This window comes from Saccharopolyspora dendranthemae, assembly GCF_007829955.1.
Lineage (GTDB): Bacteria > Actinomycetota > Actinomycetes > Mycobacteriales > Pseudonocardiaceae > Saccharopolyspora > Saccharopolyspora dendranthemae.
In genome coordinates this window covers 172,192-229,862 of the sequence record NZ_VIWX01000004.1, presented here as the reverse complement: position 1 = coordinate 229,862, position 57,671 = coordinate 172,192, and the positions used below count along the sequence as shown (strand labels likewise).

Genomic DNA, 57,671 nt, shown 5'->3' with positions numbered 1-57,671 from the left:
TTCAAGATCCCCGAGCAGCTGTACGAGATCGACCGGGTCCCCCGGACCGCCTCCGGCAAGATCACCCGGCACGTGCTGCTCGACCTCCCCGCGCGGCTGCGGGGTGCGGCCCGCAGCAGGCACGAGTCGTTGCTGAGGCTGACCTGGAAGCCGCTGCCGCAGGACGACGCGGGTGCGCCGGCGTCCTGGACGGTGCTCGGCCCGGATCTCTTCGGCGTGGCACCCGCCCTCACGGCGGCGGGAACGGCCGTCGACGCCCACCCCGACGTCGCGGCGTTCCGAGCCGCTGAGGGGCCGACCCCCGACGTCGCCGTCGTGTGCCTGCCGCCCGAGACGGCGGACGACCTCGGCCGAGCTGCGCGGGACGCGGTGCGGCGGGTCGAGGACCTGCTGCGGGAGTGGACCGAGAACCCGCTTCCGGCAACCCGATTGGTGGTGGTCACCCGAGGTGCGGTCGCCACGGCCGGCGATGAGGACGTGCCGGACCTGGTGCACGCGCCCGTGTCGGGACTGCTGCGCGCCCTGCAAGCCGAGCAGCCGGGCCGGTTCTCGCTGATCGACCTCGACGAGGACTCCGTCGACGCGCTGGCCGCTGCGGTCGCCGCTGCGGAGCCGCAGCTGGCCGTTCGGGCGGGCGTCGTGCTCGCACCGCGGCTGATCAGGGTGTCGGTCGCCGCGGTGGGGGAGTCGCTGCTGCGGCTCGACCCGGACGGCGCGGTCGTCGTCACCGGTGCCGCAGGTCCGGCCGCTGCGACGATCGCCCGCCACCTCGTGGCCGCCTGCGGTGCGCGCCACGTCCTGTTCGCCGTCGTCGGCGGCGCCGACGAGCTCGCGGCCGAACTGGCCGATCTCGGAGCCGAGACCCGGGTCGCCGCCTGCGACGCCGCCGATCACCGGGCGCTGGACGCCGAGCTGGCCGAGCTCGGACGTCCGATCGCAGCGGTGCTGCACTGCGGAGAGGCGCAGACCGACTTCCGGTCCGTCGCCGACGGGGCGGTGAACCTCCACCGGCTCACCGAGCAGCACGAGATCGGTGCTTTCCTGCTCGTGGGAACCGCAGCGGGTGCGCTCGGCGAAGCGGGGAGCGAGCAGGCCGCGCTGCAGGAGTTCCTGGTGGGGTTGGCGCAGCACCGGCGCTTCCGCGGTCTGCCCGCGCTGTGCCTGGCCGTCGATACCGACCTGCCCGGCCGGGAGCTGGTGGGGATGCTCGACGTCGCCACCGGGAGCGACCTCGGGCTCGCCGTCATCACGCGGGTCAGGACCTCCGGAGAGCCGCCGGCCCTGCTGCGCGAGCTGACCGAGGCCTCGTCGCGCATGGCCGAGGGTGACGAGCGGGGCCGTTCGGCGCTGCGGCAGCGGATGGCCGAGATGTCGCCGCAGCAGCAGGAATCCTGCCTGCTGGACCTGGTGCTCACCGAAGTCGCCGAAGCCCTCGGGCTTCCGTCGCTGCGGACCGGGGCGGCCAGGAGCGCGTTCCGCGAGCTCGGGCTCACCTCGGTCAGCGCGGTCGCGCTGCGCAACCGGTTGACGGTGGTCACCGGCTTGGACCTGCCCGCGCCCGTCGCGTTCGACCACCCGACCCCGGACTCCCTGGCCCGCCACCTGCGCGCCGAGCTGTTCGGCGAGCGGACGCCGACCGCTGTGGTCGCGGTACCGCGCGCCGACACCGGTGAGGGGATCGCGATCATCGGCATGGGATGCCGGTTCCCCGGTGACGTGCGATCGCCCGAGCAGCTGTGGCAGCTGATCGCCGACGGCGCCGAGGTGCTCTCGCCGTTCCCGGCCGACCGCGGGTGGAACCTGGCGACGATGTCCGGCGGCGACCCGGGACGGCCCGGCACCAGCGCCACCCGGCACGGCGGATTCCTGCACGACGCAGCCGATTTCGACGCCGCGTTCTTCGGGATCTCACCGCGCGAGGCGCTGGCGATGGACCCGCAGCAGCGGCTGCTGCTGGAGGTCTCCTGGGAGGCGCTGGAGCGGTCGGGAATCGACCCGGTGTCGCTGCGCGGGCGCGACGCGGGCGTGTTCACCGGCGTGATGTACCACGACTACGGAACCGGGCTCGCCGAGGCGCCGGAGGGCACCGAGGGGTACTGGACGACCGGTACCGCGGGCAGCGTCGCCTCCGGCCGCGTCGCGTACGCCTTCGGCTTCGAGGGCCCCGCCGTGACGGTCGACACGGCCTGCTCGTCGTCGCTGGTGGGGATGCACCTGGCAGCCCAGTCCCTGCGGCAGGGCGAGTGCTCGCTGGCGCTGGCCGGCGGCGCGACGATCATGTCCACGCCGTCGACGTTCGTCGAGTTCACCAAGCAGGGCGGGTTGTCCGCCGACGGCCGGTGCAAGTCCTACTCCGACGCCGCCGACGGCGTCGGCTGGTCCGAGGGCGCCGGCGTGGTCGTGCTGGAACGGCTCTCCGACGCCCGGCGCAACGGACATCCGGTGCTGGCCGTGCTGCGGAGTTCCGCCGTGAACTCCGACGGCGCTTCCAACGGGCTGACCGCGCCGAACGGGCCGTCGCAGCAACGGGTGATCCGCCAGGCGCTCACGCGCGCCGGTCTGTCCACTTCGGACGTCGACGTGGTCGAGGGGCACGGCACCGGGACGTCGCTGGGTGATCCGATCGAGGCGCAGGCGTTGCTGGCCACCTACGGCCAGGACCGGGAACGGCCGCTGCTGCTGGGTTCGGTCAAGTCGAACCTCGGTCACACGCAGGCGGCGGCGGGCGTCGCCGGTGTGATCAAGGTGGTCATGGCCATGCGGTGCGGTGTGGTCCCGCGAACCCTCCACGCGGAGGAACCCTCGTCCCACGTGGATTGGGGATCGGGTTCGGTCGAGCTGGTGAGCGCGTCGGCGCAGTGGCCGGGCACCGGACGTCCTCGCCGGGCCGGGGTTTCCTCCTTCGGGATCGGCGGGACGAACGCGCACGTGATCGTCGAGCAGGCGCCGCCGGTCGTGCCGACCGCGGAGGAGGAGCGGGTGCTCCCCTCCGCGGTGCCGTGGGTGCTGTCGGCCAAGTCCGAGGCAGCCCTGGACGAGCAGGCTGCGCGGGTCCGCGCGGTCGAGCGCTCACCGGCCGACGTCGGGCTCTCGCTGGTGGAGTCGCGGTCGCTGTTCGAGCACCGCGGCGTGTGGCTGGCTTCGCGCGACGGTGTGGTCGAGGTGGCGCGTGGTGTTGCTGCTGAGCGGTCGGTGGGCGTGTTGTTCGCGGGTCAGGGTTCGCAGCGCCTGGGGATGGGTCGTGATCTCTACGGTCATTTCCCGGTGTTCGCAGCAACTTTGGATGCCGTGCTGGAGCGCTTGGACCCCGGCGTGCGGGATGTCATGTGGGGCGAGGACGAGGATGCCCTGAGCCAGACGGGATTTGCGCAGCCTGCGTTGTTCGCCTTCGAGGTGGCGTTGTTCCGTTTGGTCGAGTCGTTCGGTGTGCGGCCGGATTTCTTGGCGGGGCATTCGATCGGTGAGATCGCGGCTGCGCATGTGGCGGGTGTGTTCTCGTTGGAGGACGCGTGTGCGTTGATCAGCGCTCGGGCCCGTCTGATGCAGGCGTTGCCCACGGGTGGCGTGATGGTGGCGGTGCAGGCCGGTGAGGCCGAGGTCCTGCCGCACCTGATCGACGGTGTGTCGATCGCGGCGGTGAACGGCCCGTCCTCGGTGGTGCTGGCCGGTGACGAGACCGACGTCCTGAAGGTGGCCGGGCGGTGGAAGTCTAGGCGTCTGCTGGTCAGCCATGCGTTTCACTCGTCGTTGATGGACCCGATGCTGGACGACTTCCGCGCTGCGATCGGCGGGCTGTCCTTGCGGGCACCCCTTATCCCGATCGTGGCTGACGGCGATGTGACGTCGCTGGAGTTCTGGGTTCAGCACGTGCGGAACTCGGTGCGGTTCGCCGACCACGTGCGTTCGATGGCGGAACGGCACGTGGACGCGTTCCTGGAACTGGGCCCGGACGGCGTTCTGACCGCGATGGCGGCCGAATCCGTTCCGGAGGACGCGGTTCTGGTTCCCGCGCAGCGCAAGGACCGCGACGCCGAGCCGGCGCTGATCGAGGCGCTGGCACGACTGCACGCGGTCGGCGTCGAGGTCGACTGGGCGCAGTGCTTCAGCGGTACCGGCGCGCAGCGGGTGGATCTGCCCACCTACGCCTTCCAGCGACAGCGGTACTGGCCGGATCAGCTGGTATCCGGTGTGACGGACTCCTGGTGCTACGAGGAGTCCTGGACCCCGCTGCCGGGACTGCCCTCGGTGCCGGCGGGCGGGACCTGGTGGATCGCGATGCCCGACGAGCTCGCGGCTGATCCGTGGGCCACCTCGGTCGTGGATGCCCTCGGTGCGGGTGCGGTGCGAGTCGAGACCGGCCCCGGAGTCCAGCGCGAGGAGCTGGGCAAGCGGCTGGTGGATCTGCCCGCGCCGGACGGCGTGGTGTCGTTGCTCGACGAGATCGAGTGCACCGCGTTGCTGCAGGCGCTGGGCGACGCGGGCGTGGACGCCCGTGTGTGGGCGGTGACGCGCGGCGCGGTGTCGGTCGGTGCCGGTGACGACGTGCGGGACTCCTCCTACGCCGGCGTGTGGGGTCTCGGCAGGGTCGCCGCGCTGGAGCTCCCGGACCGGTGGGGCGGTCTGGTCGACCTGCCCGACGTGCTCGACACCCGCAGCGCGCAGCGCTTCACCGGCGTCCTCGCGGCGAACGTCGAAGATCAGGTGGCGATCCGAACCTGGGGCGCGTTCGCCCGCAGGCTCGCACCCGCCCCTTTGTCGCACGTCGAACCGAAGGCGCCGACGGGCACGGTGCTGATCACCGGCGGCACCGGCTCGCTGGGTGGGCACGTGGCCCGCGACCTGGCCGAACGCGGTGCCGAAGGACTGGTCCTGCTCAGCAGGAGCGGTCCGGGGGCGCCGGGCGCCGCCGAACTGCGGGACGTGCTGACCGGGCAGGGCGTCCGGGTGCGGATCGAGTCCTGCGACGTCGCCGACCGGGACGCCCTCGCCGCGGTACTCGCGGGAATCGACGACCTGTCCGGGGTGGTGCACTCGGCCGGTGTCGTCGACGACGGCGTGCTGGACGAGCTGACGCCCGAGCGGTTCGGCGACGTGTACCAGTCCAAGGTGGACTCGGCGCTGCTGCTCGACGAGCTCACCCGGGAACGGGACCTGGACTTCTTCGTGCTCTTCTCGTCCTTGGCGGGCGCGGTGGGCAACGCGGGGCAAGCCAACTACGCGGCCGCCAACGCGGTGCTGGACGCGGTGGCCCAGCAGCGCCGCTCCGAGGGGCTGCCCGCGACGTCCGTCGCGTGGGGCGCCTGGGCCGGGGCGGGCGCTGCTGCTGACGCGACGATCGCCGAGCGGCTGCGGCGGCGCGGCGTGCTGCCGATGGACCCCGAACCGGCCATCGCGGCCCTGTGGCGCTGCGTCGCCGAGGACCGGACCTCGGTGACCGTGGCCGACCTGGACTGGGAGACCTTCGCCCCGGGCTTCACCGCCGTGCGGCCGAGCCCGCTGCTGTCGGGGGTCGACGCCGCACGCCGCGCCGTCGACGCCGCGGAACGCGCGGATCGATCCGAAACGGCTCTGGTGCAGCGGCTCTCGGGGATGGTGCCCGCGGATCGAGACCGCGCGGTCCTGGACCTGGTGCGAGCCGAGGCCGCCGCGGTGCTCGGACACCCGAGCCCCACCGCGATCGGGGTCGACAACGCCTTCCGCGATCTGGGGTTCGATTCTCTGACCAGCGTGGAGATGCGGGACCGGTTGCGGAAGGCGACCGGTGTGCCGCTGCCGACGGCGCTGCTGTTCGACCACCCGACGCCCCGCGCCGTCGCCGGCCATCTGCTGGCGAACCTGACCGTCGAGGAAGCGGCCCCGGTCGGCTCCGCCCTGAACGAGCTCGACCGCTTCGAGGCGGCGCTGCGGTCCTCGGCCGGCGACGTCGACGGCGAGGCGATCCGGCAGCGGCTGGAGGAGATCCAAGCCTGGCTGCGCGACCGGACGCAGCCCTCCGCAGGCGGTCTGCCCTCGGAGGACGACATCAAGGCGATGCCCGTGGACGAACTGCTCAACACCATCGACAACGGGCTGCTCGACCTCTCCTGACGTTGAGACCCGCTCGACACGTGACACGAAGGTGGACCGGTGCCGGAAGATCAGCAGGACAGAGTTGTCGAATACCTGCGGCGGACCACCGTCGATCTCCGCCGCGCCCGCGAACGCGTGTCCGAGCTGGAGCTCAGGAACAGCGAGTCCATCGCCATCGTCGGCATGGCCTGCCGCTTCCCGGGAGGCGTGACCTCGCCCGAAGCGCTCTGGGAACTGGTCCGCGACGGCGTGGACGCGGTCTCGTCGTTCCCGGACGACCGGGGCTGGGACACCACCGCGCTGGCCGGAGCCAGCCTCGCCTCCGAAGGCGGGTTCCTCGACTCCGCAGCGGATTTCGACGCCGATTTCTTCGGGATCTCGCCGCGCGAAGCGGCCGGGATGGACCCGCAGCAGCGCCTCGTGCTGGAGACCGCCTGGGAATCCTTGGAACGGGCGAACATCGACCCCGCCCGGTTGCGGGGCAGCAGGACCGGCGCCTTCATCGGCACGAACGGTCAGGACTACGCGACCCTCCTCGGCACGGGCACCGACGCCCCCGAAGGGCACGCGGCCACCGGGCACATCGCCAGCGTCCTGTCCGGTCGCGTGTCCTACGCGTTCGGGTTCGAGGGCCCGTCGATGACGCTGGACACGGCGTGCTCGTCGTCGCTGGTGGCGATGCACCTCGCCGCGCAGTCGCTGCGGCAGGGGGAGTGCACGCTGGCGCTGGCAGGCGGTGCCACCGTCATGGCCACGCCGCACGCGTTCGTCGAGTTCACCCGGCAGCGCGGGCTCGCCGCGGACGGCCGGTGCAAGGCGTTCTCGGACTCGGCCGACGGCACGGGCTGGTCCGAAGGCGTCGGCGTGCTGGTCCTGGAGCGGTTGTCGGAGGCGCAGCGCAACGGGCACCGGGTGCTGGCGGTGGTGCGGGGCTCGGCGGTGAACTCCGACGGAGCCTCCAACGGGTTGACCGCGCCGAACGGTCCCTCCCAGCAGCGCGTCATCCGAGACGCGCTGCGCTCGGCGAAGCTCGAAGCGTCCGAAGTGGACGCCGTCGAAGCGCACGGCACCGGCACGGCCCTCGGCGATCCCATCGAGGCCGACGCGCTGATCGCGACCTACGGCAACGACCGGGAACGTCCGCTGCTGCTGGGGTCGGTGAAGTCCAACCTCGGTCACACGCAGGCGGCGGCCGGGGTCGCGGGCGTCATCAAGATGGTGATGGCGATGCGCCGAGGCGTGCTGCCCCGGACGCTGCACGTCGACGCGCCGTCATCGCACGTCGACTGGTCGGGCGGCGGAGTCGAGCTGCTCACCGCACCCGTGGCGTGGCCCGAGACGGGACGTCCGCGGCACGCCGGGGTGTCCTCGTTCGGCGTCAGCGGGACCAACGCGCACGTGATCCTGGAGCACCCGGCGGTGGCGGAGGTGCCCGCGCCGTCGGCGTGGGTGTCGCCCGCGGTCGTGCCGTGGGTGGTGTCGGCGAAGTCCGAGGCCGCGCTGGACGCGCAGATCGACCGCCTGCGCGGGTCGGACGGCGTCAGCGTCGACGTCGGTTTCTCGCTGGTCACCTGCCGGTCCTCCTTCGAGCACCGCGCGGTGCTGCTGGCCTCCCGCGACTCGGTGACCGAGGCGGCGCGCGGCGTGGCCGGTGAGCGCTCCACAGCGGTGCTGTTCTCAGGTCAGGGTTCGCAGCGGCTCGGGATGGGACGGGAGCTCTACGACCGGTTCCCGGTGTTCGCCGAGGCCCTGGACGCCGTGCTGGCGCACCTGGACCCCGCGGTGCGCGAGGTGATGTGGGGGCCGAACGCCGAGGCGCTGAACGAGACCGGCATCGCGCAGCCCGCGCTGTTCGCGCTCGAGGTCGCGCTGTTCCGGCTGGTCGAGTCCTTCGGCGTGCGCCCGGACCAGGTGGCGGGGCATTCGATCGGTGAGATCGCGGCGGCGCACGTGGCGGGCGTGTTCTCGCTGGCCGACGCGTGCACGGTGATCAGTGCGCGGGCGCGCCTGATGCAGGCGCTGCCCACCGGCGGTGCGATGGTCGCGGTGCAGGCCGGTGAGCCGGAGGTCCTGGAGCACCTGGTCGACGGCGTGTCGATCGCCGCGGTGAACGGCCCGGGCTCGGTCGTGCTGGCCGGTGAGGAAGCTCCCGTGCTGGAGGTGGCCGCGCGGTGGAAGTCCACGCGGCTGAAGGTCTCCCACGCGTTCCACTCGCCGCTGATGGACCCGATGCTGGCGGAGTTCCGCGCTGCGATCAGCGAAGTGTCCTTCCACGCCCCCAGCATTCCGATCGCCGCCGCCGGGGACGTGACCTCACCGGAGCACTGGGTCCAGCACGTGCGGGAAACGGTCCGGTTCGGCGATGCGCTCTCGCGTCTCGCCGACGCCGGGGTGAACGCCTTCCTGGAGCTGGGACCTGACGGCGTCCTGACCGCGATGGCCGCCGAATCCGCGCCCCCGGACGCCGTGGTGATCCCCGCGCTGCGCAAGGACCGCGGGGACGCGGCCGCCGTGCTCTCGGCTCTGGCCGGTCTGCACGTGGCCGGTGTGGACGTGGACTGGGCCCCGTTCTTCGCGGACACGCGGGCGCAGCAGGTCGATCTGCCGACCTACCCGTTCCAGCGGCGCCGCTACTGGCCCCGGCTCTCGGCCGGGCGAGCCGACGTGCGCGCCGCGGGTCTGGCCGAGGTGGAGCACCCCCTGCTGGGGGCGGGCGTCGAGCTGGCGGGCTCGGGCGGGTTCCTGTTCACCAGCCGCTTGTCGCTGGAAGAACACCCGTGGCTTGGTGACCACGCTGTGGCGGGACAAGCGCTGCTCCCCGGAACCGCGTTCCTCGAACTGGCGATCCGCGCCGCCGACGAGGTGAGCTGCGATCAGGTCGAGGAGCTGACGCTCGCCGCTCCGCTGGTGATCCCCGAGCGCGGCGCGGTGCAGCTCCAGGTGTCGGTCGGCCCTGCCGACGAGTTCGGCAGGCGCTCGGTCGCGGTTCTCTCCCGTCCCGAGGGCGAGGCGGACCTGCCGTGGGTCGAGCACGCCGGTGGCCTCCTCGGCGTGCGAGGCCAGGACGTGCCCGCCGACCTGGCCGCGTGGCCACCTGCCGGTGCGCTCCCCGCTGACGTGGAGGCCGGCTACGAGCGGTTCGCGGAAGCCGGTTTCGACTACGGCCCGGTGTTCCGAGGTCTGCGCGCGGTGTGGCGGCGCGGCGTGGAGGTCTTCGCCGAGGTCGCGCTCCCGGACGGCGTGGACGGCAGCGGGTTCGGTCTCCACCCCGCGCTGCTGGACGCGTGCCTGCATGCCTCCGGGATCGCCGATCACGAGCTGATCGAGCGGGCCGGGCTGCCGTTCTCCTGGCAGGGCGTGGCCCTGCACGTCACCGGCGCCTCGGAGGTCCGGGTGCGCGTCGCGCCGGGCGCCGACGGTGAGCTCGTGCTGACCGTCACCGACACCACCGGTCTGCCGGTGGCCTCCATCGATTCCCTCCGCACCCGTCCGGTTCCGGCGCAGCCGGGTTCCGCGGTGCGCCCGGAGAACGCGCTGTTCGGCGTCGAGTGGACTGCGGTGCCCGGCTCGGCAGAAGCCCTCGCGGAGCGGGTGACGGTCCTGGGCGAGGACGTCCACGAGATCGCCGAAGCGCTGCGCAGCGCAGGAGTCGAAGCGGGCTTCGGGACCGACCTGGCCTCGTGCGGTGCGGGCGTGGTGCTGGTCCCGATCGCCGGGGATCCCGGCGACGTGGTCGCCTCCACCCACGCTGTCACCGAGCGAGCGCTGTCCCTGCTGCAGGACTCGCTGGCCGCCGAGAGCGTCGCCGGTTCCCGGCTGACGTTCGTGACGCGCGGTGCGGTGTCCGGCGCCGACCCGGTGGCGGCGGCGGTGTGGGGTCTGGTGCGTTCGGCGCAGACCGAGCACCCCGGCCGGTTCGGGCTGATCGACCTGGGCGCCGAGCCGGTCGGCCACGACCTGCTCGCGCGCGCGGTGACCTGCGACGAACCGCAGGTGGCGATCAGCGGTGGCGAACTGCTCGCAGCGCGGCTCGCCCGCGCGGCACCGCAGGACGAGAGCTGGGGTCTCGACGGACCCGTGCTGATCACCGGCGGCACCGGAGAACTGGGCGCAGTGCTGGCCCGTCATCTCGTCGCCGAGCACGGGGCGCGCGACCTGCTGCTGGTCAGCCGCCGGGGCCCGGAGGCCGCAGGCGCCGATGACCTGCTCGCCGAGCTCACCGCCCAGGGCGCCCGCGTCGCGATCCGGGCCTGCGACGTCGCGGATCGCCCGTCGGTCGCGCGCCTGCTCGACGAGCACGAGGTGCGGGCGGTCGTCCACCTCGCCGGCGCCGTCGAGGACGGCGTGATCGAAGCGCTGACCCCGGAGAGCGTGCACCGCGTGCTGCGGCCGAAGGTGGACGCCGCGTGGCACCTGCACGAGCTCACCGAGGACCTGTCCGCGTTCGTGGTCTTCTCCTCCGCGGCGGGCGTCCTCGGCACGGCGGGCCAGGGGAACTACGCGGCGGCCAACGCCTTCCTGGACGGGCTCGTCGAACACCGCCGCTCGCTGGGGATGCCGGGCGTGTCGCTGGCGTGGGGCCCGTGGCAGCTCGGCATGGCCTCGGACGTCGACGCCGAGCGCCTGGCGAGCTCGGGAACCCCTCCGCTGACGCGGGAGCAGGGTGTGCGGCTGTTCGACGCCGCGATGTCCACCGGTCGCCCCGTCGCGGTGCCCGTCCGGCTGGACCTGGCGGTGCTGCGGTCGGCCGGTGAGGTGCCGCCCCTGCTGCGCCGGCTCGTGCGGACCAGGTCGCGCCGGTCGCCGGTGGGCACGGCGACGACCGAATCGCTGATGGCGCGGCTGAACTCGCTGGGAGACTCGGAGCGTCGCGGAGCACTCGCGGAGCTGGTGCGCGGTGAGGTCGCCGCGGTGCTGGGGCATCCTGACCCGAGCGCGATCGACACGGCGAAGGCCTTCCAGGAGCTGGGTTTCGACTCGCTGACGGCGGTCGACCTGCGCAACCGGTTGGGTGCCGCGACAGGCCTCCGGCTGCCCACCACGGCGAGCTTCGACCACCCGACCGCGAAGGCGCTGGCCTCGTACCTCCACGACGAGCTGTTCGGATCTGAATCGGCTGCTGCCCAGTTGGTTCCGGTTGTGTCGAGCGTGGTGGATGATCCGGTGGTCGTGGTGGGGATGTCGTGTCGTTATCCGGGTGGGGTGTCGTCGCCGGAGGATTTGTGGCGGTTGGTGTCCGGTGGTGTGGATGCGATTTCTGGGTTCCCGGTGGATCGGGGTTGGGATCTGGATTCGTTGTTCGATTCGGATCCTGATAGTGCGGGTACTTCGTACACGCGGCATGGTGGGTTTTTGCATGATGCGGGTGATTTCGATGCGGCGTTTTTCGGGATGTCGCCGCGGGAGGCGATGGCCACCGACGCCCAGCAGCGCCTCCTGCTCGAAGTGGCGTGGGAAGCGCTGGAACGGTCCGGTCTCGACCCGAACACGTTGCGCGGCAGCCAGACCGGTGTGTTCGCCGGCGTGATGTACAACGACTACGGCGATCTGCTCACCGAGCCCGCGTTCGAGGGATACCAGAACCTCGGCAGCTCTCCCAGCGTGGTGTCGGGGCGGGTGGCCTACAGCTTCGGCTTCGAAGGCCCTGCGGTCACCGTGGACACGGCGTGCTCCTCCTCGCTGGTGGCGATGCACCTGGCGGCGCAGGCGCTTCGGCAGGGCGAGTGCTCGCTGGCGCTGGCGGGCGGGGTCACGGTGATGTCCACCCCGCGCACGTTCCTGGAGTTCTCCCGCCAGCGGGGACTGTCGCCCGACGGCCGGTGCAAGTCGTTCGCCGAGTCGGCCGACGGCGTGGGGTGGTCGGAAGGCGCGGGGCTGCTGGTGCTGGAACGCCTCTCGGACGCTCAGCGCCACGGACACCCGGTGCTGGCCGTGCTGCGCGGCAGCGCCGTGAACTCCGACGGTGCCTCGAACGGCTTGACCGCGCCCAACGGTCCTTCGCAGCAGCGGGTGATCCGCCAGGCATTGGCGCGAGCCGGACTGTCCACATCGGACGTCGACGTGGTGGAGGCGCACGGAACCGGCACCACGCTGGGCGATCCCATCGAGGCCCAGGCGCTGCTGGCCACCTACGGACGCGATCGCGAACGGCCCTTGCTGCTGGGCACCATCAAGTCCAACATCGGCCACGCGCAGGCGGCGTCGGGTGTCGCCGGTGTGATCAAGATGGTGCTGGCCATGCAGCACGGCGTGGTGCCGAAGACCTTGCACGCCGACACCCGCTCCTCGCACGTGGACTGGGACTCCGGCGCCGTCGACCTGGTCACGTCTCCGGCGGAGTGGGTCGACGCGGGTCGTCCTCGCCGGGCCGGGATCTCCTCCTTCGGGGTCAGCGGGACCAACGCCCACGTGATCATCGAGCAGCCGTCGATCGCTGCCCCCGAAGAAGCCCCGTCGCGACCTCAGGCCGGACCGATGCCGTGGCCGGTGTCGGCGAAGGCGGAAGCGGCGCTGGACGAGCAGATCGCACGCCTGCGGCGGGTCGAGCGGCCCGCAGCGGACGTCGGGTTCTCCCTGACATCGCGGTCGGAGCTCGACCACCGCGCCCTGCTGGTCGCCGACGAGGGCGGAAGTCCCGTCGAGCTGGCTCGGGGGATCGCCGGCGAGCGCTCCCTGGCGGTGCTGTTCTCCGGTCAGGGCGCCCAGCGGCTCGGGATGGGGCGGGAGCTCTACGACCGGTTCCCGGTGTTCGCCGAGGCCCTGGACGCGGTGCTCGCCGAGCTCGACCCCGCGGTGCGGAAGGTCATGTGGGGCGACGACGTCGAGGTGCTCAACCGCACCGGCTACGCGCAGCCCGCGCTGTTCGCGCTCGAGGTCGCGCTGTTCCGCCTCGTCGAGTCCTTCGGCGTGCGTCCCGACCACCTCGCAGGGCACTCGATCGGCGAGATCGCGGCGGCGCACGTCGCCGGCGTGCTCTCGCTGGCCGACGCGTGCGCGCTGGTCAACGCCAGGTCGAGCCTGATGCAGGCCCTCCCGGGAGGAGGAGCCATGGTCGCGGTGCAGGCGGCCGAGAGCGATGTGCTGGAGCACCTGGTCGACGGGGTGTCGATCGCCGCGGTGAACGGTCCGGGCTCGGTCGTGCTGGCCGGTGAGGAAGCGCCGGTGCTGGAGGTGGCCGCGCGGTGGAAGTCCACGCGGTTGAAGGTCTCCCACGCGTTCCACTCGCCGCTGATGGATCCCATGCTCGACGAATTCCGCGTCGTGGTCGAAGGTCTGACGTTCCGCGAACCGCAGATCCCCATCGCCGCCGCCGGGGACGTGACCTCGCCGGAGCGCTGGGTGCGGCACGTGCGGGAGACCGTGCGGTTCGCCGACGCGGTCACCGAGCTGGCCGAAACCGGGACGAGCGCGTTCCTGGAGCTCGGCCCGGACGGCGTGCTGTCCGCGCTGGTCGCCGAATCCGCGCCCGGGGCCGCGGTGATCGTCCCGGCGCAGCGCAAGGACGAGGACGCTCAGACCTGCTTGCTCCGCGCGCTGGCCGGGCTGCACGTGAACGGAACCGACGTGCGGTGGAACGCCGCGTACGCGGGAACCGGAGCGCGCCGGGTCGACCTGCCGACCTACCCGTTCCAGCACCAGCGGTTCTGGGCCGCCGGGGCCAAGCGTCCCGGTGATGCGTCGAGCCTGGGGCTGGCGGGGGTCGAGCACCCGCTCCTCGGCGCCGGTGCGGAGCTGGCCGGGTCCGGGGAGCAGCTGTTCAGCGGCCGGGTGTCGCTCGACAGCCATCCGTGGCTGGGCGATCACGTCGTCCTGGGCCGGGTGCTGCTGCCGGGCACGGCGTTCCTGGAGCTGGCCGTGCGCGCCGGGGACGAGCTCGGATGCGCCCGGGTCGAGGAGCTGACCCTCGCGGCGCCGCTGGTGCTGCCGGAGCAGGGCGGCGTGGATCTGCAGGTGCGTGTCGGCGCGGAGGACGAATCGGGCCGCCGCACCCTCGCGATCCACGGCCGTCCCGCAGGGGCGGGCGAGTGGACCGAGCACGCCGGCGGAGTGCTCGCGGAGCGGGGAAGCGACTGGAACGAAGGCGCTTTCGGCGAATGGCCGCCGCAGGGCGCGGAGCCCGTCGACGTCGAGGACCGGTACGCGCGGTTCGCCGACGCCGGCTTCGACTTCGGCCCGGTGTTCCAGGGCCTGCACACGGCCTGGCAACGCGGCGACGAGGTGTTCGCCGAGGTGCGGCTTCCAGCAGGTGGACCGAGCGGTTTCGGCCTGCACCCGGCGCTGCTGGACTCCGCGTTGCGCGCCGCCGAGCCCACCGGAGCGGTCCTGCCGTTCTCCTGGCAGGGCATCACCGTGCACGCCTCCGGCGCCTCGGAGCTGCGGGTGCGGCTGACACCGGGCGCCGACGGGACCGTCGCGCTGGCGCTGGCCGACACCGCAGGTGCGCCCGTGGCCACCATCGACTCGCTGGTCACCCGGCCCGTCTCGGCGCAGCAGCTCGCCGGAGCCGATGACCTCTACGAGCTGCGGTGGGTACCGGTGTCACCGGGCGCGCCGGTCGAGCGCGAGGTCGAGGTCCTCCGCACGAACCCGGGTGCCGACGAGACCGAGGTGCGGACCGAGGTCCTGCGAGTTCTGGCTCTGCTGCGGGAATTCCTGGCCCGCGACACCGACGCGACGCTGCTCGTCGTGACGCGGTCCGCGGTCGGGGAGACCGGGGAGGACGTCACCGATCTCGCCGGTGCGGCGGTGTGGGGGCTGGTGCGCTCCGCGCAGGCGGAGCACCCCGGCCGGGTCGTGCTGGCCGACGTCGACGGAGAGCTCGACGCCGCGAGCGTCCTGGCGACCGGGGAGCCGCAGGTCCTGGTGCGCGGCACGCGCTTCTCCGGGGCACGGCTCCGCCGCGCCGACGCGAGTGGCGGACCACCCGCGTCGACCTTCGAGCCCGACGGCACGGTTCTGATCACCGGCGCCGGTGGGATGCTGGGGAGGCTGTTCAGCCGCCACCTCGTCGCCGAGCACGGCGTCCGCCACCTCGTGCTCGCGACCCGCCGCGGCGAGTCGGGACCCGGTGCGCAGGAGCTGCGCACCGAACTGGTGGGGTGGGGCGCCGAAGTCGAGTTCGCCGCCTGCGACGTCGCCGACCGGGACGCGCTGGCCGCTGTGCTGGCCGGTATCTCAGCGGAGCACCCGCTGACCGGCGTGGTGCACCTGGCGGGCGCCATCGACGACGGCGTGATCGAGGCCCTGACCGACGAGCAGGTCGGGTCGGTCCTGCGGCCGAAGGTCGACGCCGCCGTCCACCTGCACGAGCTCACCAGTGCACTACCGCTCAGCGCCTTCGTGGTGTTCTCCTCCGCCGCGGGGGTGATCGGTGGTCCGGGACAGGGCAACTACGCGGCGGCCAACGCGTTCCTGGACGCACTCGTCCAGCACCGGAGGGCCCGCGGGCTGGTCGGGCAGTCGCTGGCCTGGGGCCTGTGGGAGGACACCGGTGCGCCCGGCATGGCCGCCGAGCTGGGTGCCGCCGCGCGGCAGCGAACCGCGCGCAACGGCGTCGGCTCGCTGCCCGTCGAGCAGGGCGTGCGGCTGTTCGACGCGGCCGGCGCGCGGTCCGAGTGCGCGCTCGTGCCTGTGCGGCTGGAAGCCGCGGCGCTGCGCGACTCGACGGCCGACCTGCCCCGGATCTTCGCCGAACTGGTCAGGCCGAACCGCCGCAGGCGAGCGACGGCCGGCGCCGGACCGCTGCTGGCCGAGCGGCTGCGCGGTGCCTCCGACTCCGAGCGCGAGGCAATGCTCACCGAACTCGTCCGGACCCACGCCGCAACCGTTCTCGGACACTCGGAGATCGAATCGGTCGATACCGGAGCGGGTTTCACCGACCTGGGGTTCGATTCGCTCACGGCCGTGGAGTTGCGGAACGCGCTGAGCCAGGCGACCGGCCTGCGCCTGCCGGCCACGGTGGCCTTCGACCACCCGAGCGTCACGGGGCTCGCCGAGCACCTCGGCGCCGAGCTCGCCCCGGTGGACGAGGACGCCTCGGCCCTGACCGAGCAGCGCATCCGCGAGGTGCTGCGGCGCGTTCCGCTCAACCGGCTCCGCGACGCGGGCCTGCTCGACTCCCTGCTCGAACTCGGCGGCGTGCGAACCCCGTCCGAGCCCAGCGCCGCCGACGACGTCGAGGACATCGACGAGATGGACGCTGAAGACCTGATCACGATGGCGTTCGAGGGTGCCTCCGCATCCGGCGACGCCGCATCGGAAGAGTGAGGCTGAAACATGGCTGAGTCCAAGGACAAGCTCATCGGAGCGCTGCGGGCCTCGCTGAAGGAGACCGAGCAGCTCCGCGCCCAGAACCGCGAGCTCGTCGCCGCAGCCTCCGAGCCGATCGCGATCGTGGGCATGGCCTGCCGCTACCCGGGCGGCGTGACGAGTCCGGAGGACCTGTGGCGGTTGGTGGAGAACGGCGTTGACGCCGTCTCCGAGTTCCCCACCAACCGAGGCTGGGACGTCGAACGGCTCCACGACCCCACCGGCGCCGAGCCCAACACCACCTACAGCAGGCAGGGCGGTTTCCTGCACGAGGCAGGGGATTTCGATCCCGGCTTCTTCGGGATCAGCCCGAACGAGGCCGCGACGATGGACCCGCAGCAGCACCTGCTGCTGGAAACCTCCTGGGAGGCCTTCGAGCGCGCGGGCGTCGACCCCGCTGCGCTGCGGGGCAGCCGGACCGGGGTGTTCGTCGGGATGATGTACCACGACTACCCGGCCAACGCGAACTCCGGCTCGGTCGCCTCCGGCAGGCTCTCCTACGTGTACGGGCTCGAAGGCCCGGCCGTCACGGTGGACACCGCGTGCTCGTCGTCGCTGGTGTCGCTGCACGCGGCGGTGCGGTCGCTGCGCTCGGGGGAGTGCGAGCTGGCGCTGGCCGGTGGCGTCACGGTGATGGCGACGCCCGAGGCGTTCATCGAGTTCAGCAGGCAGCGCGGCCTGTCGGCGGACGGCCGTTGCCGGTCCTTCGCCGACTCCGCCGACGGCACGTCCTGGTCCGAGGGCGTCGGCGTGCTCGTCGTCGAGCGCCTCTCGGACGCGCGGCGCAACGGCCACCAGGTGCTCGCCGTGGTGCGGGGGAGCGCGGTCAACCAGGACGGTGCGTCCAGCGGTCTCACGGCGCCCAACGGCCCGGCGCAGCGGCGCGTGATCCGCCAGGCGCTGGCGAACGCGCGGATCTCGGCCGACCAGGTCGACGCCGTGGAGGGTCACGGCACCGGCACGTCGCTGGGTGACCCGATCGAGGCGCAGGCGCTGCTCGGGACCTACGGCGCCGACCGGCCTGCCGAGCGTCCCCTGTGGCTGGGCTCGCTGAAGTCCAACATCGGGCACGCCCAGGCCGCCTCGGGAGTGGGCGGGGTCATCAAGATGGTGATGGCGTTGCGAAACGGTGTCCTGCCGCCGACGCTGCACGTCGACGAGCCCAGCAGCCGGGTCGACTGGGCGGCGGGAGGCGTCCGGCTCCTGCGGGAACGAGTGCGCTGGCCGGAGACCGGCGGCCCGCGTCGCGCGGGGGTGTCGTCGTTCGGCATCAGCGGAACCAACGCGCACGTCATCCTGGAGCTGGCACCGGCGGGGGAGGACGTCGCCGAGGAGCGGGTTCCCGCTCCGGTGATCCCCTGGGCGCTGTCGGCGAAAACGACCGGAGCGCTGCGGGATCGGGCGCGCGGTCTGTCCTACGTGGACGGACACCCGGTGGACGTCGGGTTCTCGCTGGCGACCTCGCGCGCGCTGTTCGAGCACCGCGCCGTCGTGGTCGGCACCGACGCCGCGGAGCTGTCGTCCGGGCTGAAGGCGCTGGCCCGCGGCGAGGAGGCCCCGGGTGTGGTCTCGGGCCGCGGGATCACCGGGTCTACCGGAGCGGTGTTCTCCGGGCAGGGCGCGCAGTGGGCAGGCATGGGCGCCGACCTGCACGCCGCCTTCCCCGTGTTCGCAGCCGCTTTCGACGAGATCACGGATCTGCTCGCGCCGCTGGTGGGGCGCTCGCCGCGCGAGGTGATCTTCGGCGAGGCAGGTGGTGAGGACCTGCTGGACGAGACCCTGTTCGCGCAGACCGGCCTGTTCGCGTTCGAGGTGTCCCTGCACCGGCTGCTGGAGTCCTGGGGCGTCCGCCCCGACGTGGTGGCCGGGCACTCGATCGGTGAGATCGCCGCCGCCCACGTCGCCGGGGTCCTGTCGCTGCCCGACGCGTGCGCCCTGGTGGCCGCGCGCGGCCGGTTGATGCAGGACCTCCCGGCCGGTGGTGCGATGGTCGCGATCGGCGCTGCGGAGCACGACCTCCTCCCGCTGCTGCCGGAGGACGTGGCCATCGCGGCCGTCAACGGTCCGGCGTCGGTGGTCGTCGCCGGCTCCGAGCACGCCGTGCTCGCCGCTGCGGAGCGCTGTCAGGAGCAGGGGTGGCGCACCCGCAGGCTGCGGGTCTCGCACGCCTTCCACTCCCCGTTGATGGAACCGATGCTCGCGGCCTTCGAGGCCGAGGTTCGCGGCCTGTCGTTCCAGCGCCCGCAGATCCCGCTGGTGTCAGGCGTGACCGGGACGCAGGTCACCGATGAGATGTCCGATCCCGGGTACTGGGTCCGGCAGGTGCGCGACACCGTGCGCTTCGCCGACGCCGTCACGACCATGCGCGAGCTGGGCGTGTCCCGGTTCGCGGAGGTCGGACCCGACGCGGCCCTCACCCCCATGGTCCTGGAAGTCCTCGAGCGCTCCGGCGGCGTCGCCGCGTTCGCGCTCGGCAGGCGCGGACGGACCGAGCGCACGACCGCGGTCACCGGGCTGGCCGGGCTGTTCTGCGCGGGCACCGACGTGGACTGGGCGGCGTTCCACCGCGACTCCGGCGCGCGCCGCATCGACCTGCCGACCTACCCGTTCCAGCACGAGCGGTTCTGGCTGGACCCCCGCGAGCACCTGGCCCACTCCTGGCTGGGCGGCGACATCGGCGGTCTGGCCGCCAGCGGCGTCGACGCCGCCGAACACCCGCTGCTGGGTGCCGTGGTCGAGCAGCCCGACTCCGACGGCGTCACCTTCACCGGCGCGCTGTCCACCAGCACCCTGCCCTGGCTGGCCGACCACATCGTGCTCGGCTCGGTTCTCCTGCCGGGCACCGGTTTCGCGGAGCTGGCCCTGCACGCCGCCCAGCGCGTCGACTGCGACGTCGTCGACGAGCTCACCCTCCGCGCGCCCCTGGAGATCCCGGCGGACGGCGGCGTCTGGATCCAGGTGGCCGTCGCGGGCGCCGACGAGTCCGGCAGGCGCAGGCTGACCGTGCACGCGCGCCCGAGCGGCGAGTCCCCGTGGGCGCTGCACGCCGAAGGATCGGTGATCCCCGGCGACGCGACGCCCGGCTTCGACCTCGCCGAATGGCCTCCGCCGCAGGTGGATCCGATCGAGCTCGACGCGGCGTACGAGGAGCTGGCCGACGCCGGATACGCCTACGGACCGGCCTTCCAGGGCCTGCGCGCGGCGTGGCGCCGGGGCGACGAGCTGTTCGCCGAGGTGCAGCTCGATGAAACCGACGTCGCTGCGGCAACGGGCTACGGCATCCACCCGGCCTTGCTGGACGCGGCCATGCACGTCTCGCTGATCGGCCGGGGTGACGACGAAGGCGTGTCCTTGCCGTTCGTGTGGAACGGCCTGTCGCTGCACGCGACCGGGGCCTCCGCCGTCCGCGTCCGGATGGTGCTGGAAGGACCGGGCAGCGCATCGCTGCACCTCGCCGACGAACTGGGCAGGCCGGTGCTGTCGGTGGAGCACCTCGTCGGGCGCGAGGTGACGGCGGAACAGCTCGGCTCCCAGCGCGTCTCGGACTCGCTGTTCGGGCTGGAGTGGACGTCCCGGCCGCTTCCAGCGCCGCAGCCGCTGCGGTGGGCGGTGATCGGCAGCGAGGACATCGGTGCTCCCGTCCTCGCCGACCTCTCCGAGCTGGACGAGGACGTGCCGGACGTCGTCGCCCTCGTCTGCCCGAGCACCTCCGGGGAGGTGCTCGACGGTGCCCGGGAGGTCTGCGGGTCGGTGCTGGAGACCGTGCAGAGGTGGCTCGCCGACGAGCGGTTCAGCGCCTGCCGGCTGGTCGTGGTGACCCGGGGAGCGGTCCCCGGCGAGAGCGCGATCGACCTCGGTCAAGCGCCGGTGTGGGGTCTCGTCCGGGCCGCTGAAGCCGAGAACCCCGGGCGGTTCCAGCTCCTCGACGTCGACGACCTCGCCCACGTCGGAGCCGCGATCGCGGTGGGGGAGCCGGAGGCGGCGGTGCGCGCGGGCGAGCTGCGGGTTCCGCGCCTGACCCGCACCTCGGCGGCGGCGACCGCGCCGGAGCTGGGCGAGGGCACCGTGCTCGTCACCGGGGGCACCGGTGGGTTCGGCGCTCTGCTGGCCCGCCACCTCGTCGCCGCGCATGACGTGCGCCACCTGCTGCTGACCAGCCGCCGAGGCGCGGACGCGCCCGGGGCGGAGCGGTTGCGCGCGGAGCTCGCCGAGCGAGGAGCCTCGGTCACCTTCGCCGCCTGCGACGTCGCCGACCGCGCTGCCCTCGCCCAGGTGCTGGAGGACGTTCCCGCCGAAAACCCGCTGGTCGGCGTCGTCCACGCGGCCGGTGTCACCGACAACGGCGTGATCGAGTCGATGAACCCGCAACGGCTCGACCGCGTGTTCCGGCCGAAGGCCGACGCGGCGTGGCACCTGCACGAGCTGACGACCGACCGCGATCTGGCGATGTTCGTGCTGATCTCCTCCGCAGGCGGCCTGGTGCTCAGCGCGGGACAGGCGAACTACGCGGCGGCCAACGTCTTCCTGGACGCTCTCGCTGCGCACCGCCACCGCAACGGCCTGCCCGCGACGTCGCTGGACTACGGCGTGCTCGACATCGGCGAAGGCCTCAGCACCGGGCTGGCGCAGAGCGACTGGGACCGCATGCGCGAGCAGGGCTACCTGCCGCTGTCGGCCGAGGACGGGCTCGCCCTGTTCGACGCGGCTCTGGCCGCCGAGTCAGCGCAGCTCGTTCCGCTGCGCCTCGCCACCGGCGCGCTCCGGTCGCGCGGCGGCGAGATCCCCGCGCTGCTGCGCGGTCTCGTGCGCGCACCGGGGCGTCGGGCCGCGCGGACCTCCTCGCTCGTCGGAGAACTCGCCGGCCTGTCCGGCGCGGATCGCCGAGCCGCGTTCCTCGACCTGGTCCGCTCCACCGCGGCGTCGGTGCTCGGGCACGCCTCCTCGGACGCGGTCGAACCCGACCGCGCCTTCCAGGAGCTGGGATTCGACTCGCTGAGCGCCGTCGAGTTCCGCAACCGCCTCGCCGCGGCCACCGGGCTGCACCTGCCCGCCACGCTCGTCTTCGACCACCCGACGCCGCTGGCCGTCGTGGAGCACCTGGACGACGACCTGAGCGGTGCCGTCCGCGACGAGGTGTTCACCACGCGCGACGGCGTCGACGACGACCCGATCGCGGTGGTGTCGATGAGCTGCCGCTACCCGGGAGGGGTGAGCAGCCCCGAGGAGCTGTGGCAGCTGCTGCTCGACGGCGCCGACGCCACGACCGAGCTGCCCACCGACCGCGGCTGGGACGTCGAGCGCATCTTCGACCCGGAACCGGGCAAGATCGGCCGCACCTACGTGTCCACCGGTGGTTTCATCGACGACGCGACGCGGTTCGACCCCGGCTTCTTCGGCATCTCCCCGGCCGAGGCGACCCAGACCGACCCGCAGCAGCGGGTGATGCTCGAGGTGGCGTGGGAGGCCGTCGAGCGCGCGGGGATCGACCCGCGTTCGTTGAAGGGCAGCCGGACCGGTGTGTTCGCCGGGGTGATGTACCACGACTACGCGCGCGGTACCGACTCGGCGAGCACCAGCGGCGGCAGCCTGGTCTCCGGCCGGGTCGCCTACGCGCTCGGGCTGGAAGGCCCTGCGCTGTCGGTGGACACGGCGTGCTCGTCGTCGTTGGTGGCGCTGCACCTGGCGGTGCAGTCGCTGCGCTCCGGCGAGTGCGATCTCGCCCTCGCCGGTGGTGTGACGGTGATGTCCACGCCGGAGGCTTTCACCATCTTCGGGCGGCTGCGCGGCCTGGCGCCGGACGGCCGGTGCAAGCCGTTCTCCGACGCCGCCGACGGGATGGGCTGGTCCGAGGGCGCGGGTGTCCTCGCGCTGGAGCGCCTCTCCGACGCCCGGCGCAACGGTCGTGACGTGCTGGCGGTGGTGCGGGGTTCGGCGGTGAACTCCGACGGCGCGTCGAACGGGCTGACGGCGCCGAACGGGCCCTCGCAGCAGCGGGTGATCCGCCAGGCGATCGCTACCGCGGGCCTGCGACCGTCCGATGTGGACGCCGTGGAGGCGCACGGCACCGGAACCCCGCTGGGCGACCCGATCGAGGCGCAGGCGCTGCTGGCGACCTACGGCGAGGATCGCGAGCAGCCGCTGCTGCTGGGCGCGCTGAAGTCGAACATCGGGCACGCGCAGGCCGCCGCGGGCGTGGGCGGGATCATCAAGATGGTGCTGGCGCTGCGCCACGGACTGCTGCCCAGGACGCTGCACGCCGACGACCCGAGCCGGCAGGTCGACTGGTCTTCCGGCGGTGTCCGGCTGCTGACGGAACTGACGCCGTGGCCGGACGCGGACCGCCCGCACCGGGCCGGGGTGTCGTCGTTCGGCATCAGCGGCACCAACGCGCACGTCATCCTCGAACAGGCCCCGCGCGCCGACGCGCCGCCGGAGGTGAGGGACGAGTCCTCCTCGGTGGTGCCGTGGGTGCTGTCGGCGCGATCGCGCCCGGCCTTGCTCGCGCAGGCAGCGCGGCTCCGCGACGCAGGGACACCCGAGGCCGAACCGGTCGACGTCGGCTTCTCGCTGGTGACCTCGCGGACGGCCTTCGAGAACCGGGCCGTCGTGCTCGGGACCGACCGCGACGAACTGCGTGCCGCGCTGGACTCGCTGATCGCCGAGCGCCCGGACGACCGGGTCGTCCAGGGCGTCACCGCACCCGTCGGCAAGACCGCCTTCGTCTTCCCCGGCCAGGGTTCCCAGTGGGCCGGCATGGGCCGCGAGCTGCTGGGGCGGTCCGCGGCGTTCGACGAGCGGATCGACGAGTGCGCCGCCGCCCTGGAGCCGTTCGTCGACTGGTCGTTGCACGACGTGCTCCGCGAAGCCGACGGCGCGCCCTCGCTGGAACGCGTCGACGTGGTGCAGCCGGTGCTGTGGGCGACGATGGTCTCGCTCGCGCACCTGTGGCGTTCGCTGGGCGTGGAACCCGCTGCGGTGGTGGGTCATTCGCAGGGCGAGATCGCGGCCGCGGTCGTTTCCGGTGCGCTGAGCCTCGCCGACGGCGCCCGCGTGGTCGCCCTCCGCAGCCTCGCCGTCGCCGACTCCCTGTCCGGGCGCGGCGGGATGCTCTCGGTCGCGCTGCCCGAAGCCGAGCTGAGCACCCGGCTGGACCGGTGGGGCGAGCGGCTGTCGGTGGCCGTGGTCAACGCGTCGCACTCCGCGGTCGTCGCCGGGGAGGACGCCGCGCTGGACGAGCTGGCCGCCGAGTGCGAGGCCGAGGGCATCCGCGCCCGGCGCGTCACCGTCGACTACGCCTCGCACAGCGCGCAGGTGGAAGCCGTCCGCGACCGCGTGCTCACCGAGCTCTCCGACCTCCAGCCGCGCTCCGCCGCGGTGCCGTTCTACTCGACGGTGACCGGCGGCCTCATCGACACCGCCGGGCTCGACGCCCGCTACTGGTACGAGAACCTGCGCAGGACGGTGCGTTTCGAGCCGACCACCCGAGTCCTGCTGGCCGACGGGCACGACGTGTTCATCGAGCCCAGCGCGCACCCCGTGCTGACCAGCCCGGTCGAGCAGACGCTCGAGAGCGCGGGAGTCGAGGGCGTCGTCCTGGGCTCGTTGCGGCACGGCAGCGGCGGCTGGGACCAGCTGCTGAGCTCGGTCGCCCAAGCCCACGTCTGCGGGGTTCGGGTCGACTGGGCGGCCCTGTTCGCGGGCACGGACGCGCGGCGGGTCTCCTTGCCGACCTACGCCTTCCAGCGGCAGCGCTACTGGGAGGACCCGGTCGAACCCGCAGTGGGCGCCGACCCGGTGGACTCCGCGCTGTGGGAGCTCGTCGAGGGCGGAGACCTGGCCTCGGCGCTGGACCTCGACGCCGAGACCGCCACCGCCGTGGCACCCGCACTGGCGTCCTGGCGCGACCGCTCGCGCGCGCAGGCCGCGGTGGATTCCTGGCGGTACCGGGAAACGTGGGCGCCGGCGCCCGCCGGGGCCGGGCCGCGCGGGACGTGGCTGCTCGTCTCGCCGGCCGGTTCTCCGGAAGCCGACTGGGCGTCGTCCGCGCTGGGAGCGCGCGCCGAGGTGATCCGGGTGGACGTCGGCGACGACGATCGCGCCGCGCTGGCGGACCGGCTCGCGCAGCTGCCTCAACCGGCGGGTGTGGTGTCCCTGCTGGGCACCTCGGAGGTCGCCCGCCCCGCGCACGGTTCGAGCCCGGCGGGACTGGTCTCGACGCTGCTGCTCCTGCAGGCGCTCGGCGACGCCGGCCTTACCGCACCGCTGTGGTGCGTCACGCGGGCAGCGATGTCGACCGGCGAGTCCGACCCGGTGCGCAACCCGGTGCAGGCGGCGCTGTGGGGCCTCGGCCGGGTCGCCGCGCTCGACCTCCCGAACCGGTGGGGCGGCCTGATCGACCTGCCCGAGGACCTGGACGACTCGGTCGCGCACCACTTCGCGGGTGCGATCGCGGGTGGCGAGGACCAGGTCGCGGTGCGCTCTTCCGGAGCCTTCGGCCGACGGCTGTCGCGCGCCCCGCGCCCAGCGCGCCGGGGGGAGTGGCGAGCGCGAGGCACCGTCCTGATCACCGGGGGCACCGGTGCTCTCGGCGGGCAGGTCGCACGATGGGTGATCGACCGCGGAGCCGAGCACGTGCTGCTGGTGAGCCGCCGGGGTTCCGGAGCGCCCGGCGCCCCGGAACTGCGCGACGAGCTGGAGGCGCTCGGCGCCCGGGTCACCATCGAGCCCTGCGACGTCGCGGACCGGGACGCGCTGGCGGACGTGCTCGCGCGCGTGCCCGGCGACTGCCCGCTGACCGCGGTGGTGCACGCCGCCGCGCACGGCGAGGGCGATGCTCCGGTCGACGTCCTCGAAGCGGACGACCTCGACGGCGTCCTGCGCGCGAAGATGACCGCCGCGCGGCACCTGCACGAGCTCACCGCAGACCTCGATCTGGACGCCTTCGTGCTGTTCTCCTCGGGTGCCGCCAGCTGGGGCAGTGGTGGCCAATCCGCTTACGCCGCCGCCAACGCCTACCTGGACGGGCTCGCGCTGCACCGGCGCGGTCTGGGCCTGGCCGCGACCTCGATCGCGTGGGGCGCGTGGGCCGGGTCCGGGCTGGCCACCGACCCGGAGCGCGCCGAGCGGATGCGGCTCGTCGGCGTGCTGCCGATGGACCCGCAGCGCGCGCTCCTGGTGCTGCAGCACGCCGTCGGCGACGGGTCGACGACCCTCACCGTGACCGATACCGACTGGCAGCGGTTCGCCCCCAGCTTCACCGCCGGACGTCCGAGCCCGCTGCTGACGGGGATCCCGGAGGCCCGGCGGGCGCTGGACGAGGCGGCCGGCGCGGACCAGGACGTGAGCGCCTCCGAGCTGGGTCGACGGCTCACCGGGCTGTCCGAGTCCGAGCGGGAGCGCGTGCTGCTCGACCTGGTGCGGGCCGAAGCCGGCCGGTCACTCGGCTACGCGGACCCGAACGAGCTGCCCGTCGACAGGGCGTTCCGCGACCTCGGCTTCGACTCCGTGACCGCTGTCGACGTCCGCAACCGGCTCCGGGCGGCGACCGGACTCGCACTGCCGACCACGCTCGTCTTCGACCACCCGACCGCGAAAGCCGTGGTCGCGCACCTGCGCACCGCCCTGCTGGGCGGTGGCGATGCGGTCGCGGCCCCGGTCGTGGGCACCGGGGTTGCCGACGACCCGGTCGCGATCGTGGGCATGGGATGCCGCTACCCGGGCGGGGTGTCCTCGCCCGAGCAGCTGTGGGACGTGGTGGCCGAGGGCCGCGACGTGATCTCGACGTTCCCCTCCGACCGCGGCTGGGACCTCGGCCGGATGGACAGCGCCACCTCGCAGGGCGGTTTCCTCGCCGACGTCGGCGGTTTCGACGCCGGGTTCTTCGGCATCGCGCCGCGCGAGGCGGTGGCGATGGACCCGCAGCAGCGGCTGCTGCTGGAGGTCTCGTGGGAGGCCCTGGAGCGCGCGGGCATCGATCCGGGTGGGCTGCGGGGCAGCCGGACCGGCGTGTTCACCGGGACCACCGACCAGGACTACGGCGATCTGCTCACCCACTCCGACGCACGTGAGGACTTCCAGCTCTACGCCACCACGGCGTTCTCGGCGAGCGTGCTCTCCGGCCGGATCTCCTACCTGCTGGGCATGGAGGGGCCCGCGATCACCGTGGACACGGCGTGCTCGTCGTCGCTGGTGGCGCTGCACCTGGCCGCGCAGTCCCTGCGCCAGGGCGAGTGCGATCTCGCGCTGGCGGGCGGGGTGCGGGTGATGGCGACCCCGAACGCGTTCTCCGCGTTCACCTGGCAGGGCGGCTTGGCGCCGGATGGCCGGTGCAAGGCGTTCGCCGACGCCGCGGACGGCACCGGCTGGTCCGAAGGCGTCGGGATGCTGGCGTTGGAACGGTTGTCGGACGCACAGCGCAACGGGCACGAGGTGCTGGCGGTGGTGCGGGGTTCGGCGGTGAACTCCGACGGCGCGTCGAACGGGTTGACGGCGCCGAACGGTCCGTCGCAGCAGCGGGTGATCCGCCAGGCCCTGGCCAACTCCGGTCTCCAACCGTCCGATGTGGACGTGGTGGAGGCGCACGGGACCGGCACCACGCTCGGGGACCCGATCGAGGCGCAGGCCGTGCTCGCCACCTATGGCCAGGACCGGGAGCGGCCGGTCCTGCTGGGGTCGATCAAGTCGAACATCGGGCACGCGCAGTCGGCGGGCGGTGTCGCCGGTGTCATCAAGATGGTCGCGGCGATGCACCGCGGCGTGGTGCCGCGCACGCTGCACGTCGACCAGCCGTCATCCACTGTGGACTGGACGACGGGTGCGGTGGAACTCCTGGTCTCGCCGCAGGAATGGCCCGAGGTGGGACGTGAGCGCCGCGCCGGTGTGTCCTCGTTCGGCGTCAGCGGCACCAACGCGCACGTGATCGTCGAATCCGCCCCTGCTCCCGGCGGTCAGGCGGAGGAGCCCGCCATCGTGCCCGAGGTCGTCCCTTGGGTGGTGTCGGCGCGATCCGAGCCCGCCCTGGCGGCGCAGCTGGAACGGGTCGCGGGGTTCGTGCGCGACCACTCCGAGCTCACGCCCGCCGACGTCGGGTTCTCGCTGGCCCGGTCGCGCTCGGTGTTCGAGCACCGCGCGGTCCTGATGTCCTCGGGTGCGGGCGTGGTGGAAGCGGCGCGTGGTGTTGCCGCCGAGCGGTCGGTGGGCGTGTTGTTCGCGGGTCAGGGTGCGCAGCGCCTGGGGATGGGTCGTGATCTCTACGAGCGTTTTCCGGTGTTCGCTGAGGCTTTGGACGCGGTGTTGGTGCATCTGGATCCGGGTGTGCGGGAAGTGATGTGGGGTGAGGACGCGGATGCGCTGAACCAGACGGGTTTCGCGCAGCCTGCTCTCTTCGCGCTGGAAGTCGCCCTGTTCCGGTTGGTCGAGTCGTTCGGTGTGCGGCCGGATTTCTTGGCGGGGCATTCGATTGGTGAGATCGCGGCTGCGCATGTGGCGGGTGTGTTCTCGTTGGAGGATGCGTGTGCGTTGATCAGCGCTCGGGCGCGTCTGATGCAGGCGCTGCCTTCCGGCGGTGTGATGGTGGCGGTGCAGGCTGGTGAGGCTGAGGTCCTGCCGCATCTCACCGAGGGCGTCTCGATCGCGGCGGTGAACGGGCCGTCGTCGGTGGTGCTGGCCGGTGACGAGGCCGAGGTCGTCGAGGTGGCCGAGCGGTGGAAGTCTAGGCGTCTGCTGGTCAGTCATGCGTTTCACTCATCGGCGATGGACCCGATGCTGGACGACTTCCGCGCTGCGATCAGCGGACTGTCCTTCCAGGAACCCGGCATTGCGATCGCCACCGACGGGGACGTGACCTCGCCGGAGTTCTGGGTTCGCCACGTGCGGGACACCGTTCGGTTCGCCGACCACGTGCGCTCCCTGGGCGACCGAGGCGTGAACGCGTTCCTGGAGCTCGGCCCGGACGGCGTCCTGACGGCGATGGCGGCCGAATCCGCTCCGGAGGACGCGGTTCTGGTTTCCGCGCAGCGCAAGGACCGCGACGCCGAGCCGGCGCTGATCGAGGCGCTGGCGCGGCTGCACGCGGTCGGCGTCGAGGTCGACTGGGCGCAGTGCTTCAGCGGTACCGGCGCTCAGCGGGTCGACCTGCCCACCTACCCCTTCCAGCGCCAGCGCTACTGGCCGGAGCGGGTGGCGTCGAACCCCGGTGACGACCTGTTCTGGGACCTGGTCGACAACGGCTCGCTGGCCGCCGAACTGGGCGTCGACGAGGAATCGGTCGCTGGACTCGTGCCGGCGCTGTCCACCTGGCGCACCCGGCGCCGCGCCCAATCGCAAGTGGATTCCTGGTGCTACCAGGAGTCCTGGACCCCGCTGACCCCGTCCTCGGCGCCGGTGACCGGGACCTGGCTGGTCGCGGTCCCCGCCGAGCTCGCCGCCGACCCGTGGATCACCGCCGTCGTCGAGGCCCTCGGCGCGCACGCCCTCCCCCTGGACATCCCCGAAGGGCAGGGACGCGGCGAGCTGGCCGACCGACTCGCAGCACTGCCCGAGGCGTCCGGAGTGCTGTCGCTGCTCGGCGCGGGCGAGTGGGGCCTGACCGGGAACGCGCTGCTGGTGCAGGCGCTCGGCGACGCGGGTGTGGATGCCCGGGTCTGGGCGGTCACCCGCGCAGCGGTCTCCACCGGCGACGACGACCCGATCCGCGACCCGCAGCGCGCGGCCACGTGGGGCCTGGGCCGGGTCGCCGCCCTGGAGCTCCCCGGCCGGTGGGGCGGCCTGATCGACCTGCCCGACCAGCTCGACGACCGGATCGCCGAGCGCGTGACCGCGGTGCTGGCCTCGGGGACCGAGGACCAGGTGGCCGTGCGCGCCCAAGGCGTGTTCGGCCGCAGGCTGCTCCCCGCACCCCGCCAGCAGCCGGCCCCGTTCACGGCAACCGGGACGGTGCTCATCACCGGTGGCACCGGCGCATTGGGCGCCGCCGTCGCACGCGACCTGGCAGGACGCGGTGCCGACGAGCTCGTGCTCGTGAGCCGCCGCGGGCCGCAGGCGCCCGGAGCGGCCGAGCTGCGCGAGGAGCTGACCGGGCTGGGCGTGCGGGTCCGGATCGAATCGTGCGACGTCGCCGACCGCGACGACCTCACCGCCCTGCTGGCCGGGGTCGAGCGGTTGTCCGGCGTGGTGCACACCGCCGGTGTCGTCGACGACGGCGTGCTCGAACAGCTGACACCGGAGCGCTTCGCCGAGGTGCCGCGGTCGAAGGCCGACTCCGCGCTGCTGCTCGACGAGCTCGCCGGCGACCTGGACTTCTTCGTGCTGTTCTCGTCCGTGGCAGGGGCGGTGGGCAACCCCGGGCAGGCCAACTACGCGGCCGCCAACGCGGTCCTGGACGCGCTGGCGCAGCGGCGGCGGAGCTTCGCCAAGCCCGCCACCTCCATCGCGTGGGGTGTCTGGGCCGGAAGCGGCATGGCCGCCGAGGGCGAGGTCGCCGAGCGCTTGCAGCGAGCCGGTGCCGGGACGCTCGACCCGGAGCTGGCGATCACCGCCTTGTGGCAGGCCGTTTCTCGCCCGGCCGCGACGACGGTCATCGCCGACCTGGTGCAACCGCGGACCCTGGGCGCTCTGCTGGAGATGCGCCCGCTGCCGCTGCTGTCCGAGCTGCCGGAGGCGCGATCGGTGCTGGCCGCGCTCGAAACCGCCCGCCCCGACGCCGGAGCGACCGCCTTCACCACCCGGCTCCGGGAGCTGGACGAGGCCGCGCGGACCGAGCTCGTGCTCGACCTGGTCCGCACCCGCGTCGGTGCCGTCCTCGGTCACGCCGACCCCACCGCGATCGGGCTGGACAAGGCGTTCCGAGACCTGGGCTTCGACTCGCTGACCGGTGTCGAGCTGCGCAACCAGCTCGCGCAGGCCACCGGCCAGACGCTGGCCGCCAGCCTCGTCTACGACTACCCGACGCCTCGGGCGCTGGCCGAGCACCTGCTCGCCGCACTGCTCGGCGGCCAGGCGGAGATCGAGGTCGCGCACCGCCGCGACCGCGTCGACGAGCCGATCGCGATCGTCGGCATGGCCTGCCGCTTCCCGGGCGGCGTCACCTCACCGGAAGAGCTCTGGCAACTCCTCGTCGAAGGCCGGGACGCGATCGCCGGGTTCCCGACCGACCGCGGCTGGGACCTCGACGCCCTGCTGGGCTCCGGCGCGGTGCCCGGCGAGGGCGGTTTCCTGGCCGGGCAAGCGGAGTTCGATCCGCTGTTCTTCGGCATCTCACCGCGCGAAGCGCTGGCCATGGACCCCCAGCAGCGCCTGCTGCTGGAGACGTCGTGGGAGGCGTTCGAACGCGCCGGGGTCGTCCCCGAGTCCTTGCGCGGCAGCCGGACCGGTGTGTTCATCGGCAGCACCATGCAGGACTACGCCACCGTGCTCACCGGCTCCGACCAGGACACCGGCGGCCACGCGCTGACCGGTGTCGCGGGCAGCGTGATCTCCGGGCGGCTCGCCTACACCTTCGGCTTCGAAGGTCCTGCCGTCACGGTGGACACCGCCTGCTCCTCCTCGCTGCTGGCGATGCACCTGGCCGCGCAGTCGTTGCACCAGGACGAGTGCGACCTGGCGCTGGCCGGTGGCGCCACGATCATGTCCACCCCGGCGACGATCGCGGAGCTGGAGCGGCAGGGGGCGTCCGCTCCTGATGGGCGCTGCAAGGCGTTCTCCGACGACGCCAACGGAGCCGGGTGGGCGGAAGGCGTCGGAGTGGTGGTGCTGGAGCGCCTGTCGGACGCGCGCCGCAACGGGCACGACGTGCTCGCCGTGGTGCGGGGTTCCGCGGTCAACCAGGACGGCGCGTCCAACGGCCTCACCGCTCCGAACGGCCCGTCGCAGCAGCGGGTGATCCGCCAGGCCCTGTCGTCGGCCGGTCTGTCCACATCGGACGTGGACGCCATCGACGCGCACGGCACCGGTACCGCGCTGGGCGACCCGATCGAGGTCCAGGCGCTCGCGGCGACCTACGGCCAAGACCGCGGGCACCCGCTGCTGCTCGGCTCGATCAAGTCCAACATCGGGCACACCCAGGCCGCCGCGGGCGTGGCGAGCGTGATCAAGATGGTGCTCGCCCTGCGTCAGGGCGTGCTGCCGCGCACTCTGCACGCCGACACGCCCTCCGCTCACGTGGATTGGTCCCGCTCCGGAGTTCAGGTGCTCAGCGATCAGGCGGGGTGGCCGGAGGTCGGCCGGGCGCGGCGGGCAGCCGTGTCCTCGTTCGGCATCAGCGGCACCAACGCCCACCTCGTCCTGGAGCAAGCCGAGGCGGACGGCGAGCCCTCGCCTCGGGGGGAAGACCCGGGCGGTGTCGTCCCGTGGGTCGTCTCCGCGCGTTCCGAGTCCGCAGTGGACGGTCAGCTCGACCGGATCGAGGCCTTCGCCGCGCACCACCCCGAGATCTCCCCGGTCGACATCGGTTCCTCGCTGCTGACCACGCGATCGGCGTTCGAGAACCGCGCGGTCTCGCTGCGGCTCGGTGGCGAGCCCGTCGGTGCCGTGCGCGGGGAAGTGGGCGAGGTCGGGCCGGGTCCGGTCCTGGTGTTCCCCGGTCAGGGCACGCAGTGGGCCGGCATGGCCCTGGAACTGCTGGAGGCCTCGCCCGTCTTCGAGCGCGCCCTGCGCGAATGCGACGAGACGATCCGCCCCCTGGCCGGGTGGTCGGTGCTGGAGGTGCTGCACGACTCCGAGACCGAGGAGGGCGCGGCGGTCCTGGAGCGCATCGAGGTCCTGCAACCGGTGCTGTTCGCGGTGATGGTGTCGCTGGCGGAGCTCTGGGGCTCCTGCGGAGTCCGGCCCGCCGCCGTCGTCGGACACTCGCAGGGCGAGATCGCGGCGGCCTGCGTCGCCGGGGCACTGAGCATGCAGGACGCGGCGCGCATCGTGGTGGTGCGCAGCCGGTTGTTCGCGGAGGAGCTGCAGGGCAAGGGCGGGGTGGCCTCCGTCGCCGCAAGCCGCGAAGCCGTCGCCGAACTGCTCGAGGCCTGGCCGGACCAGCTGGCGCTCGCCGGGATCAACGGGCCCGGTGCGGTCACCGTCGCCGGAGACCAGGACGCGCTGGAGGAGTTCGTGGCGGCCTGCGAGGCGCGGGACGTTAGGGCGCGGGTGGTCGCCCCGGTCGCCTCGCACTGCGCGCACGTCCAGCCGTTGCGGGAGAGGCTGCTGGAAGCGTTGTCGTCGGTGCGACCGCGTTCCACCGGCATCCCGTTCTACTCCGCGGTGACCGCCGCCCGGATCGACACCGCTGAGCTCGACGCCGAGTACTGGTTCCAGAACACGCGCCGGCCGGTCGACTTCGCCGGTGCCGTGTCCGCGCTCCTGGCCGACGGGCACCGGGTGTTCATCGAACCCAGCGCGCATCCGGTGCTCACGATGCACGTGCAGCAGATGGCCGAGGACGCCGAGGTCGACGTGACGGCCGTGGGCACCCTGCGCCGCCAGCAGGGCGGTCCCGTCCGGTTCGCGACCTCCCTGGCCGAGGCGTACGTGCGCGGTGTGGACGTCGACTGGAACGGGTCGTTCGACGGCACCGGCGCTCGCCGGGTCGACCTGCCCACCTACGCCTTCCAGCGGCAGCGCTTCTGGCCGAAGCCCGCTGCGTCCTCCACCACCGCCGATCCCGTGGACTCGGCGTTCTGGGGCCTGGTCGAGGGCGGAGACCTCGGCTCGGCACTGGGCCTGGACGAGGAGACCGCGGCGGCGATCACCCCCGCGCTGACGACGTGGCGCCAGAACCGGCGAGCCCACTCGCTCGCGGGCGCCTGGCGGTACCAGGAGACCTGGGCCGCGCTGGCAGGATCCGCCGACACCCCGTCGGGGATCTGGCTTGCCGTGGTGCCGGCAGACGTGGCGGACACCTGGACCAGCTCGGCGCTCACCGCGCTGGGACCGGACGCGGTGCGGGTCGAGGTCACACCGTCCGCCGACCGCGTCCAGCTGGCCGCCGAGATCGCCGAGGCCGCGCCGGAGGACGTCGAGATCGCCGGGGTGCTGTCGCTGCTGGGTGTGGAGGAAACGGCGCACCCGGTGTTCGGCGAGACCCCGATCGGCGTGCTCTCGACGCTGGCACTGCTGCAGGCGCTGGGCGATCGAGGCATCGACGCACCGCTGTGGTGCGCGACCCGGCGTGCGGTGCAGGTCGGCGACTCCGACGTCCCGTGCAGCCCCGCCCAGACGGTGTTGTGGGGGATGGGACGCGTTGCCGCGCTGGAGCTTCCGCGTCGTTGGGGTGGTCTGATCGACCTGCCTGAAGAACTCGACGAGCGCGTCCTGCAGCGGCTCGCCGGTGCGCTGGCGGATCCCGGCGAGGAGGACCAGATCGCGGTCCGCTCCTTCGGCGCGTTCGGGCGGCGCCTGAGCCGCGCCCCGCGCGGGCAGCGCAACGGCGAGTGGCAGGTCAGCGGCACGGTCCTGATCACCGGTGGCACCGGCGGTCTCGGTGCCGAGGTGGCCCGCTCCGTCGTGAACCGAGGGGCTGAGCACGTGGTGCTCGTCAGCCGCCGGGGCCCCGACGCCCCGGGTGCCGAGGAATTGCGGGACGAGCTGGAGGTTTCCGGAGCAGGCGTCACGGTGCGGGCCTGCGACGTCGCCGACCGGGCCGCGCTGGCCTCGGTGCTGGCGGAGATCCCGGACGAGCGCCCGCTGCGCGGGATCGTGCACGCCGCAGGCATCTTCGACAGCGGCATCGGGATCGACGAGCTCGCCGGCGAGGACTTCGACGGTGTTCTCCGGTCGAAGATGACCTCCGCGCGGCACCTGCACGAGCTCACCGCGGACGTGGACCTCGACGCCTTCGTGCTGTTCTCGTCGGGTGCGGCGAGCTGGGGCAGCGGTGGCCAGTCCGCGTACGCGGCGGCCAACGCCTACCTCGACGGCTTGGCGCAGCAGCGGCGCAGCGCGGGACTGCCCGCGACGTCGATCGCCTGGGGCGCGTGGGCCGGAGCGGGCAAGGCCGCCTCGGACGGCGAGGACGCCGAGCGCCTGCGCAGGCGAGGCGTGCTGCAGATGGACCCGGAACTCGCGCTCCTCGTGCTGCACCAGGCGGTGGCGGACGGGGACGCGACGCTGACCGTCACCAACACCGAGTGGGAGCGGTTCGCGCCGAGCTTCACGGCCGGGCGCCCGAGCCCGCTGCTGTCCGGCATCCCCGAAGCCCGGGAGGCGCTGGCCGAACCCGAGGCGGAGGCGGACGAGTCGGCGTTCGCGCAGCGCCTGACCGGCCTGCCCGAGGCCGAACGGGCTCGGGCCGTGCTGGAACTGGTGCGCGGAGAAGCCGCTGCGACGCTCGGATTCGCCGATTCCGACGCGTTCCCCGCGAACCGGGCCTTCCGCGACGTCGGCTACGACTCGGTGACCGCCATCGAGCTCCGCAACCGGCTCAAGGCGGTCACCGGGCTCGCGCTCCCGGCGACGCTCGTGTTCGACCACCCGACACCTGCGGCCTTGGCCGGTCACCTCCACGAACAACTCCTCCCGGGCGGTGGCGAGGCCGACGACCCGGACGCGCACGTCCGGGAAGCCCTGGCCGCGATTCCGATCAGCCGACTGCGCAAGGCGGGCTTGCTGGACCTCGTCCTGGGCTTGGCCCAGGACGACGGCGACCCCGCCGATCCCTCGCCCGACGAGGCGGACTCGATCGACGAGATGGATGGCGAAAGCCTCCTGCGGCTGGCCACAGAGCACACCGCGAACTGAAAGACACGGCGATCAAAGGAAACCGATGAGCAGCTCTGAGAAGCAGTACGTCGAGGCTCTGCGCTCGTCCCTGAAGGAGAACGATCGCCTGCGCAAGCAGAACCAGCAGCTCATCGCCGCTGCGGTGGAGCCCGTCGCGATCGTCGGGATGGGCTGCCGGTACCCCGGCGGAGCCTCGTCGCCGGAGGAGCTGTGGGAGCTGGTGTCCGAGGGGCGCGATGCCATCTCGGAGTTCCCGGCAGATCGCGGTTGGGACGTCGACGAGCTGGCCAGCGCCACCTTCCAGGGCGGTTTCCTCTCCGACGTAGCCGGTTTCGACGCCGGGTTCTTCGGCATCGCGCCGCGCGAGGCGGTGGCGATGGACCCGCAGCAGCGGCTGCTGCTCGAGGTCGCGTGGGAGGCGATCGAGCGCTCGGGCATCGACGCGACCTCGCTGCGCGCGAGCCGGACAGGCGTGTTCATGGGCACCACCGGTCAGGACTACAGCGAACTCCTCGCCGAGTCCAGCGAGGACATCGGCGTGTACTCCACGACGGCGTTCGCGGCGAGCGTGCTGTCGGGACGCATCTCCTACCTGCTGGGGCTGGAGGGCCCGGCGGTCACGGTCGACACCGCCTGCTCCTCGTCGCTGGTCGCGCTGCACAACGCGGTGCAGTCGCTGCGCGGCGGTGAGTGCTCGCTGGCCCTGGCAGGCGGTGTGGCGGTGATGTCGACGCCCAACGCCTTCAGCGCGTTCAGCTCGCAGAGCGGCTTGGCGCCCGACGGCCGGTGCAAGGCCTTCTCCGATTCCGCGGATGGCACCGGGTGGTCGGAGGGCGTCGGAGTCCTCGTGCTGGAGCGGCTCTCCGACGCCCAGCGCAACGGCCACGAGGTGCTGGCCGTGCTGCGGGGGTCCGCGATCAACTCCGACGGTGCGTCGAACGGGTTGACGGCGCCCAACGGCCCCTCGCAGCAGAGGGTGATCCGGACGGCTCTCGACAACGCCGGTTTGACCGCCGGTGACGTGGACGTGGTCGAGGCGCACGGCACGGGAACGACTTTGGGCGACCCGATCGAGGCCCAGGCGGTCCAGGCGACCTACGGCCAGGACCGCGAGGACCCGGTGCTGCTGGGCTCGATCAAGTCCAACATCGGTCACCCGCAGGGCGCCGCCGGTGTCGCGGGCGTCATCAAGATGACGATGGCGCTGCGCCACGGCGTTCTGCCCCGGACGCTGCACGCCGAGAACCCGTCGTCCAACGTGGACTGGACGACCGGCGCGGTGGAGCTGCTGACCTCGTCCAGGCAGTGGCAGCGCGGTGAACGTCCGCGGCGGGCCGGGGTTTCGGCCTTCGGCGTCAGCGGCACGAACGCGCACGTGATCATCGAGGAAGCCCCGGTCGCGGAGCCGGTCGAGAGCGAGGGCCGGGCGCCGGACGTGGCCGAGGTGCCGTGGGTGCTCTCGGGCAAGTCGGAGGCAGCGCTGGCCGCGCAGGTCGAGCGGTTCGACGCGTTCGTCGAGCGCAACCCGCGACTGGCGCCGGTCGACATCGGTGGTGCCCTGGCCACCTCGCGGACGGCCCTGGACCACCGGGTGGTGCGGCTGGCTTCGCGTGACGGTGTGGTCGAGGTGGCGCGTGGTGTTGCTGCTGAGCGGTCGGTGGGTGTGTTGTTCGCGGGTCAGGGTGCGCAGCGCCTGGGGATGGGTCGTGATCTCTACGGCCGGTTTCCGGTGTTCGCAGCAGCTTTGGATGCCGTGCTGGAGCGCCTGGACCCCGGCGTGCGGGATGTCATGTGGGGCGAGGACGAGGATGCCCTGAACCAGACGGGTTGTGCGCAGCCTGCTCTGTTCGCCCTCGAAGTCGCTCTCTTCCGGTTGGTCGAGTCGTTCGGCGTGCGGCCGGACTGCGTGGCGGGGCATTCGATCGGTGAGATCGCGGCGGCGCACGTGGCGGGTGTGTTCTCGCTGGAGGACGCCTGCACGCTGATCAGCGCTCGGGCGCGGTTGATGCAAGCTCTGCCCACGGGCGGGGTGATGGTGGCGGTGCAGGCTGGTGAGGCTGAGGTCCTGCCGCACCTCACCGACGGCGTCTCTATCGCCGCGGTGAACGGGCCGTCGTCGGTGGTGCTGGCCGGTGATGAGGAGCCCGTCCTGGCCGTGGCCGCCCGGTGGAAATCGACCCGCCTGAAGGTCTCGCACGCCTTCCACTCCCCGCTGATGGATCCGATGCTCGACGACTTCCGCGCCGCGATCAGCGGGTTGTCGTTGCACGAGAACAGCATTCCGATCGCGGTCGGCGGAGACGTGACATCGCTGGAGTTCTGGGTTCAGCACGTGCGGAACTCCGTGCGGTTCGGCGACAACGCGCGTTCGCTCGCCGAGAGGGGCGTAAACACCTTCCTGGAGCTCGGCCCGGATGGCGTTCTCACGGCGATGGCCGCCGAGTCCGTTCCGGAGGACGCGGTTCTCGTTCCCGCGCAGCGCAAGGATCGTGACCCCGAGCCGGCGCTGATCGAGGCGCTGGCCCGGCTGCACGTGACGGGCGTCGAGGTCGAGTGGGCGCAGTTCTTCAGCGGCACTGGCGCGCAGCGGGTGGACCTGCCCACCTACGCCTTCCAGCGCGAGCGCTACTGGCCGCGTCCCGCGACGTCGAAGGCCGACGTGCGGTCGGCGGGGCTGGAATCGCCGGGGCACCCGCTGCTCGGCGCCGCCGCCGAACTGGCCGGCACCGACGGGTTCCTGCTCGCGGGCCGGTTGGCGCTGCGCACCCACGCCTGGCTCGCCGATCATGTCGTCCACGGCCGAGTTCTGTTCCCCGGAACGGGATTCCTCGAGATCGCGATCCGCGCCGGTGATGAGGTGGGGTCCGGTCACGTCGAAGAGCTGACCCTGTCCGCACCCCTGGTGCTGCCCTCCCAGGGCGACGTCCAGGTCCAGGCGACCGTCGGCGCGGCCGACGAGTCCGGCCGACGTCCGGTGGCGATCTTCTCCCGCCGCGCGGATGCGGGCGAACGCGCCTGGACCCAGCACGCCGGCGGCGTGCTCGCCGTGACGGCGGCTCGACCCGGCTTCGACCTGGGTGCGTGGCCGCCGGCCGGTGCCGAGGCCGTCGACGTGTCCGACTGCTACGAGCGGTTCGCCGAGGTCGGTTTCGACTACGGCCCCGTCTTCCGCGGCCTGCGCGCCGTGTGGCGTCGAGGCGACGAGGTGTTCGCCGAGGTCGAGCTGCCGGGTGACGCCGCAGCGGAGGACTTCGGCCTGCACCCGGCGCTGCTGGACGCCGGGATGCACGCCGCGGGCTTCGGCGACGTCGGCGCGCTCAGCCGGAGCGCGCTGCCGTTCTCGTGGCAGGGCGTCTCGCTGCACGCCGCAGGCGCTTCGGCGGTGCGGATGCGCCTGGCCCCGGGGCTTGACGGCACCACGGTGCTCTCCATCGCCGACGGGGCGGGAACGCCGGTCGCCTCGGTCGACCGCCTCGTCACCAGGCAGATGCCTGCCGAGCAGATCACCGACGACTCGGTCACGCGCGATGCGCTCTTCCAGCTCGACTGGGCTCCGGCCGCCATCTCGGAGACGGCCGACGAGACGTGGTCGGTGCTCGAACCCCCGCACGACCTCACCGGCATCGAACCCGGCACGGTCGTGGTTCCCGTCGTCGGAGACACCGACGATGTCGTCGACTCGGTGCGCTCCACGACCGCGCGAGTCCTGCGCATCCTCCAGGACTGGCTCGCGCTGGAGCGCTTCACCGACTCGCGGCTGGTGTTCGTGACCCGTGGTGCGACCTCCGGCCGCGACCTCACCGGCTCAGCGGTGTGGGGGCTGCTGCGCTCGGCGCAGACCGAGCACCCGGGACAGTTCACCGTGGTGGACACCGACCCCGGTGCCGAGGCGGATGCCGACGCCCTGCTGTCGCGGGCGCTGACCAGCGACGAGCCGCAACTGCTGATCCGCGACGGCGAGGTGCTCGCCCCGCGCATCGCCCGGCCGACCACCTCGGGCGAGGACACCGCCTGGGACACCGACGGCACCGTCCTGATCACCGGCGGGACCGGGGGCCTGGGAGCCGTGCTCGCCCGGCACCTGGCCGACGCGCACGGCGTGCGCGAACTCCTGCTGGTCAGCCGCCGGGGCCCGGACGCCGACGGCGCCGACGACCTCGTCGCCGACCTGGCCGAACGCGGCGCCACCGCGCGGATCGTGGCCTGCGACGTGACCGATCGCGCATCGGTCGCCGCACTGCTCGACCGGCACCCGGTGCGCGCCGTGGTGCACACCGCCGGGGTCGTCGACGACGGCGTGATCGAATCCCTGTCCGCCGAGGCGGTCGACGCGGTGCTGGCCCCGAAGGTCGACGCCGCGTGGCACCTCCACGAACTCGCCGGGGACCTCTCCGCGTTCGTCCTGTTCTCCTCCGCCGCAGCCACTTTCGGCGGTGCCGGGCAGGGCAACTACGCCGCGGGCAACGCCTTCCTCGACGGCCTGGCGCGGTACCGCCGCGAGCGCGGGCTTCCGGCCGTGTCGCTGGGCTGGGGCGCCTGGGAGCAGTCGGTCGGCCTGACCAGCGCGCTCTCCGAAGCCGACGTGCAGCGGATCTCGCGGATGGGCGTGCAGCCGCTGTCGGTGGAGCACGGCCTCGACTTGTTCGACGCGGCGCTGGGAACCGGACAACCGCAGCTCCTGCCGGTGCAGCTGGACCTGCCGTCGCTGCGCGGCCGCGGGGAGGTCCCGCACCTGCTGCGGGGACTGATCCGCACCCCGATCCGGCGCGCGACCGCGTCCTCCCGGGGCGACGTCGAGGCCCTGGTGGACCGCCTCGCCGCCTCGTCCGAAGCCGAGCGCACCGAGCGGCTGGTGGAGCTCGTCCGCCACGAGGTCGCGGCCGTGCTCGGACATGCCGGCTCCGGGGGAGTGGATCCCTCGCGGCCCTTCCAGGAACTGGGTTTCGACTCGCTCACCGCCGTGGAGCTGCGCAACCGGCTGACCGCGGCGACCGGGCTGCGGCTCTCGGCGACCTCGGTGTTCGACTACCCGACGGTGACCAGGCTCGCCGAGCACCTGCGCGACGACCTGTTCGGCGCCGCCCTCGACGTTCGTCCGGTCGAACCCGCGCGGTCCCCGGACGACGACCCGATCGTGATCGTGGGCATGGCCTGCCGCTACCCGGGCGGTGTGTCCTCACCGGAGGACCTGTGGCGGTTGGTGACCGAGGACGGCGACGCGATCACCGGTTTCCCGACCAACCGAGGCTGGGACCTGGATTCGCTGTTCGACGTCGACCCGGACAGCGCGGGCACCTCGTACTCGACCTCGGGCGGATTCCTGCACGACGCGGGGGAGTTCGACGCCGACTTCTTCGCGATGTCGCCTCGCGAGGCGCTGGCCACCGACGTCCAGCAGCGGCTGGTGCTGCAGACGGCCTGGGAGGCCATCGAGCGCACCGGGATCGACCCGGCCTCGTTGCAGGGCAGCCAGACCGGTGTCTTCGCCGGTGTGATGGTCAACGACTACGGCACGCTGCTCGACGGCGAGACCTTCGAGGGCTACCAGGGGACCGGTACCGCGCAGAGCGTCCTGTCCGGCCGCGTGTCCTACGCGCTCGGTCTCGAAGGGCCTGCGGTCACGGTGGACACGGCGTGCTCGTCGTCGCTGGTGTCGATGCACTTGGCGGCGCAGTCGCTGCGGCAGGGGGAGTGCTCGCTGGCGCTGGCCGGTGGTGTGACCGTGATGTCGACCCCGGCGTCGTTCGTGGTGTTCTCCCGCCAGCGCGGCTTGGCCGCCGACGGCCGGTGCAAGTCCTACTCCGACACCGCCGACGGCGTGGGCTGGTCCGAGGGCGCCGGTCTGGTGGTGCTGGAACGGTTCTCGGACGCGCAGCGCAACGGACACCAGGTGCTGGCGTTCCTGCGGGGTTCGGCGGTGAACTCCGACGGCGCGTCGAACGGTCTCACGGCGCCGAACGGTCCCTCGCAGCAGCGGGTGATCCGCCACGCCCTGGCCGGAGCCGGATTGTCCACATCGGACGTCGACGCGGTGGACGGGCACGGCACGGGAACCACGCTGGGCGATCCGATCGAGGCCCAGGCCCTGCTGGCGACCTACGGGCAGGACCGGGAGCGCCCGCTGCTGCTGGGCTCGATCAAGTCGAACCTCGGTCACACCCAGGCCGCCTCCGGTGTCGCCGGTGTGATCAAGATGGTCACCGCGATGCAGCGCGGTGTCGTGCCGCGAAGCCTGCACGCCGGCGTGCCCTCCTCCCACGTCGACTGGGAAGCCGGCTCCGTCGAACTGCTGGACGCTCCGGTCGAGTGGCCGGAGACCGGGCGTCCTCGCCGGGCGGGCGTGTCGTCGTTCGGCGTCAGCGGGACGAACGCGCACGTGATCCTGGAGCAGGGGCCCGCTGTCGTCGTCTCCGCGGTCGAACCGCGGGTGACGCCCGGCGTGGTGCCGTGCGTCGTGTCGGCGAAGTCGGCGACCGCGCTGGACGCGCAGATCGCCCGGCTGCGCGAGTGGGACATCGACGCCGCCGACGCCGGGTACTCGCTGGTGACGTCGCGATCGCTCTTCGATCACCGCGCCGTGCTGCTGGCCTCGGACGGCGGTCTGGTGGAAGCCGCGCGGGGAGTGGCCCACGAGCAGTCGGTGGCGGTGCTGTTCTCCGGCCAGGGCTCGCAGCGGCTCGGGATGGGCCGGGAGCTCTACGCCCGGTTCCCGGTGTTCGCCGAGGCGTTGGACGAGGTCTTGGGACACCTCGACCCGTCCGTGCGCGAGGTGATGTGGGGTGCTGACGCCGATGCGCTGAACGAGACCGGCATGGCCCAGCCCGCCTTGTTCGCGCTCGAGGTCGCTCTGTTCCGGCTGGTCGAATCCTTCGGCGTGCGGCCGGATCACCTGGCCGGGCATTCGATCGGTGAGATCGCCGCAGCTCACGTGGCCGGTGTGTTCTCGCTGGCCGACGCCTGCGCGCTCATCAGTGCGCGGGCAGGCCTCATGCAGGCGCTGCCCTCCGGCGGCGTGATGGTCGCCGTGCGGGCGAGTGAGGCCGACGTGCGGGAGCACCTAGCCGACGGGGTGTCGATCGCCGCGGTGAACGGCCCGTCCTCGGTGGTGCTGGCCGGTGCGGAAGCCGCCGTGCTGGACGTGGCGTCGCGGTGGGAGTCGAAGCGCCTCGACGTCTCGCACGCGTTCCACTCGCCGCTGATGGACCCGATGCTGGAGGACTTCCGCCAGGCCATCGGTGAGCTGACGTTCCACACACCCGGCGTCGCGATCGCGACCAGCGGTGATGTGAGCGACCCCGAGTTCTGGGTCCAGCACGTGCGCGAGGCCGTTCGGTTCGCGGACTCCGTCGACCAGCTCGCCGATGCGGGTGCGACGGCGTTCCTGGAGCTCGGACCCGATGGCGTCCTGTCGGCGATGGCCGCCGAATCCGCGCCGGACGCCGCGGTGATCGCCCCCGTCCTGCGCAAGGACCACGACGCGGAGACCACGTTCGTCACCGCCCTGGCCCGGCTCCACGCGACCGGCGCGCCCGTGCGCTGGGAACCGCTGTGGGAAGGCACGGGCGCTCACCGGGTCGAGCTCCCGACCTACGCCTTCGAGCGCCGCTGGTTCTGGCCCGACGCCGTCGGCAAGTCGGGGGACGTGCGCGGTGCCGGCCTGGCTTCGGTGGACCACCCGCTGCTCGGTGCGGCCGCGGAACTCGCCGACTCCGACGGGTTCCTGCTCACCAGCCGGTTGTCGGTCCGGTCGCAGCCCTGGCTCGCCGATCACGTCGTGCGGGGGCAGGTGCTCGTCCCGGGTGCGGCCCTGGTGGAGCTGGCGATCAGGGCCGCCGACGAGGCGGGGTGCGAGCGCGTCGAGGAGCTGACGCTGTCGGCTCCGCTGGTGCTGCCCGAGCAGGGCGCGCTGCAGCTGCAGCTGCGCGTCGGCCCGGAGGAGGATTCCGGCCACCGCGCCATCACCGTGCACAGCAGGCCGGAGGACGACGCGGAGCTGCCCTGGACTCAGCACGCGGTCGGTCTGCTCGGCCGCGAGCAGACGTCCCAGCCCTTCGACGCCGCCGCCTGGCCGCCGGCCGGGTCCCAACCGCTGGAGCTGACCGGGTTCTACGAGCGGTTCGCCGAAGCCGGGTTCGACTACGGCCCGGTGTTCCAGGCCCTGGGCTCGGCCTGGCGGCTCGGCGACGAGGTGTTCGCCGAGGTCGTCCTGCCGGAAGGGGTCGAGACCAGCGGGTTCGGCCTGCACCCCGCGCTGCTGGACGCGAGCCTGCACGCCCTGGCGCTCGCCGGTCAGCGCACCTCTGGCGGCGTCGTGCCGTTCTCCTGGCGCGGCCTGTCGTTGCACGCGGCGGGAGCCACCGAGCTGCGAGTGCGGTTGTCGCTCGCCGACGAGGGGACGATGTCCCTCGCGCTGGCCGATGCGAACGGTGCACCGGTGGCCTCGGTCGAGTCCCTGGTCGTGCGCGAGCTCACCCAGACCGACCTCGGCGACGCCGACGGGACGCGCGATGCGCTGTTCGGCGTCGAGTGGGTTCCGATCACCGCGGAGGCGAACCTCGCCGAGCCGGTATTCGCGGTTCTCGGGACGAACTCGTGGGACTTGCCCGGTTCTGCGCACGACGACTTGAGCGCGGTCGAGGCCGATGTCGTGCTGGTGCCGGTGGCCGGTGAGGCCGACGTCGTGGGCTCGGCCCACGACTGCGCCCGGCACGCGCTGCGCTTGGTGCAGGAGTGGTTGTCGGAGGAGCGGTTCGCCGGGTCGCGTCTCGTGTTCGTGACGCGAGGCGCGGTCTCGGGTGACGACGTGGCCGCCTCCGCCGTGTGGGGCCTGGTGCGGTCGGCTCAGTCCGAGCACCCGGGTCGCTTCGGGCTGCTGGACCTGGACGCCGGAGGCGCTTCTCCCACCGCACTGGCAACGGCGTCGGCGAGCGCTGAGCCGCAGCTGCTCATCCGCGAGGGTGAGGTTCTGGCGGCCCGGTTGGCTCGGGCCGCGGCGGACGAGCCGGTGGGCTGGGACGTGGACGGCCCGGTTCTGATCACCGGCGGCACGGGCGGCCTGGGTGCTGCTGTGGCCCGGCACCTGGTCGTCGAGAAGGGCGTTCGGGACCTGCTTCTGGTGAGCCGGCGCGGCCTCGACGGCGAGGGTGCGGGTGAGCTGCACGCTGAGCTGACCGGTCTCGGCGCTCGGGTGGATGTGGTGGCGTGCGATGTCGCTGATCGGTCTGCGGTGGCGGAGGTGCTTGCTGGTCGGTGTGTTTCGGCTGTGGTGCATGCTGCGGGTGTTCTGGATGACGGTGTGGTGGAGTCGCTGACGCCGGATCGGGTGGATGCGGTGCTGCGTCCGAAGGTGGATGCCGCCTGGAACCTCCACGAGCTCACCGAGGGCCTGTCGGCGTTCGTGGTGTTCTCCTCTGCTGCGGGTGTTTTCGGCTCCCCGGGTCAGGCCAACTACGCCGCCGGCAACGCGTTCCTGGACGCGTTGGTCGAGCACCGTCGGTCCCAGGGCCTGCCGGGTGTGTCGTTGGCGTGGGGCGCGTGGGCGTCCGGGATGGCCTCGGAGGTGGACGCTGATCGGATGGGCCGGTCGGGGATGCCGCCGCTGTCGACCGAGCAGGGGCTGCGGCTGTTCGACGCCGCGCTGTCCGCGGATCGACCGGTGCTGCTGCCGGTCCGCCTCGACCTGGCCGCTCTGCGCCGAGCCGGCGACGTTCCGCCGCTGCTGCGCGGGCTGGTCCGAACGCGGGCACGTCGGTCGCTGGCGGGATCGCGAGCCGCGGAATCGCTGGTCGCCAGCCTGAGCGGACTCGGCGAGACAGCACGACAGGACGCCCTGCTCGACCTGGTGCGCGGTGAGGTCGCCGCGGTGCTGGGACACACCGATGGCAGGGCCGTCGAACCGACGAGGGCCTTCCAGGACTCGGGTTTCGACTCGCTGACGGCGGTCGAGCTGCGCAACCGGCTCGGTGCCACGAGCGGTCTGCGGCTGCCCGCCACCCTGGTCTTCGACCACCCGAACGCCCAGGCCCTCGCCGAGCACCTGGACGAGGAGCTCTTCGGCGCGAAGGCGCAGGACTCCGCGAGTGCTCCGGTCCTGCTCAACACCACCGATGACCCGGTGGTCGTCGTCGGGATGGCCTGCCGCTACCCGGGCGGTGTGTCGTCGCCGGAAGACCTGTGGCGGTTGGTCTCCGACGGGGTCGACGCGATCTCGGAGTTCCCGACCGATCGCGGCTGGCCCCTGGACACCCTGTTCCACTCCGATCCCGACCACATCGGGACCTCCTACGCGCGGGCCGGCGGGTTTCTCGACGAGGCCGCGGACTTCGACGCCGACTTCTTCGGGATGAGCCCGCGCGAAGCCCTGGCGACGGACGCGCAGCAGCGGTTGCTGCTGGAGGTCGCGTGGGAGTCCTTGGAACGCGCGGGAATCGACCCGATCTCGTTGCGCGGCAGCCGCACCGGCATGTTCGCCGGTGTCATGTACAGCGACTACAGCTCGTTGCTCAACGGCGGTGACTTCGAGGGACACCAGGGACAGGGCAGCTCGCCCAGCATCGCCACCGGTCGCGTCTCCTACACCCTCGGTTTTGAGGGGCCTGCGGTGACGGTGGACACGGCGTGCTCGTCGTCGCTGGTGTCGATGCACTGGGCGATGCAGGCGCTGCGCAGCGGTGAGTGCTCGCTCGCACTGGCCGGTGGTGTGACCGTGATGTCCACCCCGGGACCGTTCGTCGAGTTCTCGCGCCAAGGCGGCCTGTCTCCGGACGGGCGGTGCAGGTCCTTCGGTGAGTCGGCCGATGGTGTGGGTTGGTCGGAGGGTGTGGGTCTGCTGGTGCTGGAGCGTCTTTCGGACGCCCGTCGCCACGGGCACGAGGTGCTGGCGGTCGTGCGGGGTTCGGCGGTGAACTCGGACGGTGCGTCGAACGGGTTGACGGCGCCGAACGGTCCGTCGCAGCAAAGGGTGATCCGTCAGTCGTTGGCCAGTGCTGGGTTGTCCACTTCGGACGTGGATGTGGTCGAGGCGCACGGCACCGGGACGACGTTGGGCGATCCGATCGAGGCGCAGGCGTTGCTGGCGACCTACGGTCAGGACCGCGACCGGCCGTTGTTGCTGGGTTCGATCAAGTCCAACATCGGGCACACGCAGGCGGCGGCGGGTGTCGCGGGCGTGATCAAGATGATCGCGGCCATGCAACGAGGTGTCCTGCCTCGCACGTTGCACGCGGACGTGCCGTCGTCGCACGTGGACTGGGAAGCCGGATCCGTCGCACTGCTGACCTCGCAAAGCGAGTGGCCGGAGACCGGTCATCCCCGCCGGGCCGCGGTGTCTTCCTTCGGGGTCAGCGGCACGAACGCCCACGTGATCCTGGAGCAGGGCCCCGCGACCGAGAAGCCCGCGAGCGAGCCGCAGGTGGTTCCCGCAGCGGTGCCGTGGGTGATCTCGGCGAAGTCCGACGCGGCCGTGGACGACCAGACCGCGCGACTCCGCGCGCTCGAAGACTCACCGGCCGATGTCGGATTCTCCCTCGTCACCTCGCGTTCGGTGTTCGAGCACCGGAAGGTGCTGCTGGCTGAGGGTGCGGGTCTCACCGAGGTTGCTTCGGGTACCGCGCGTGCGGGTTCGTTGGCGGTGGTGTTCTCGGGTCAGGGTGCGCAGCGCCTGGGGATGGGTCGGGAGCTTTACGGCAGGTTCCCTGTGTTCGCTGAGGCTGTGGATTCCGTGTTGGAGCTCCTGGACCCGGGTGTGCGAGAGGTGATGTGGGGTGAGGATGCGGATGCGCTGAATCAGACGGGGTTCGCGCAGCCTGCTCTGTTTGCGCTGGAAGTTGCTCTGTTCCGGTTGGTCGAGTCGTTCGGTGTGCGGCCGGACTTCTTGGCGGGGCATTCGATCGGTGAGATCGCGGCGGCGCATGTGGCGGGTGTGTTCTCGTTGGAGGACGCGTGCGCGTTGATCAGTGCTCGGGCGCGGTTGATGCAGGCGCTGCCCACGGGTGGTGTGATGGTGGCGGTGCAGGCCGCCGAGACCGAGGTTCTGCCGCACCTCATCGACGGCGTCTCTATCGCCGCGGTCAACGGACCGAACTCAGTGGTGCTGGCGGGAGAAGAAGACCCGGTCGTAGCCGTGGCCGGTCGGTGGAAGTTCACGCGGTTGGAGGTGTCGCACGCGTTCCACTCGCCGCTGATGGACCCGGTTCTGGACGAGTTCCGGCAGGCGATCAGCGGTGTGTCCTTCGAGGTTCCGAGCGTTCCGGTCGCGACGAGCGGTGACGTGACCGATCCGGAGTTCTGGGTTCAGCACGTCCGGGAGACGGTGCGATTCGCCGACGCCGTCGCCGATCTGACCGACGCGGGCGCGACGGCCCTCCTCGAACTCGGTCCCGATGGCGTTCTCTCCGCCCTGGCCGCCGAGTCCGTCCCCGAAGACGTGGTCGTGACCCCGGCGCTGCGCCGGGACCGGAGCGAAGAGGCCGCGCTGCTGACGGCGCTGGCCCGGTTGCACGTCACCGGCCTCGACGTCGACTGGCTCCCCGCGTTCGCGAGGACGGGAACCCGCAGGGTCGCCCTGCCCACCTACGCCTTCCAGCACCGGCGCTTCTGGCCGATCCTGCCGGGTCGCCACGGCGACGTCGCCGGTTTCGGAATGGTCGACGTCGAGCACCCGCTGCTCGGCGCGAGTACGGAGATCGCCGGCTCGGACGGGTATCTGTTCACCAACCGCGTGTCGGTGAGCTCGCAGCCCTGGCTCGCCGACCACGTCGTGATGGGTCAGGTCCTCGTGCCCGGCGCGGCCATGGTGGAGCTGGCGCTGAGGGCCGGCGACGAGGTCGGCTGCGATCGGGTCGAAGAACTGACCCTGGCGAGTCCGCTGACGCTGCCCGAGCGCGACGCCCTCCAGGTGCAGGTCGCCGTCGGGGCCGCGGACGAGTCGGGGGATCGCACCGTGGCGGTGCTGTCCCGGCCCGCCGACGCCGTCGACGCGGTCTGGACGGAGCACGCGAGCGGAACCCTCACCACCGGAGCACGACCGCTCCCGTTCGACGACGGACTCCAACCGCCCGCGGACGCCGACGAGGTGGACGTGTCCCGGTGCTACGACCTGTTCGCCGAGGCCGGGTTCGAGTACGGCCCGGTGTTCCAGGGCCTGCGCTCCGCGTGGCGGCGCGGTGACGAGGTGTTCGCCGAGGTCGTGCTGCCGGACGAGGCCGAGACCAGCGGATTCGGCCTCCACCCCGCCCTGCTCGACGCGTGCCTGCACGCGGCCGGGGCCACCGGTGACGGCGCGACCGGCCTGCCGTTCTCCTGGTCGGGCGTGTCGTTGCACGCCACCGGCGCGGCGGAACTGCGGGTGCGCCTGTCCAGGAATGCCGACGGCTCGATGTCCCTCGCGCTGGCCGACCCGGCTGGAATCCCGGTCGCCTCGGTGGAATCGCTGACCGTGCGCGCGGTGTCCGCCGAAGGACTCGCCGCGGGCCGGGATCGCGACGCACTCTTCGGCCTGCAGTGGACGCCGGCAGCGCTGCCCGCTGATTCGGACGTCCCGGAATGCGCGGTGCTCGGGCCGGATGCCTGGGGACTGCCGGGTTCCGCGCACGATGATGTCAGCGCGGTCGAGGCGGGCGTCGTGCTGGTGCCGATCACGGGCACCGACGAGGCGGTCGCCTCCGCCCACGACTTCACCGCGCACGCCCTCGGACTTCTGCAGGAGTGGTTGTCGGAGGAGCGGTTCGCCGGGTCGCGTCTGGTGTTCGTGACGCGTGGCGCGGTGTCGGGTGAGGATGTGGCTGCGGCTGCTGTGTGGGGCTTGGTGCGGTCGGCTCAGTCCGAGCACCCGGGTCGCTTCGGCCTGCTGGACCTGGACCGCGGCACGCTTGATCCGGAGGTGCTGACCCGCGCGCTGTCCAGCGACGAGCCGCAGCTGCTCATCCGCGAGGGTGAGGTTCTGGCTGCCCGGTTGGCTCGGGTCGCGGCCCAGGACCAGCCGGTGGGCTGGGGCGTGGACGGCCAGGTTCTGATCACCGGTGGCACGGGTGGGCTGGGTGCTGCGGTGGCCCGGCACCTGGTCGTCGAGAAGGGCGTTCGGGACCTGCTCCTGGTGAGCCGGCGGGGCCTCGACGGCGAGGGTGCGGATGAGCTGCACGCTGAGCTGACCGGTCTCGGGGCTCGGGTGGATGTGGTGGCGTGCGATGTCGCTGATCGGTCTGCGGTGGCGGATTTGCTGGCTGGTCGCGGTGTTACGGCTGTGGTGCACGCTGCGGGTGTTCTGGATGACGGTGTGGTGGAGTCGCTGACGCCGGATCGGGTGGACGCGGTGCTGCGTCCGAAGGTGGATGCCGCCTGGAACCTCCACGAACTGACCGAGGGCCTGTCCGCATTCGTGGTGTTCTCTTCCGCCGCAGGTGTTTTCGGTTCCCCGGGGCAGGCCAACTACGCCGCCGGGAACGCGTTCCTCGATGCGTTGGTCGAACACCGTCGGTCCCAGGGCCTGCCGGGCGTGTCATTGGCGTGGGGTGCGTGGGAGTCCGGGATGGCCTCAGAGGTGGACGCTGATCGGTTGGTGCGGTCGGGGATGCCGCCGTTGTCGGCCGAGCAGGGGCTGCGGCTGTTCGATGCCGCGCTGTCCACGGATCGACCGGTGCTGCTGCCGGTCCGCCTCGACCTGGCCGCTCTGCGACGAGCCGGCGACGTGAGGCCGCTTCTGCGCGGGCTGGTCCGAACGCGGGCACGCCGGTCGCTGGCCGGGTCGCGAGCCGCGGAATCGCTGGTCGCCAGCCTGAGCGGACTCGGCGAGACAGCACGACAGGACGCTCTGCTCGACCTGGTGCGCGGTGAGGTTGCCGCGGTGCTGGGACACACCGATGGCAGGGCGGTCGAACCGACGAGGGCGTTCCAGGACTTGGGTTTCGACTCGCTGACGGCGGTGGAGCTGCGCAACCGGCTCGGTGCCGCGAGCGGTCTGCGGCTGCCGGCCACGCTGGTCTTCGATCACCCGACGGCCCACGCGTTGGCCGCGCACCTGCACGACGAGCTGTTCGACGCAGCGGCCCAGCCCGCCCACGCCTTGCCCGCGCTCGCGAGCACCGCCGACGACCCGGTGGTCGTCGTCGGGATGGCGTGCCGCTATCCGGGCGGTGTGTCCTCGCCGGAAGACCTGTGGCGGTTGGTGTCCGACGGGGTCGACGCGATCTCGGAGTTCCCCGACAACCGCGGCTGGGACATGGACGCGTTGTTCGATCCGGACCCGGATCACGTCGGTACCTCCTACGTGCGCTCGGGCGGATTCCTGCACGACGCGGGTGAGTTCGACCCCGCGTTCTTCGGGATGTCGCCACGCGAAGCCCTGGCGACCGACGCTCAGCAGCGGCTGCTGCTGGAGGTCGCGTGGGAGTCCTTGGAGCGCTCGGGAATCGACCCGGTCGGGTTGCGCGGCAGCCAGACCGGTGTGTTCGCCGGGGTGATGTACAACGACTACGCCCAGCTCCTCGCGGGGGACGCCGAGGGCTACCAGGCCACCGGCGGATCGAGCGTGGTCTCCGGCCGCGTCTCCTACACGTTCGGTTTCGAGGGACCTGCGGTGACGGTGGACACGGCGTGCTCGTCGTCGCTCGTCGCCACGCACCTGGCCGCCCAGGCGCTGCGCCAGGGGGAGTGCTCGCTGGCGCTCGCCGGCGGCGTCACCGTCATGTCCACCCCCAGCGCCTTCATCGGCTTCTCCCGCCAGCGCGGTCTCTCGCCGGATGGCCGGTGCAGGGCGTTCGGTGAGTCGGCCGATGGTGTGGGTTGGTCGGAGGGTGTGGGTCTGCTGGTGCTGGAGCGTCTGTCGGACGCGCGGCGGCACGGTCACGAGGTGCTGGCGGTGGTGCGGGGTTCGGCGGTGAACTCCGATGGTGCGTCGAACGGGTTGACGGCGCCGAACGGTCCGTCGCAGCAAAGGGTCATTCGTCAGTCGTTGGCCAGTGCTGGGTTGTCCACTTCGGACGTGGATGTGGTCGAGGCGCACGGCACCGGGACGACGTTGGGCGATCCGATCGAGGCGCAGGCGTTGCTGGCGACCTACGGTCAGGACCGCGACCGGCCGTTGTTGCTGGGTTCGATCAAGTCCAACATCGGGCACGCGCAGGCGGCGGCCGGCGTTGCGGGCATCATCAAGATGATCGCCGCCATGCAGCACGGCCAGCTGCCGCCGACCCTCCACGCCGACACCCCGTCGTCCCACGTGGACTGGGAAGCCGGAGCGGTGGAACTCCTGACCAGCGCCGCCGAATGGCCGCGGTCGGACCGTCCGCACCGGGCCGGGATCTCGGCCTTCGGCGTCAGCGGCACCAACGCGCACGTGATCCTGGAGCAGGGCCCCGCGGTCGAGCAGTCCGCGGGCGAGCCGCAGGTGGTTCCCGCAGCGGTGCCGTGGCTGATCTCGGCGAAGTCCGAAGCGGCCCTGGACGACCAGACCGCGCGACTCCGCGCGGCCGAGGGCTCCCAGCTCGACATCGCCTACTCGCTGGCCACCTCGCGCGCCCAGTTCGAGCACCGGGCGGCCCTCGTCGCCTCCGATGATGGCGTGGTCCCGGCCGCGCGCGGCGTCGCTCGGGCGCGATCGTTGGCGGTGCTGTTCACCGGCCAGGGGTCGCAGCGCCTCGGCATGGGCCGCGAACTCCACGCCCGGTTCCCGGTCTTCGCCGAGGCCTTCGACGCCGTGCTCGCCCACCTCGACCCCGCGGTGCGGGAGGTCATGTGGGGACAGGACGCCGACGCGCTGAACCGGACCGGCAACGCGCAGCAGGCGCTGTTCGCGCTGGAGGTCGCCCTGTTCCGGCTGGTGGAGTGGCTCGGCGTGCGCCCGGACCACCTGGCAGGCCATTCGATCGGCGAGATCGCGGCCGCGCACGTGGCCGGTGTGCTCTCGCTGGAGGACGCCTGCACGCTCGTCAGCGCGCGGGCGCGCCTGATGCAGGCGCTGCCCACCGGTGGCGCGATGGTGGCGGTGCAGGCCGGTGAGGCCGAGGTGCTGCCGCACGTGATCGGCGGTGTGTCCATCGCCGCGGTCAACGGCCCGAACTCGGTCGTGCTCTCCGGCGACGAAGCCGCGGTGCTGGAGGTGGCGTCGCGCTGGAAGTCGACCCGCCTGACCGTCTCGCACGCCTTCCACTCGGCGCACATGGACCCCATGCTCGACGAGTTCCACGAGGTCGTCAGCAGCCTGTCCTTCCACGCCCCGACCATTCCCGTCGTGACCTCGGGTGATGTGACCTCGCCCGAGCACTGGACGCAGCACGTGCGCGAACCCGTCCGGTTCGCCGACGCCGTCGCCGACCTGGTGGGCGCCGGAACCACGGCCTTCCTGGAGCTCGGGCCCGACGGCGTCCTGTCCGGCATGGCGGCCGAGTCGGTCCAGAACGTCGGATCGCCCGATGAGACCGTGCTGGTCCCGCTCCTGCGCAAGGAGCGCGGCGAGGAGGAATCGGCCGTCACGGCGCTGGCGCGGCTGCACGCGGCAGGCGTCGAGGTGTCCTGGTCACCGTTGTTCGAGGGGACCGGTGCACGCCGGATCAACCTGCCCACCTACCCCTTCCAGCACGAGTGGTTCTGGCCCGCGCTCGCCGCCCGCCACGACAGCTCGCGGGGCCTCGGTCTGCTCTCGACCGAACACCCGCTGCTCGGCTCCGCGGTGGAGCTGGCCGAGGGTGACGGAGCCCTGTTCACGAGCCGGCTGTCGCTGCAGTCCCACCCGTGGCTGGCCGATCACGTGGTCATGGGCAACCCGGTCGTGCCGGGCGCGGCGCTGGTCGAGATGGTCGCGCGCGCCGGTGACGAAGTCGGCTGCCCCGGTGTCGAGGAGCTGACCCTGGTCTCACCGCTGGTCCTGCCCGAGAACGGCGGGGTGCGGGTCCAGGTCTGGGTCGGCTCGGCCGATGAGTCGGGACGCCGTTCGGTGAACGTCTACTCGCAGTCCGACGGCGGTGAGGACCAGCCCTGGTCGCCCTGCGCCAGCGGCGTGCTCGGGGTCGACGGCCGCGGGGCCGAGTTCGACGCCGCCGCCTGGCCGCCTGAGGACGCGGAAGCCGTTGCGCTGGAAGGCTGCTACGACCGGCTCGCCGACGCCGGGCTCGAATACGGCCCGGTCTTCCGAGGACTGCGGGCCGTCTGGCGGCGGGGCGATGACACCTTCGCCGAGGTCGCGCTGCCCGACGACGTGAAGGCCGACGGATTCGACCTGCACCCCGCGCTGTTCGACGCGTGCCTGCACGCGGCCGCCGTCGTCGCCGACGGAGAGCCGGGGCTGCCGTTCTCGTGGTCGGTCGTGTCGCTGCACGCCTGGGACGCGGTGGAGCTGCGAGTACGGCTGCGCAAGGCCGCCGACGGCTCGATGGCGCTCGCCATGGCCGATCCCGACGGAGTGCCGGTGGCCTCCGTCGAGGCGCTGACCGTGCGGCCGGTGTCCGGCGAGCCGCTGAGCGCTCGCAGCTCTGGGCGGCGGTCCCTGTTCGGCGTCGACTGGAATCCGGTTCCGGCGGAGGCGCACGACGCACCGGCGACCGTGCTGGGGGCCGATGCCTTCGGGCTGGCGGAATCCCTGCGCGCGACCGGGGTCGAGGTCGGCGCCGAGTCCGATCTGAGCTCGGTGACCGGCGGCGTGGTGCTCGTCCCGATCGCCCCCGAACCGGGACACGTCCCCGACACCGTCCACGCGACGGTGTCCCGCGTGCTGGCTCTGGTGCAGGAATGGCTGGGCGCCGAACGTCCCGCCGGTTCCCGGCTGGTGTTCGTCACCCGAGGTGCGGTGTCCGGTGCTGACGTGGCCGCCGCCGCTGCCGCCGGGCTGGTGCGGTCCGCCCAGTCCGAGCATCCGGGCCTCTTCTGCCTGCTGGACTTGGACGCGGATTCGGTGGAACCCGCAGCGGTGTCACGGGCTTTGGGCTCGACTGAGCCGCAGCTGCTCGTCCGGGGCAACGACGTCCTGGCGGCGAGGCTCTCGCGGGTGACGCCGCAGGACGATCCGGTCGGCTGGGAGGCCGACGGCTCGGTCCTGATCACCGGCGGCACGGGCGGCCTGGGCGCGCAGGTGGCTCGACACCTGGTCGCCGAGCAGGGCGTGCGAGACCTGGTGCTGGTCAGTCGACGCGGCCCGGGTGCCGCGAGCGCGGGCGAGTTGACGACCGAGCTGACCGAGCTGGGCGCCAGCGTCGACGTGGTGGCCTGCGACGTGGCCGACCGGGCCGCGGTGGCCGAGCTGCTGGACCACCGACGAGTCTCGGCGGTGGTGCACACCGCGGGCGTGCTCGACGACGGTGTCGTCGAGTCGCTGACCCCGGAGCGGGTGGACACGGTGCTGCGGCCGAAGGTGGATGCGGCCTGGAACCTCCACGAGCTGACCGAGAACCTGTCGTCCTTCGTGGTGTTCTCCTCGGCAGCAGGAGTGTTCGGCAACCCGGGACAGGCGAACTACGCCGCGGGGAACGCGTTCCTGGACGCGTTGGTGGAGCACCGGCGGTCTCAGGGCCTGCCGGGCGTGTCACTGGCGTGGGGTGCGTGGGAGCAGGCCGGCATGGCGGCGGGCCGTTCGGGAATGCCCGCCCTGTCGGTGCCGGAAGGCCTGGAGCTGTTCGACTCCGCTCTGTCCGCGACCCGGCCGGTGGTGGTGCCGGTGCACCTGGACCTGGCGGCCATCCGAGCTCAGGGCGAGGTCCCTCCGCTGCTGCGTTCTCTCGTCCGGAGCAGGACGCCCAGGGCGGCGTCGCGCACCGCGGAGACACTGGCGACCCGCCTGAGCGGCTTGAACGACGCCGAGCGCCAGGAAGCCCTGCTGGACCTGGTGCGCGGCGAGGTCGCCGCAGTGCTGGGACACGCCGACGCGAACGCGATCGTTGCGTCGAAGGCGTTTCAGGACTTGGGCTTCGACTCGCTGACGGCGGTCGAGCTGCGCAACAGGCTCGGTGCCACGACCGGTCTGCGCCTGCCCGCCACGCTGGTCTTCGACTACCCGAGCACGGCCGTGCTCGCCGAGCACCTGCGCGACGAGCTGGTCGGAGCCGACGCGGGCGCGTCGGCACTCCTGCCCACCCGGACCTCGGTCTCCGACGACCCGGTGGTCGTCGTCGGGATGGCCTGCCGCTATCCGGGCGGTGTGTCGTCGCCGGAGGACCTGTGGCGCTCGGTGGCCGACGGCGTCGACGCGATCTCGGAGTTCCCGACCGACCGGGGCTGGGACCTCGACGTGCTGTTCGATCAAGACCCTGGGCGCACTGGCGCGTCCTACGTCCGATCGGGCGGGTTCCTCAGCGCAGCAGGTGATTTCGACGCCGAGTTCTTCGGCATGTCACCGCGCGAAGCCGTGGCGACCGACGCTCAGCAGCGGCTGCTGCTGGAGATCGCGTGGGAGTCCTTGGAGCGCGCGGGAATCGACCCGGCGTCGCTGCGCGGCAGCCAGACCGGTGTGTTCGCCGGGGTGATGTACAGCGACTACGTCCAGCTGCTGAGCGGAGCCTCGGAAGGGCACCAGGGGACCGGGAACTCCGCCAGCGTGGTGTCCGGCCGCGTCTCCTACACCTTCGGTTTCGAAGGCCCGGCGATGACGGTGGACACGGCGTGCTCGTCGTCGCTGGTGTCGATGCACTTGGCGGCGCAGGCGCTGCGGCAGGGGGAGTGCTCGCTGGCGCTGGCCGGTGGTGTGACCGTGATGTCCACACCCGGTTCGTTCGTGGAGTTCTCGCGCCAAGGTGGCCTGGCTCCGGACGGCCGGTGCAAGGCGTTCGGCGACTCCGCCGATGGTGTGGGCTGGTCGGAGGGCGTGGGTCTGCTGGTGCTGGAGCGTCTTTCGGACGCCCGGCGCCACGGGCATGAGGTGCTCGCAGTCCTGCGGGGTTCGGCGGTCAACTCCGATGGTGCGTCGAACGGGTTGACGGCCCCGAACGGTCCCTCGCAGCAGCGGGTGATCCGTCAGTCCTTGGCCAGCGCTGGTCTGTCCACTTCAGACGTAGACGTGGTCGAGGCGCACGGCACCGGAACGACGTTGGGTGATCCGATCGAGGCGCAGGCGTTGCTGGCGACCTACGGTCAGGACCGCGACCGGCCGTTGTTGCTGGGCTCGATCAAGTCCAACATCGGGCACACCCAGGCGGCGGCCGGTGTTGCGGGCGTGATCAAGATGATCGCCGCCATGCAGCGCGGCGTTCTGCCGCCCACGTTGCACGCGGACGTGCCGTCGTCGCACGTGGACTGGGAAGCGGGTTCGCTGGAGCTGCTCAGCGCAGCCGCCGAGTGGCCGGACACCGGTCGTCCGCGTCGAGCCGGCGTGTCGTCGTTCGGCATCAGCGGAACCAACGCGCACGTCATCCTGGAGCAGGGCCCTGGCGCCGACGCGCCGGCGGAGCCCGCGCGGTGGCACGCGAGCGTCGTGCCGCTGCCGGTGTCGGCGAAGACCGAGGGCGCGCTGGCCGGCCAGGTCGAGCGGATCCGATCGTTCGTCGAGGACACCGCCGCGGTGGACGTCGGGTTCTCGCTGGTGGAATCGCGCTCGTTGTTCGAGCACCGCAAGGTCCTGCTGGCTGAGGGTGCGGGTCTCACCGAGGTTGCTTCGGGTACCGCGCGTGCGGGTTCGTTGGCGGTGGTGTTCTCGGGTCAGGGTGCGCAGCGCCTGGGGATGGGCCGGGAGCTCTACGGCAGGTTCCCGGTGTTTGCCGAGGCTTTGGACGCGGTGCTGGAGCACTTGGATCCGGGTGTGCGGGACGTGATGTGGGGTGAGGACGCGGATGCGTTGAATCAGACGGGTGTTGCGCAGCCTGCTCTGTTCGCGCTGGAAGTTGCTCTGTTCCGGTTGGTCGAGTCGTTCGGTGTGCGGCCGGACTTCCTGGCGGGGCATTCGATTGGTGAGATCGCGGCGGCGCATGTGGCGGGTGTGTTCTCGTTGGAGGATGCGTGTGCGCTGATCAGCGCTCGGGCGCGTCTGATGCAGGCTCTGCCCACGGGCGGCGTGATGGTCGCGGTACGGGCTGGTGAGGCCGAGGTCCTGCCGCACCTGACCGATGAGGTGTCGGTCGCCGCGGTGAACGGGCCGTCGTCGGTGGTCCTGGCCGGCGAGGAGGCCTCGGTCGTCGCTGCCGCCGAGCGGTGGGAGTCCAGGCGGTTGGAGGTGTCGCACGCGTTCCACTCGTCGCTGATGGATCCGGTGTTGGACGACTTCCGGGAGGCGATCAGCGGTCTGTCGTTCGAGGTTCCGACCCTGCCGATCGCGACGAGTGGTGATGTGTCGGATCCGGAGTTCTGGGTGCAGCACGTCCGGGAGACGGTGCGGTTCGCCGACGCCGTCGCCGATCTGGCCGACGCGGGAGTGAGCGCGTTCCTGGAGCTGGGGCCCGACGGGGTCCTCTCCGCGATGGCGGCCGAGTCGGTCGAGGACGCGGTGCTGGTCCCGATGTTGCGCAAGGATCGCGACGAAGAGGCCACCGCTGTCACCGCGCTCGCACACCTGCACGCGACCGGGTTCGACGTGGACTGGCGTCCGTTCTTCACCGGAACCGGCGCTCACCGGGTCGACCTGCCCACCTACGCCTTCGAGCACAAGCGGTTCTGGCCGGCACCGACCGCGCAGCCGCACGACG

The 57,671-nt window shown here is 72.5% G+C and carries 4 protein-coding genes (2 of these 4 only partly in view); all 4 read left to right on the top strand.

Annotated elements, in window-relative coordinates; translation table 11 throughout:
- Tightly spaced (at most 39 nt apart), the 4 genes in view from FHU35_RS19500 to FHU35_RS19485 form a layout consistent with a single transcriptional unit that may run on beyond the window.
- Positions 1 to 6,087, top strand: partial view of a type I polyketide synthase gene (locus FHU35_RS19500; RefSeq protein ID WP_186459512.1) — the 3' portion only. It extends 1,449 nt beyond the left edge of the window; 6,087 of the gene's 7,536 nt are visible here — the last part of the coding sequence; its start codon lies off the left edge, out of view; the stop codon is at positions 6,085 to 6,087.
- Between the two features lie 39 nt (positions 6,088 to 6,126).
- Positions 6,127 to 16,335, top strand: coding sequence for a type I polyketide synthase (locus FHU35_RS19495; RefSeq protein WP_145741813.1), 10,209 nt, complete (start codon positions 6,127 to 6,129; stop codon positions 16,333 to 16,335).
- Positions 16,336 to 16,344: 9 nt separating this feature from the next.
- Positions 16,345 to 35,097 (top strand): type I polyketide synthase, encoded by an 18,753-nt coding sequence (locus FHU35_RS19490; protein WP_145741810.1) that lies wholly within the window; start codon positions 16,345 to 16,347, stop codon positions 35,095 to 35,097.
- Between the two features lie 25 nt (positions 35,098 to 35,122).
- On the top strand, positions 35,123 to 57,671 hold the 5' portion of the coding sequence (locus FHU35_RS19485) for a type I polyketide synthase (protein ID WP_145741808.1). 7,616 nt of this gene lie beyond the right edge of the window; only the first 22,549 of its 30,165 coding nucleotides appear in the window; its start codon is at positions 35,123 to 35,125; its stop codon lies beyond the right edge, outside the window.

Bases quoted from the DNA above. Each gene is read 5' to 3' on its own strand.
- FHU35_RS19490 (WP_145741810.1), top strand. From the start codon at position 16,345: ATGGCTGAGTCCAAGGACAAGCTCATCGGAGCGCTGCGGGCCTCGCTG.